This window comes from Cellulosimicrobium sp. CpK407 (assembly GCF_051844275.1).
GTDB lineage: Bacteria > Actinomycetota > Actinomycetes > Actinomycetales > Cellulomonadaceae > Cellulosimicrobium > Cellulosimicrobium cellulans_G.
This window is the reverse complement of sequence record NZ_JBGNYC010000004.1, coordinates 56,459-113,193: the sequence shown is the minus strand read 5'-3', so window position 1 is coordinate 113,193 and position 56,735 is coordinate 56,459. Positions and strand designations below refer to the sequence as shown.

The window sequence follows — 56,735 nt, the reverse complement described above, 5'->3', positions numbered from 1 at the left end:
TCGTCGCGGCTGCCGAAGAGCGCGTACACCGCTGACGGGCTCGTGCCGGCGGCCACCGCGACCGACCGCACCGTCACCGCGCCCTCGCCGTGCTCGGAGAGGGCGCGCGACGTCACGTCGAGGAGGCGGTCGCGCAGCGCGTCGTCGTGCAGTCGGGGTCGTGCCACGCGACGAGTCTAGGGGGCTTGACCCGAGTATGCGAACGGTGTTCTATAACAGTGTTCGTAAACCCGGACGGCGCGCGGTGCCCGGGTCGTCCTGCCCGTCCCACCTCGGAGGTTCCCGTGCTCGAGCTCACCGACGCCGCCCGCATCACCGCCGGCATCGTCCTGCTCACGGTCGTCGGCATCGAGTCCGGCGGCGCGTTCCTCGTCAAGGTCGTCACGCGGCGCGTGTCGGCGACGGGCTTCCAGACGTCCTTCTTCCGCGCCGGGCACGCGCACGCGGGCGTGCTCGTCGTCCTGGGTCTCGTGTGCCTGCTGCTCGCGGAGGCCACCGACCTCACGGGCTTCTGGCGGTGGCTCGCGGCCACCGGGGTGCTCGTCGCCGCGATCCTCCTGCCCGCCGGGTTCTTCCTCTCCGCCGTGGGCTCGGGGCGCGAGGCGCCGAACCGGGCCGTCGTGCTGCTCCCGGCCGGCGGCCTGGTCCTCGCCTCGGGCGTCGTGACGCTCGCGATCGGGCTCTTCCTCGGGTGACGACGGCGGATCCCGGGCTCGGCCGGCGTCCCCGGAGGTCCGCTGCGGCGTCGTGGGTGGTCACCGCTACGGTTCCCGCATGACCACCGCCGAGGACTTCGCCCCGCTCGAACCCGTCCGCCTCGTGACCCAGGCCCAGGGATGGAGCGTCATCTACTCGCCCGGCGGGCCGGAGTGGCATCAGCACCGGGACGCTCTCGAGCGTCGCGGCGTCGAGGGTTCCGGGTACGACTTCTCCGGCGCGCTCCAGGCAACGCTGACCGACCACGAGCCGAGCGTCCTCGACGCCGTCGGGTTCGACCCCGAGGGCGGCATGGTGAGCGTCTACGGGTCGGACCTCGACGCGCTGCATGCCGCGGCCCGGCACCTGCACCGCCTGGTCACGGACGAGCAGGCGCTCGACGCGGCGCTCGCCCGGTCCACGGAGCTCGGGCTCGACGACTGAGGCGGCCCCGACGACCACGGGCCGGTCGGCGGCCGTGAGAGCGTCAGCGGGAGCGCAGCGCGTCGAGCTGGTCGGCGTGCCACCCGGCGACGTACCCGGCGATCCGCAGGTCGTCCACGGCCGTGCCCTGCCGGACCCCCGCGTCGAGCGCGTCGAGGTAGGCGCGGTCGGCCGCGAAGCGCGTGGCGACCGCAGCGCGACCGACGGCAGGGCTCCCGTGGCCGGGGACGAGCACGTCCACGTCGCGCGCGGCGAGCTCGAGCGCGTCGAGCGCGCCCCGGTAGACCCGGACGGGGTCCCGGGCGTCGGTGTCGACGAGCGGTACCTCCACATCTGAGAGCATGTCGCCCGCCACGAGCACGCTCGCGTGCGGCGTGCGCACCACGAGAGCGGCGTGGCCGGGTGCGTGGGCGTCGTGCTCGACGACGGTCACCGTGCCCAGGCCGGAGGGCCCCGGGCCCTCCGGCGCGGTGACGGGCCAAGGGACCCGTCGTGCGCCGCGGGGGAGCGGGGTGAGCGTCCCCACGAGCGCGGGGTCGTGGCCGGGTGCGGCGGCGTCGGCCGACGCGAGGACCGCGGCCCGCCGCCGCCGCGTCGCGTCGGCGGTGCGCGCCGTCGCCCAGCGGGGCGCGTCGCCGAGCGCGGGCGACCACAGCACGTGGTCCCAGTGCGGGTGCGTCGCGAACCCGGCGGTCACGCGCCAGCCGCGCGCTCGGACCGCGGCGGCGAGCCCCTCGACCTCGGCGACCGTCACCGCCGGGTCGACGACCAGCGCGTCGCCGTCCGGCGCGATGACCACGGTCGACGTCGTCGTCCAGATCTCCGCCGTGGCGACCCAGACGCCGGGGGCCACCTCGACGAGGTCGCGCGCTCGCGGCGCGGTGGTCGCCCCGAGCGGCGCGATGCCGTCCGGGCCGGCCGGTGGGCCGCTCGGTCGGTCGCTCGGTACGTCGCGTCGCCCGGCGTGCGTGGGCTCGTGCACGGTGCCTCCGGTCCTCGTCCGCCACCGGTCCTCGTCACGGGTGGTCGCTCACGGGTCGTGGCCCGGTCGCGTCCCGGCCGGGACACGCGCCGCCGGGTCCGCGTCCGTGTCGTCCCCCGCAGGTAGGTTAGGACCACTATGGCGACCCGCACGTCCCCGCAGGCACGTCGGACCGCGAGCAACCGCACGCCAGCGCCCCGCACCTCGGCGCGCGGCGGTTCGTCCTCGGCCCGCGGCACGTCGCGCGCCGGTACCGGTCGCGGGCGGTCCTCCTCCTCCGGCACGCGCCGGCCCGCGCGGCGCCCCGCGTCGGGTCCGCCGTGGCCCGTCCGCGCGGTGCGGGCGGTCTGGCTCGGCGCCGCGCACGGCCTCGGAGCGCTCGTGCGCACCATCGGAAAGGGAGCAAGAGAGCTGGACCCGGCACACCGGCGCGACGGCGTCGCGTTCTTCCTCATCGCCCTCGCGGTCGTCGTCGCGGCCCGCGAGTGGTGGGGCATCCAGGGCACGTTCGGCCTGGTCGTCCACGGCGTCGTCGCCGGCACGTTCGGCCTCGCGGGCGTCGCGGTGCCCGTGCTCCTGCTCTGGCTCGCCGTGCGCATCATGCGCCACCCCGAGCGCGCCCAGGCGAACTCGCGGGTCGCGATCGGCCTCACCCTCATCGTCGTGTCGGTGTGCTCGCTCGTGCACATCTCCGAGGACCTCCCGGCGCCGCGCGACGGGTTCGAGGCCGTGCAGGACGCGGGCGGCATCGTCGGTTACCTCGCCGCGACGCCCGTGACCACCGGCCTGACGCCCTGGTTCGCGGTGCCCATCTTCCTGCTGCTCGGGTTCTTCGGGCTGCTGGTCGTCACCGCGACCCCGGTGCACCGGATCCCGAGCCGGCTGCGCGGCCTCTACGACGTGCTCACGGGCAACCACCGCGCGGACGACGAGGAGCTGGACGCCGACGGCCTCGCGCTCGCGGAGGGCGTCTCGCGTCACGACGGCACGGACGTGCCGGCGGGTCGTCGCCCGCGCAAGCCCCGGAAGACCAAGGCGCAGCGCGCGGCGGAGGCCGCCGAGATCGAGAAGCCCGAGGGCGGGTTCTCGGGCGATGAGGCGTTCGAGACGGCGGCGTTCCTCGACTACGAGGACGACTCCCCTCGCGGCCGGGGCAAGAAGCGCCGCGGCGACGACCCGGCACCCGGCACCGCGCCGACCGAGGCGGTGCCCGCCGTCGGGCAGGGCCTCGCGCAGGACACCGCGGCAGCCGCGATGGGCGCCGTCGCCCCCGCCCCGGGCGACGGCGCGGGCAGCGTCCCGCCGCCCCCGCCGAGCAGCCCGCTGCCGCGCGGCGTCCAGCCGATGCTCGAGGGCGACACCGTCTACCTCCTGCCGAACGAGGACTCCCTGGTGAAGGGCGCGCCGCACAAGGTCCGCTCGGCCGCGAACGACCGGGTCGTCGAGGCGCTCACCCAGACCTTCGAGCAGTTCGAGGTCGACGCGAAGGTCACCGGCTTCACGCGCGGCCCCACGGTCACGCGGTACGAGGTCGAGGTCGGCCCCAAGGTCAAGGTCGAGCGCATCACGTCGCTCTCGAACAACATCGCCTACGCCGTCGCGAGCGCGGACGTGCGCATCCTCGCGCCGATCCCCGGCAAGTCGGCGATCGGCATCGAGATCCCCAACACCGACCGCGAGACGGTCGTGCTCGGCGACGTGCTCCGCTCGTCGGCGGCGCGCCGGACCGAGCACCCCATGGTCATGGGCGTGGGCAAGGACGTCGAGGGCGGCTACGTCGTCGCGAACCTCGCCAAGATGCCGCACATCCTCGTCGCGGGCGCGACGGGCGCCGGCAAGTCGAGCTTCATCAACTCCATGATCACGTCGATCCTCATGCGCTCGACGCCCGAGCAGGTGCGCCTCGTGCTCGTGGACCCGAAGCGCGTCGAGCTGACGATCTACGAGGGCATCCCGCACCTCATCACGCCCATCATCACCAACCCGAAGAAGGCCGCCGAGGCGCTCGACTGGGTCGTGCGCGAGATGGACGCCCGGTACGACGACCTCGCCGCGTTCGGGTACAAGCACATCGACGACTTCAACGCCGCCGTGCGCTCGGGCAAGGTCAAGCCGCTGCCGGGCTCCGAGCGCAAGATCGCCACGTACCCGTACCTGCTCGTCGTCGTCGACGAGCTCGCCGACCTCATGATGGTCGCGCCGCGCGACGTCGAGGCGTCGATCCAGCGCATCACGCAGCTCGCGCGCGCCGCGGGCATCCACCTCGTCCTCGCGACGCAGCGGCCGTCGGTCGACGTCGTCACCGGCCTCATCAAGGCCAACGTGCCGTCGCGCCTCGCGTTCGCGACCTCCTCGCTCGCGGACTCGCGCGTCGTGCTGGACCAGCCGGGCGCCGAGAAGCTCATCGGCCAGGGCGACGCCCTCTTCCTCCCGATGGGCGCGGCGAAGCCGATGCGCGTCCAGGGCGCGTGGGTCTCCGAGTCCGAGGTGCACGCCGTCGTCGAGCACGTCAAGGGCCAGCTCAAGCCGGTGTACCGCGAGGACGTCACGCAGGCCGCGGCGAAGAAGCAGATCGACGAGGACATCGGCGACGACCTCGACCTGCTGCTGCAGGCCGCGGAGCTCGTCGTGACGTCGCAGTTCGGCTCGACGTCGATGCTCCAGCGCAAGCTGCGCGTCGGGTTCGCCAAGGCCGGCCGCCTCATGGACCTGCTCGAGTCGCGCGAGATCGTCGGCCCCTCCGAGGGGTCGAAGGCGCGCGAGGTCCTCGTCTCGCCCGAGGAGCTGCCGTCCGCGCTCGCGCTGATCCGCGGCGAGCCGGCACAGGACGTCTTCGACGGCCAGGCCCCCGCGTCCGCAGCGGCGCCTGGTGGCGGGACGGGGCACGACTACGGCGAGGGCACCGACGGGCACATGCCGCCGGTGGCGACGGACTACCACGACGGGGCGGACGTGGAGTCAGGCTGGCGCTGAGGGCGCACGGGGTGGGACCGGAGCGGCCCCGGGATCGGCGCCGCGACGAGCGGTCGCCGGTCGGGGCACCCCTGAGCACCCCCTAGGCTGGTGGCGTGGTCACCGCCGTCCCTTCGCCGTGGAACTCCGCGAACCTCGTCACCATGGCGAGGATCCTGCTCGTCCCGTTCTTCGCGTGGGCGCTGCTCGTCGACGGCGGGGAGTCCGTCACGTGGCGGCTGGTCGCGACGGGCATCTTCGTCCTCGCCGCGACGTCGGACCGCCTGGACGGCTACCTGGCGCGCAGGTACGACCTCGTCACGGACCTCGGCAAGCTGCTCGACCCGATCGCGGACAAGCTGCTCGTCGGCACCGCGCTCGTCCTGCTCGCGTGGCCCCTCGGCGTGCTGCCCTGGTGGGTGCCCGTGGTCGTGCTCGCGCGCGAGCTCGGCGTCACGCTCCTGCGGTTCGCGGTCCTCAAGTACGCGGTCATGCCCGCGTCCCGCGGCGGCAAGCTCAAGACCGTGCTCCAGACGGTCGCGATCACGCTCTTCCTCCTCCCGCTGGCGCACCTGCCCGCGTGGATCGGCGTCGTCGCGTGGGTGGTGCTCGCCGCGGCGATCCTCGTCACCGTCGTGACGGGCGTGGAGTACGCCTACCAGGGCTGGCGGCTGCGGCGCGACGCGATCCGCGCGGCCCGCCTCGCCGAGCGCGGGGCGACGCCGGGCGCCGCGTCGGCGTCATGACGGGAGCGGCCCGCGACGCCGAGGCCGCGGGGCCCCTGGTCGCACGACCGGACGTCGTCGGCCTCCTCGCCGCGCTCGAGGCGCGCGGGTGGACCCTCGCGACCGCCGAGTCGCTCACGGGCGGGCTGCTCTCCGCGACGATCGTCGACGTCCCGGGCGCGTCGCGCGTGCTCCGCGGCGCGGTCGTCGCCTACGCGACGGACGTCAAGCAGTCGGTGCTCGGGGTCGACGGCGAGCTCCTCGCCGCGCACGGGGCGGTCCACCCGGACGTCGCGCGCCAGATGGCGGAGCGGGTACGGGAGGTGCTCGGCGCGGACGTGGGGGTCGCGACCACGGGCGTCGCGGGACCGGACCCGCAGGACGGCCGACCACCGGGCACGGTGTTCGTGGCGGCGAGCGGGCCCCGCGGGACGCACGTACGGCGGCTGCAGCTCGACGGCGAGCGCGCGGCGGTCCGCGCCGGGACCGTCGCGGCGGCGGTCGACCTCGCGCGCACGGTGACGGAGGACCGGCCCTCCGCGGACCGGCGGGGTGAAATCCGCGGGTGAACCGTGGTCGCCCGAGCGGCCCGCAGAGCCCGGTCCGGGAGGTGCAGGTGGAGAGGTCGTGAACGTGCCGCGGGGGTTCGCCGGGCGGCGGGGTGCGGGAACAAGGCCCCACGTCGGGACGTTGCACAGCACGTGATCGCCAACAGGACCGTCAACCGACCGGTGGGCCGCACGGACAACGCGCCGACGGCCGGTCCGGCACGCCGCACCGGAGACGTGAGCGGACCGCGGGCGGGGTACGGTAGGACGACCCCGTCACGCGGGGCAGTGAACAGGAAGACCGGCACGAGCAGTACGCGCACCCCGGTGGGGGCCTCACCGGCTCCCGGGGGCGCACGGGACACGGAAGGGGGTCGCCAGATGATTGTTCTTCGACGAGAGATCGGGGACGTGCTGCGAGACGCTCGCCAGCGACAGGGGCGCACCCTGCGAGAGGTGTCCTCCGCCGCACGGGTCTCGCTGGGCTACCTCAGCGAGGTCGAGCGCGGTCAGAAGGAAGCGTCGTCGGAGCTCCTCGGCTCGATCTGCGAGGCGCTCGACATCCCGATGTCGTTGGTGCTGCGCGAGGTCAGCGACCGGGTCGCCGTCGCCGAGGGTCTGCTCATCCCGGACACGATCCCGGCAGACTTCGCGACCGCGGTCCTCGGGCGGCAGAACCCCGACGGCACCGCACGACGAGAGGACCTGCAGCCCGTCGGCTGACGGTCCACGCCGGGGCCGCCCCGGAGCAGGTGCCGGGCAGAGACGCCCGCGATCACCCGCTCGCGGGCGGCGCCTGGCACGAGGGACACCAGAAGACCGGACGTTCGTACGGCGGCTCGTTCGCCGTACCTTCTGCGACAGGCGTGCCACAGACGTGGCACGCCTTTCGTGTGCGCGCGTGCACGTGACGCACGACGCCGGCCCGGGGGTCGAACCCGTGCCGGACGGTGCGCTGCATGAGCGCTCGTGCCGTCGTGAGCACGCCCGCGAGGTCCTCGACGTCCCGGACCGGCGTCCACGGGTAGATCCGCTCCGCGAAGAGCGACTCGGCCGTGTAGATCGTGCCGATGCCGGCGACGAGGTGCTGGTCGAGCAGCGCCTCCGCGACCGGGACGCCGGTCCTCTCCCGGCCCGGCCGGTGCCGTGGCCCGGTGCCGCCCGCGGCGTCGTCCGCCCGCAGGCGCGCGACGGCCTCCGCGACCCCCTCCGTGGGGAAGTCGTCGGCCAGCACGTCGGGGCCGAGCGGGCCGGTGATGGTCGGCTCGTCGGCGGTGCGCAGCACGTGGAGCATCCCGATGCGGTTCCCGACTGCCGTCCACCACGCGTTGGCGAGCACCACGCGCACCGACGGCTCCGCGGCGCGCGCGTCCCGGGCGCCCGTGCGCGCGATCCGCCACGACCCCTCCATGCGCAGGTGTGTGTGCAGCGACCGACCGTCGTCGAGCCGCGTGAACAGGTGCTTGCCGTACGGGACGTTCGCCACGACCGTGCGGCCCGTGAGGTCGACCTCCGCGGCGGTCGGCCACCGCAGCTCCGCGCGCACCAGCGCACGCCCGGCGAGCGCCTCGTCCAGACGCGCGGACACGAGCCGCAGGATGTCACCCTCGGGCACGGCCGTCCCTCCCGATGCTCGGCGGGCGTCCGCGGCTCCCACCGGGTCGTGATCGCAGGGGTGCCACGTCAGGCCGCCCGCAGACCGCGCGGCGTCGCGCGGAACCCGGCGTCGAGGAGGGCACGGACCGCCTCGTCGGCGGACGTGGCCGTCGTGCCCGCCCCGGCCAGCGCCTCGACGCCGTCGACCCGCTGCACCACGACCTTGCCGAGCCGGCCCGCGCGCACCGCGCGGACGAGCTCGGCGCTCGCCTCCGCGAGCCGCGGGCCGTCGACGAACGAGAGGACCGACCGTCCTCCGCGCTCGACGTACAGGGCGAGGTCGCCGTCGCTCAGCACGACGACGGCCCCGGCCTTGCGCCCGGGGCGGTGCCCGCGAGACGCCTCGCCACTGGTCGCCGCACGATCCGACGGCGCTCCGCCGCCGGCCGGCGCGGCCGCCGCGGTGCCCGGCCCCGGGCTCGCCGCGGCCGGTCGCGCGGGCCACGGCAGCGCGGCCCCGTAGGGGTTGGCGGGGTCGGTCGCCGCGAGGAGCACCGCGCCCGGGCGAGGGCCCCCGCGCGACGTGCCGTCGTCGGGACGCGGCCGAGGCGGGCCGTCCGGCCCGGTGCCGGACCCACGGGCCGCGGCGGACTCGATCGCCCGCTCACGGTCCTGGGCGTCGGTGCGGAGCTGGTCGACCGCGCCCGGCAGCGCGAACTGGGAACCGCCGAGGTGCTCGACGAAGTACCCGCGCCGCGCCGCCCCGGTCGCCTCCAGCTCGCTCAGCACGCGGTACACCGCGCGGAACGACCCCGCGACACCCTCGGCGGGGGCGACGGCGCGCGTGAGCACCCCGTGCCGGTCGAGCAGCACGCGCGCGAGCGCGTGCGCGCGCCGGGTCGGGTCGGTCTCGCGCGGCGGCAGCGCCGACCAGCGGCCCGCTCCGCCGCGCAGCGTGGTGTCCGGGGACGTCGGCGGCCGCAGGCCTGCGAACCGGCCGCGCCCCACCGGACGGGCGCGCGCGGGAGCCCGGGGGGCGCGGTGCGCACCACCGCCCGTGCCGAGCCGGGCGCGCAACGAGCCCAGCCCGTCGTTGGTCACGTGCCCCGACCAGACGAGGTCCCACAGCGCCTCGAGCGTCGGCCCGACCTCGGCGCCCGCCCGCTCGGCGAGCCGCGGGAGGAAGTAGCCGCCCGAGCCGTCGAGCAGGTCGAGGAGGGTCGCGTGGAGCCCGGTCTCCGGCGCGGGACCGGGGTCCGGCAGCGTGAGCGGCGCCCACTCGGCCAGGTGGAGGCTCACGAGCCCGTCGCCCCCGCCTGAGCCGGGCAGCGGGGCGTGGCCGCACCACACGACCTCTCCGGTCGTCGTGAGCTCGTCGAGCATCGTCGGCGTGTAGTCCGTGACCCGCGACGGCAGGACGAGCGTCTCGAGCGCCGACGCGGGCACGGCGGCCCCCGAGAGCTGCTCGACGACGCGCAGGAGGCCGTCGGCCCCGCGCAGCGCACCCAGCCCCTGCCACCGCGGGAGGAAGACGCCGAGGGTCTCGGACGCCACCGGTTCGACCTCCGCGCGCAGCGCGGCGAGCGAGCGGCGCCGCAGCACGCGCAGCACCTCGGCGTCGCACCAGTCGTCGCCGGTGCCCCCGATCGACTCCGGCCGCAGGCGACCGCGGACGACCATCCGGGCGGCCTCGAGCCGCTCCAGCGTCTGCGCCACGACGGCGACGCCGAGGCCGAGCCGCGCCGCGACGTCCGCCGCGGTGAACGGTCCGTGGGTGCGCGCGTGGCGCCGCACGAGGTCGCCGAGCGGGTCGGGCACGGGCTCGGTGAACACCTCGGGGATGCCGACGGGCAGCGCGACGCCGAGCGCGTCGCGCAGTCGCCCGGCGTCCTCGACGACGGCCCACTGCACCGCCCGCTCGGGGACGACGCCCGCCAGCCGGACGCGGATCACGCGCCGGGCCGCCTCGAGCTCGCGGAGCCATGCCTGTGCGCCCGCCCGCACGTCCTCGCGCGTGCGGGCCGCGACCTCGGCGTCCGTGAGGGGGCCGACGCGCCGCAGCACGTCCCACACGTCCTCGGCGTGGCGGGCCTGGCGTTCCGGCGCGAGCGCGCCGAGCTCCGCCTCGGTCCGCTCGATCTGCGCCGGGTCGAGCAGGTCGGCGAGCTGGGCCGCGACGCCGTCCCCGCCGAGCAGCTCCGCGAGCAGCGTCGGGTCGAGAGACAGCGCCGCCGCCCGCCGCTCCGCGAGCGGGGCGTCGCCGTCGTAGAGGAACTGCGCCGTGTACCCGAACAGGAGGGACTGCGCGAACGGCGACGGCGTCGGCGTCGTCACCTCGACGAGGCGCACGCGCCCGGCGGCGAGGTCGCGCATGAGGTCGGTGAGCGCCGCGACGTCGAAGTCGTCCTGCAGGCACTCGCGCGCGGCCTCGAGGACGATCGGGAACTCGGGGTACTGCGACGCGACCGACAGGAGCTGGGCGGAGCGCTGGCGCTGCTGCCACAGCGGCTGGCGGCGGTCCGGGCGACGCCGGGGGAGCAGGAGCGCGCGCGCCGCGGCCTCGCGGAACCGGGACGCGAACATGACGGACCCGCCGAGCTCGTCGCGCACCGCGTCGAGGACCTCGTCGGGGTCGAGGAGCAGGTCCTCCACGGGGACGACCGGCGCGTCGCCGCCGAGCCCGCCGGTCCCGTCGCTCGACCCCTCGAGCCACGAGTCTCCGGTGTCGGGCAGGCGCAGGACGATGCCGTCGTCCGCGTGCATCGCGGCGGCGTCGACGCCGTACCGCTCCCGCAGCCGCGCGGCGAGCACGAGCGCCCACGGGGCGTGGACCTTCGCCCCGTAGGGCGAGTGCACGACGACGCGCCAGTCCCCGAGCTCGTCGCGGAACCGCTCGACGACGACCGTCCGGTCGTCCGGGACGCGGCCGGTCGCGTCGCGCTGCTCGCGGAGGTAGGCGAGCAGGTTGTCGCTCGCCCACGCGTCGAGCCCCGCGGAGCGCAGCCGGTCGGCCGCGGCGTCGTGGTCGTCCGCCGCGAGGGTGTCGGTCTCGCGGACCCAGGCACCGAGGGCGCGGCCGAGCTCGGCGGGCCGGCCGGGGGAGTCGCCCTTCCAGAACGGCAGGCGCCCCGGGATGCCCGGCGCCGGGGTCACGAGCACGCGGTCGTGCGTGATGTCCTCGATGCGCCACGTGCTCGACCCGAGCGTGAACGTGTCGCCGACGCGCGACTCGTACACCATCTCCTCGTCGAGCTCGCCGACGCGCTTCCCGCCGCGCGGCGCCCGGCCGCCCGCGGTGTCCGGGTCGCCCGCGACGGTCCCGGAGTCCGTCGCGAGGAAGACGCCGTACATCCCGCGGTCGGGGATCGTCCCGCCGCTCGTCGCGGCGAGGCGCAGCGCCCCGGGACGACCCGTGATCCGCCCGGACGCGCGGTCCCACACGATCCGTGCGCGCAGCTCGCCGAAGTCCTCGCTCGGGTAGCGTCCCGCGAGCATGTCGAGCACCGCGTGCAGCGACGCGTCGCCCAGGTGGGCGTAGGGCGCGCTGCGGCGCACGACGGTCGCGAGCTCCGCCACCGTCCACTCGTCGACGGCGACCATGGCCACCACCTGCTGCGCGAGCACGTCGAGCGGGTTCGCGAGCACGTGCAGCTCCTCGATGCCCCCGGTGCGCATGCGCTCGGCCACGACGGCCGACGGCACGAGGTCGCCCCGGTGCGTGGGGAACACGACGCCGTGCGACACGGCGCCCACCTGGTGCCCCGCCCGGCCGATCCGCTGGAGCCCGGACGCGACCGACGGCGGGGCGCCCACCTGCACCACGAGGTCGACCGCGCCCATGTCGATGCCGAGCTCGAGGCTCGACGTCGCGACGACCGCGGGCAGCCGTCCGTCCTTGAGCTCGGTCTCCGTGCGCGTGCGCTCGGCGCGGCTCATCGACCCGTGGTGCGCGCGGGCGATGACGGGCTCGACGCCCGAGCTCGCGCCCGACTGGGCCTGCACCTGGGCCGCGGTGACCGTCCCCGGGTCGAGGACGTCCTCGCCCTGACGCTCCGCCCACACCTCGTTCATGCGCGCCGTGAGCCGCTCGGCGCCCCGGCGCGAGTTGGTGAAGACGAGCGTGGAGCGGTGGTCGGCGACGAGGTCGACGACGCGCTCCTCGACGTGCGGCCACACCGACGGCCGCGGAGGGCGGACGCCCGGTGCCCCGGTGGGCCGCGAGGTCGCCGGACCCGACAGGTCGGGCTCGCCGGGGGGCAGGGGCGGGAGGCCGTCGGTGGTCGTCCCCGGCGCCGTGGCACGCCCACCGGGATCGTCTGCCCCCGCCGCCGTCCGCCTCGAGGTGTCGGGCACGAGCGCGGCCGTGCCGAGGTCCGCGAGGTCGGGGACGGGCACCACGACGTCGACCTCGATGCGCTTGCTCGCGGGCGGCTGCACGACGACCACCTCGCGCCCGGCCTCCGCCTCCGGGCGGTGGCCGCCGAGGAACGTCGCGACGGCCTCGACGGGTCGGACCGTCGCCGAGAGCCCGACGCGCTGCGCGGGCGGTCGGCCCTGCGCCTCCAGGAAGGCGTCGAGCCGTTCGAGGGACACGGCGAGGTGCGCGCCGCGCTTGGTCCCCGCCACGGCGTGGATCTCGTCGACGATCACCGCCTCGACGCCCGCGAGACCCGCACGGGCCTGCGAGGTCAGCACGAGGAACAGCGACTCGGGCGTCGTGATGAGGATGTCCGGCGGGTGCGTCGCGAGGCGACGCCGCTCGCTCGTGGGCGTGTCGCCCGTCCGCGTGCCGACGACGACGTCCGGCACCTCGAGCCCGAGGCGCACCGCCGCCTGCCGGATGCCCGCGAGCGGCGACCGGAGGTTGCGCTCGACGTCGGCGGCGAGCGCCTTGAGCGGCGACACGTACACGACGCGGCAGCGGTGCTCCCGGGCGACCTCCTCGCCGGCCCTCGGCGCGCCCATGATCCGGTCGAGCGACCAGAGGAACGCCGCGAGCGTCTTGCCCGACCCGGTCGGGGCGACGACGAGCGCGTGCCGGTCGCTCGACACCGCGTCCCACGCCCCCGCCTGCGCGGCGGTCGGGGCGTCGAACGCGCCCGAGAACCAGGAGCGCGTGGGCCTGGCGAAGCGCGCGAGCGGGTCCGTGGTCACCCGCTCATTGTCGTCGCGCCCACCCACACGCGCCGCGCGACGGGAGACCGGTGTGCCGCCCGCGCGAGGGACGGCGGCCGAGCGCCGCGTCGGCACGTCGGCGCCGCGTACCGGGACGCGTCGCCCGCCGCGGGGCCGGGCCCGTCCGGGCGGGGAGGGGGTGGACCCGCCCCTCGTCCGTGGGAGGCTGGTGCCGTGCGCTACCGCGAGTTCTCCGAGCTGGTCGACGAGGTGTTCGGCGCGTCCCTGGGACGCGCCTACGTCCGTGAGCAGGTGCTGTCCGCGCTCGACGACCGGACGGCCGCCCAGGCCCTCGAGGACGGCGTCGAGCCGCGCGTCGTCTGGCACGCCCTGTGCGACGCGCTCGACGTGCCCGACGCGCGGCGCTGGGGCCACGACGACCACCGCCAGGCGCCGCCCCGCCGGTGAGCGCGGCGCGCCGGGTCCCGGCCTCCGACCCGGTCGAGGGGCACACCGCGCCGCGCGCGACCATGATGGCGCCATGAGCGTCCCCGCCCGTCGTCGCCCCGCGCCGGGACCGCGCGTCACCGCCGCGGACGTCCGCGGCGCGGTCTGGTCGCTCGTCTCGACGACCGTCGGCCTGGGGCTCGCGATCTGGTTCGTGCCCGGGGTCGAGGTCACCAACCCGTGGTCGCTCCTCCTCGCGGCGCTCGCGGTCGGTCTGGGCGACGTGCTCCTGCGACCCGTGCTGCGGAGCCTCGCGCACCGGTTCGGCGTGGTCGGCGCGCTCGTGTCCGGCGTGGTGGCGCAGCTCGCGGTCGCGTGGGCGGCCCTCACGTACCTGCCGGGGTTCCGGAGCGGGTCCTGGGTGGACGTCCTCGCGGTCCTCGTGCTCGCCGCCGTCCTCATGGCGATCGGGCGCTGGGTCGTGGGGGCGAGCGACAACGAGTACGTCCTGGGCGACCTCCTCCGGCGCGCGCGCCGGCAGGCCGGTCTGCCGCGACGGGACCGCGGCGCGGCGAGCGCGGCCGAGCGCCCGGCCGGCCTGCTCGTCGTCCTGCTCGACGGCGTCGCGCGCCCCACGCTCGACTACGCGCTCCAGGCCGGGCTCACCCCGACGCTCGCGCGCTGGCTCGGGAGCGGCAGCCACCACCTCACGACGTGGTGGGCCCGCGTGCCCGCGACCACGCCCGCCTCGACGATCGGCCTCCTGCACGGCTCGACCGAGCACGTGCCCGCGTTCCGCTGGTGGTCGCGTGAGCTCGGGCGGCTCGTGGTGACGAACCGGCCCGCCGACGCGGCGGCGGTCGAGGCGCGCACGAGCGACGGTTCCGGGCTGCTCGCGGGCGGGGGAGTCGCCGTCTCCACGATGTTCTCCGGCGACGCGGCGACGAGCCTGCTCGTCATGAGCCGGGCGCGCGAGGGGCTCGGCCCCGGCCAGATGTTCGTGCACTTCTTCGCGAGCCCGTTCGTGCTCGTGCGTGCGGTCGTCGTCGCGCTGGGAGAGTTCTTCAAGGAGCTCTACCAGGGCTGGCAGCAGGCCGTGCGCGGCGTCCAGCCCCGCGTCTCGCGCCTCGGCTGGTACCCGGTGCTGCGCGCGGTCACGAACGTCGTGCTGCGCGACCTCAACACGACGCTCGTCGCGGAGCAGCTCGTGCGCGGGGCGCCGGTCGTGTGCGTCGACCTCGTCGACTACGACGAGATCGCCCACCACGCCGGGCCGCTGCGCCCCGAGTCGCTCCGCGCCCTGGAAGGCCTCGACCGCGTCGTCGGGCTCTGGGAGCAGGTCGCCGCCGTGTCCCCGCGCCGGTACGACGTCGTCGTGCTGTCCGACCACGGGCAGTCGCTCGGGTCCACGTTCGAGCAGGTCGAGGGCCGGTCCTTCCTCGACGAGGTCCGTCGTCTGATGGCGCTCCGACCCGGCCCGCACGACGGCCCCCGCGCGGGCGAGGGCAGGTCGCGGGGCGAGGGGCGCCGTCGGGCCACGGCCCCGGACAGCGAGGCGTGGGGCCCGACGAACACGGCCCTCAACGCCCTGCGGCCCGCGGCGCCCGAGGCCGTCCCGGAGGGCGCGGGGCGCATGCTGGTCGGCCCGGACCGCTCCGAGCGACGCGGCGGTCCCGGGGCCGCCGCGCTGCCCGAGCTGCCCGAGGTCGCGGTGGTGGGGTCGGGCAACCTGGGCATGGTGTGGTTCCCGCGCGAGCCGCGGCGGCTCACCGGGGACGAGGTGCGCGCGCGGTGGCCCGCGCTGCTCCCGGGCCTCGTGGCCAGCCCCGCCGTCGGCGTCGTCGTCGAGCGCGGGACCGGCGGCGCGCTGCGGGCGCACGGACGGGGCGGCTCGCGCGACCTGCGGACCGGGGAGGTCGTCGGGCAGGACCCGCTCACGGGCTACGGGTCGCGAGCGGCGGCGGACCTGCTGCGCGTCGCGGACCTCGAGGACGCGGGCGACCTCGTGCTCGTCTCGCGCGTGGACGAGGTCGGGATGGTGCACGCGTTCGAGGGGCTGGTCGGGTCGCACGGCGGCCTCGGCGGGGCGCAGAACGAGGCCGTGCTCCTGCATCCCGCGCACCTGGCGCTGCCCGACGACGAGCTCGAGGACGTGGACGGCGCGCGCATGCTCGTCGGGGCCGAGGCGGTCCACCGGCGGCTCGTCGCCTGGCTCGGCGACCTCGGCCTGCGACCCGCCGCGCCCGCGGCGGAGGGGGAGCCGTGAGCGTCCGCGTGACCTGGCTCGGTCACTCGAGCGTCGTCCTCGACCTGGGCTCCGGCCGCGCCGGCGTCCCGGGCGTGCGGCTCGTCACCGACCCGCTCCTGCACCGGCACGCCGGGTTGCTGCGGCGGCGCGGGGAGCGGCCCGCCGCGGTGTGGCAGGGCAGCGACGCCGTCCTCCTCTCGCACCTGCACCACGACCACGCCGAGCTGCGCTCCCTGCGCCTCCTCGGCGACGTGCCCGTGCTCACCGCCCCGGCGAACGCGCGGTGGCTGCGGGCCCGGGGCCTGCGCGGCGTCGGGCTCGACGACGCGTGGCACGCGGTCGGTCCGGCCGCGGCGGGGGTCGAGGTGCGCCTCGTGACGGCGGTGCACGGGCACCGGCCGATGCCGCACCGGCCCAACGCGGCGAACGGGCACCTCGTGCGGTCCGACGGTCCGCGCGGCGTGCGGGTGTGGGTCGTCGGGGACACCGAGCACTACCCGGACATGGTCCACCTCCCGGAGCTCGCGGGCGGCCCCGTGGACGTCGCGCTCGTCCCGGTGGGCGGGTGGGGCCCGCGCCTGTCGGGCGGGCACCTCGGCCCCGCGCAGGCGGCGCGGGTGTGCGCCGAGGTGGGCGTCGGCGTCGCGATCCCGGTGCACTGGGGCACGCTGCACGCGCCCGGCGGGCGGCACCTCCCGCGCGGCTGGATGGACCACGCGGGGGCGGCGTTCGAGGGCGCCGCGCAGCGCGAGGCGCCGGGCACGCGGGTCGTGGTGCTGCGACCGGGGGAGGCGTGGTCGTCGTCCGGCGACGCGCGAGACGCGTGACACGCCGAGGTGCGCGTTCCGGGATCGAACACGTGTTCGGCTAGAGTTGTGCACAGGGCCCGCCGCGGCGGGCCCAGGACGCCGGTCCAGCACGACGATCCACAGGTTCGCGGGTCGCCGGAGCCGCGTGTCGGTGGCTGCCCGTAGCGTCGGGCCACAACGAACAGATGAACGTCGAACCGAAGGTGGACTGACATGCCCGCACCCGCAGACCGCGAGAAGGCGCTCGAGGCAGCCCTCGCCCAGATCGACCGGAGCTTCGGCAAGGGCTCCGTCATGCGCCTCGGCGAGGAGGGCCGCGCTCCCGTCGAGGTCATCCCCACGGGGTCCATCGCGCTCGACATCGCGCTCGGGATCGGCGGCCTGCCGCGCGGGCGCGTCATCGAGGTGTACGGCCCGGAGTCCTCCGGCAAGACGACCGTCGCGCTGCACGCGGTGGCGAGCGCGCAGCGCGCGGGCGGCATCGCGGCGTTCATCGACGCCGAGCACGCGCTCGACCCCGAGTACGCCAAGAAGCTCGGCGTGGACACCGACGCGCTGCTCGTCTCCCAGCCCGACACGGGGGAGCAGGCGCTCGAGATCACGGACATGCTCATCCGCTCGGGCGCGCTCGACATCATCGTCATCGACTCCGTCGCGGCCCTCGTGCCCAAGGCCGAGATCGAGGGCGAGATGGGCGACAGCCACGTCGGCCTCCAGGCCCGCCTCATGTCGCAGGCGCTGCGCAAGATCACGGGTGCGCTCAACGCGTCCGGGACGACGGCGATCTTCATCAACCAGCTCCGCGAGAAGATCGGCGTCTTCTTCGGCTCGCCCGAGACGACGACCGGTGGCAAGGCGCTGAAGTTCTACGCGTCCGTCCGGCTCGACATCCGCCGCATCGAGACGCTCAAGGAGGGTACCGACGCGGTCGGCAACCGGACCCGCGTCAAGGTCGTCAAGAACAAGATGGCCCCGCCCTTCAAGCAGGCCGAGTTCGACATCCTCTACGGCGTCGGCATCTCGCGCGAGGGCGGCCTCATCGACATGGGCGTGGAGCACGGGTTCGTGCGCAAGTCCGGGTCGTGGTTCACCTACGGCGGCGACCAGCTCGGCCAGGGCAAGGAGAACGCGCGCTCGTTCCTGCGCGACAACCCGGACCTCGCCAACGAGCTCGAGAAGAAGATCAAGGAGAAGCTCGGCGTCGGCGCCAAGGTCGACGCGCCGGCCGACCCGGCTGCGGGCGTGACGGTCGCGGCCGACGGTGCTGCGGCTCCCGCTGCGGCGAACGCACCGGCCGCGGCCGCCAAGGGGAAGAAGTCGCCGTTCTGATCGGCGGGCAGGGCGGGGACGAGGGCGTCGAGCGCTCCGACCCGCCCGAGGTGGACGACGGGCGTCGTGCCGGCCGCAAGGCTGCGCGGCGCCCGCGCCCGACCCTCCACGAGCTCGTCGAACGGGGCGAGATCAGCGACGCCGATCTCGCCGAGCGTGCTCGGGAGACGGTGCTGCGCATCCTCACGGCCGCACCGAAGAGCCGCGCGGAGCTCGCGCAGTCCCTCGCGCGCAAGGGCTATCCGGAGCACGTCGTGCTGCCGATCCTCGACCGCTTCGAGGAGGTGGGTCTGGTGGACGACGCGCAGTACGCCGAGATGATCGTCCGCACCCGGCACGCCGAGCGCGGGCTGTCCCGCCGCGCGATCTCGACCGAGCTGCGGCGCCGCGGCATCGACGGCGAGGTCGGCGCCGCGGCGCTCGAGCAGGTCGACGACGACTCCGAGGCCGACGCGGCGCTCGAGCTGGCGCGCACGCGCCTCGCCCGCACGCGCGGCCTCGACCGCGACGTGCGGGTGCGCCGGACCGTCGGGGCGCTCGCCCGCAAGGGCTACAGCCCGTCGCTGGCCTTCGAGATCGTCCAGCGCGAGCTCGACGCCGAGACCGTCGAGCCCCCGCTCGACTGAGTCCGTCAGCGGGTGGCGGAGACCGCGGGCGCGTCCTCGGTCGGTCCACCCGCGACGACCGTGGGGTTGCCGATGCCGGGGCCGGCGGCGGTCGCACCCGCGGTGCGACCGCTGAGGAAGCGGGAGAGCCAGCGCGCCACGAGCGTGAGCAGCCAGTTGATGACGATGAAGATCACCGCGGCGAGCACGAGCGACTGCAGGATGTTGCCGTTGCCGACGCCGTAGAGCTGCGCGGCCCGCAGGAGCTCGTTGTACGTGATGATCTGCCCGAGCGCCGAGTCCTTGAGGACGACGACGAGCTGGGACACGAGCGCGGGGAGCATCGCGATGAGCGCCTGCGGGAGCTGGATCGACCGCAGCGTCTGTCCGGCGGTGAGCCCGATCGCGAGCCCGGCCTCGCTCTGGCCTCGCGGGAGGTTCCCGACGCCCGAGCGGACCAGCTCCGCGATGACGGAGCCGTTGTAGAGCACGAGCGCGAAGACCACCGCGAGGAACGGCGCGTCGTCGACCTTGCTCAGACCCAGCAGCAGCCAGAAGAAGATCATCATGAGCAGCACGGGGACGGCGCGGAAGAACTCGACCACGACGCCGCTCACGATGCGCACGGCGCGCAGGTGCGAGAGCCGCCCGGTGCCGAACACGAGGCCGAACGCGAGCGCGCCGACGATCGCGAAGCCGGCGGCGCGCAGCGTGTTCTGCAGGCCCGGGATGAAGTAGTACTGCCAGGCGTCCGACGTGAACAGCGAGGACCACAGCTCCGGGGCGAGCTGGCCCTTGCGGCCGAGCGCGACGAGCACGAGCGCCGCGACGCCGAGCACGACGACCGCGCCGATCACGTTCCCGACGAGGATCGCGCGCCGGGCGCGAGGGCCGGGGGCGTCGAAGAGGACGGACTGCTGGGTGCTCATCGGCGGACCGCCAGTCGGTTCGAGAGGGACGTGGTGAGCAGGCCGATGGGGATGACGAGGACGACGTAGCCGATCGCGAACGTCAGGAAGATCCCGTAGATGTAGTTCGAGTTGAACTCGATCATGTTCTTCATGAGGCTCGATGTCTCCGTCGTCACGCTCGCCGCCGCCGCGACGGTGGAGTTCTTCAGCAGCGCGATGAGCGTGTTGCCGAGGGGCGCGACGGAGCCGCGGAACGCCTGGGGCAGGATGACGAGGCGCGCCGCGGGCAGGAACGACAGGCCGATCGCACGCGCCGCCTCGGCCTGACCGATCGGCACCGTGTTCACGCCCGACCGGATGGACTCGCAGACGAACGCGGCGTGGTAGATGGAGAGGCCCAGGACGGCGAGCCGGAAGAAGTTCGCCGCGAAGTCTGGCGCGAGCGTGACGTTGAGCTGGCCCCACAGCCCCAGCACCATGAACGTCATGATGATCGTCAGCGGGGTGTTGCGGAACACGTTGACGTACGCGGTCCCCGCCCAGCGCAGGCTCGGCACGGGGGAGATGCGCATGAGCGCGAGCGCCGTGCCCAGCACGAGCGACAGGATCGCCGCCCAGAACGTCAGCTGGATGTTGACCCAGAACGCGCCGAGCACGTCGTACTCCCGGGCGAGCGCCCAGGTCTGCGACAGGTAGTCACCCACGGTTGGTGGTCCTCCGGGAGGGTATGTGCCGGGCCGAGTCGACGGCCCGGCGGCCGGGGGAGCGGCGCGCCGTCGCGCGGCTCCCCCGGCCGTGGACGGTCAGGCGCAGGGGTCGACCGTCGGCGGGTTCTCGCTGGCGTTGGGCGTGTACCCGGTGCCCTCGGTGTTCTTGGTGACGAACTCCTCCCAGGAGCCGTCCTCGATCATCTTCTCGATCGCGGTGTTGACGTCCTCGCAGATGTCGTTGTCCTGCGGGAGCCCGACGCCGTAGCGCTCGGTCGAGAACGGCGCCCCGACGACCTTGACCTTGCCCTTGTTGGCGGGCTGGGCCGCGAGGCCCGCGAGGATGATGTCGTCGGTCGTGACGGCGTCGACCTGGCCCGCGGTGAGGGCGGTGACGCACTCCGCGTACCCGGGGCGCTCGAGGAGCTGCACGCCCGCGGCGTACTCGTCCTTGATGCGCTGCGCCGACGTCGAGCCCGTGACGGAGCACAGGTTCTTGCCCTCGAGCGACTCCGGCCCGGTGATGTCGGTGTTGTCCTCGGCGACGAGCAGGTCCTGCCCGGCCACGAAGTACGGACCGGCGAACGCGACCGTCTCCTTGCGCGTGTCGGTGATGGAGTAGGTCGCGAAGATCATGTCGACCTGGCCGGTCTGGAGCATCGTCTCGCGCTGGGCGGACGGCGCCTCGACCCACTCGATCTGGTCCTCGCCGTAGCCGAGCTCGCCTGCCACGTACGTGGCGACGTCGACGTCGAAGCCCGTGTAGGTGGAGCCGTCCTGGTACCCGAGCCCCGGCTGGTCGAACTTGATGCCGATCTTGATCGAGCCCTCGGCGCCACCGCCGGTGTCGCCCGTGTCGGTGGCCGTGTCGGTCGCGTCGTCGTCGCCGCCGCCGACCTCGCCGCCGCCGCACGCCGCGAGCGTGAGCGCGGTGAGAGCGGCCAGCACGGCAGCACCTGCGTGTCGTGTGCGCATCGTTCCTACCCTTCGTGAGTGGTGGCCGCCCGTCGAAGGTGTGCCTCGACGGTCGACCGGGTTCTGGGGCTGTCGGGCCGGGCTCGTGCGTGCCCGGTGGGTCAGTGGGTGAGGATCTTCGAGAGGAAGTCCTTGGCGCGGTCGCTCGTGGGCGCCGTGAAGAACACCTCGGGGTGGGCCTCCTCGACGATCTGGCCGTCGGCCATGAAGACGACCCGGTTCGCGGCCTTGCGGGCGAAGCCCATCTCGTGCGTGACGACGATCATCGTCATGCCCTCCTTGGCGAGCGCGACCATGACGTCGAGGACCTCGTTGATCATCTCCGGGTCGAGCGCCGACGTGGGCTCGTCGAAGAGCATCACCTTGGGCTGCATCGCGAGCGCGCGGGCGATGGCGACACGCTGCTGCTGCCCGCCCGAGAGCTGGGCGGGCATCTTCTGGGCCTGGTTCTTCACGCCGACGCGGTCGAGCAGCGCGAGCGCACGGTCCTTCGCGACCTTCCCCTTCTCGCGGCGCACCTTGACGGGGCCGAGCGTGACGTTGTCGAGGATCGTCTTGTGGGCGAAGAGGTTGAAGGACTGGAAGACCATGCCGACGTCGGAGCGCAGCCGCGCGAGCGCCTTGCCCTCCTCGGGCAGCGGCTCGCCGTCCACCAGGATCTCGCCGGAGTCGATCGTCTCCAGCCGGTTGATCGCCCGGCAGAGCGTCGACTTGCCCGACCCCGAGGGGCCGATGACGACGAGCACCTCCCCGCGCCGGACGGTCAGGTTGATGTCGCGGAGCACGTGCAGCTCCCCGAAGTGCTTGTTGACGTCGCGCAGCTCGACGAGCGGCTCACCGAGGACCTGCTCGGCGGGGCGGGGCTGAGCGTCCTGCGCGCTGCGCTGCGCGTCGGACGGCGAAGAGGTTTCGTCGGCCATTCCTGGACACTATGTCCCTTCTGTTGCACGGTGCCACCTCATCCGGCAACAGTCGGGCAACAGTTCCGTAACACGGCACCCGGCGCCGTACCCTGGACGGTGATGTCCACGATCGCCCCCGCCCCCGTCCCGGCCGCACTCGCGCCTCGCGCCGTCCCCGCCGCGTCGGCCGACGACGCGCGCCCGCGCACCTACGTCGTCCGCACGCTCGGCTGCCAGATGAACGTCCACGACTCCGAGCACATGGCCGGGATGCTGGAGGAGGCGGGCTACACGCGCGCGAGCGCGGACGACGAGGCCGCGAACCGCGCCGACGTCGTCGTCATCAACACGTGCGCCGTCCGGGAGAACGCCGCGACGCGTCTCTACGGGAACCTCGGCCAGCTCGCCTCGGTGAAGGCCGCGCGGCCCGGGATGCAGATCGCCGTGGGCGGCTGCCTCGCCCAGAAGGACCGCGGCACGATCGTCGAGAAGGCGCCGTGGGTCGACGTCGTCTTCGGCACGCACAACCTCGACGCGCTGCCCGTGCTGCTCGAGCGGGCGCGCCACAACGAGGCGGCCCAGGTCGAGATCGCCGAGTCGCTGCAGGTGTTCCCGTCCACGCTGCCGACCAAGCGGGAGTCGGTCTACGCGGGCTGGGTGTCGATCAGCGTCGGCTGCAACAACACGTGCACGTTCTGCATCGTCCCCCACCTGCGCGGCAAGGAGCGCGACCGGCGCCCGGGCGAGGTCCTCGCCGAGGTCGGGGCGCTCGTCGAGGCCGGAGCCATCGAGGTCACCCTGCTCGGCCAGAACGTCAACAGCTACGGCGTCGAGTTCGGCGACCGCGGCGCGTTCGCCAAGCTCCTGCGCGCGTGCGGGACGATCGACGGCCTCGAGCGCGTCCGGTTCACGTCGCCGCACCCGGCCGCGTTCACCGACGACGTCATCGCGGCCATGGCCGAGACGCCGAACGTCATGCCCCAGCTCCACATGCCGCTCCAGTCGGGCTCCGACCGGATCCTGCGCGCGATGCGCCGCTCCTACCGCTCCGAGCGGTTCCTCGGGATCCTCGACCGGGTGCGGGCGGTCATGCCCGACGCCGCGATCACCACCGACATCATCGTGGGCTTCCCGGGCGAGACCGAGGAGGACTTCGCGGAGACGATGCGCGTCGTCGAGGCCTCGCGCTTCTCCTCGGCCTTCATGTTCCAGTACTCGCCCCGCCCCGGCACGCCCGCCGCGACCATGGACGAGCAGCTCCCCAAGGAGGTCGTGCAGGAGCGGTTCGAGCGGCTCCAGGCGCTCCAGGAGCGCATCGCGGGCGAGGAGTCGGCCCGTCAGGTCGGCCGGACGATCGACGTGCTCGTGGGTGAGGGCGCGGGACGCAAGGACGGCGCGACGCACCGCGTGACCGGCCGCGCCCCCGACAACCGGCTCGTGCACCTCGCGCTCCCCGAAGACGTCGTGTCCGGGGTGCCCGACGACGCCGCGTCCGCCGGCGCGGGAACGCCCGGGTCCGTCGACCCGCGCCTCGCGGACGACGTCGACGCCCGCCTGCCGCGGCCCGGCGACGTCGTCACGGTCGAGGTCACGCGCTCCGCGCCGCACCACCTCATCGCCGACTCGGCGCTCGCGGGCGGCACGTTCGCGGTGCGTCGCACCCGCTCCGGCGACGCGTGGGCGACGCGCGAGCGCGCCCGTCTCGGCGGTGGCGACGACGACCACGGGCACGGTCACGGCGGTGGCGCCGCGTCCGGTCCCGTCGTCCTCGGCCTCCCCACGCTCCGCGCCTGAGCAGCGAACCCCGCGGGTGGCACCGGCCGCCCGCGCCGGGACGTCCTGACCGGCGTCAGTCGTCGAGCGTCCCCGGGGGGAGCTGCGCGCCGATGGCGTGGAAGAGCTGTACGGCGGTGCCGAGGCCGCACGAGACGGTCTGGGCGAGCTGGTCGTCCGTCGCGCCGTGCTCGAGGTCCACGGAGACCTCGGCGTAGAGCGCGAGCCGGCCCGCCTCCTCGCGGACGTAGACCTTGGGCCAGATGCGCTCGCGGTTCCAGTCGTTCACGGCCTGCAGCGTCACGAGCCGGGACTCGAGGGGGAGCGACGTCGACCAGCGCCCCCGCACCTGGAGGATCTCGGAGCGGTCGCCGAGCAGCAGGAACCAGAAGCGGTGCCCGTCCCACGTCCCGGTGATGTCCCCGTCGTCGTCCACGCGGAAGTGGTAGCCGCGACGGGTGAGGTGGTCGCCGATGCGCGCCATCGACAGCGCGCGCGGCAGCTCCTCCTCGCGCGGGAGCGAGTCGGGCGCCTTGGGGCGGCGGTTGCCGAACAGGCGCGTGAACCAGTTGGTACGGGCCTGCGTCATGGCGCCTGCCTCGCCGGGTCGGGGTAGAACTCGTCGAGCGCGTCGAAGAACATCGACCCGGTGCTCAGCCCGCACTGGAGGAGCTGGTCGAGCTGGTCGTCCGTCACGCCGTGCTCGAGGTCCACGGTCACCTCGGTGAAGACCTGGATCATCCCGTTGTCGCGCACGCGCGTGTACGTCTTGGGCCAGATCCGGTCCGCGTTCCACTCGTTGCAGAACTCGAGGATCTCCTCCAGCCGCTCGAGGGCGAGGTCACGGTTCCACTGACCGCGGACCTGCAGGATCTCGTCGCCGTGGCCGAAGAGCAGGAAGTAGAACAGCCGTCCGTGCCACAGCCCGCCGACGTCGCCGTCGGAGTCGACGAAGTAGCTGTAGCCGCTGTCGGTGATCCACTCGACGACCCGCGAGAGGGACAGGGGAGTCGGGGGACGCAGCACGTCCGTCGCGACCTGACCCAGCTCCCGCGCCAGGAGGTCCTCGACCTGCGACTGCAGCTCGTCCCCGGCGCGGCCGGTCACACCGCCGCCGTCCGGAGCCCCGCCGGGATCACCGTCCCGCCGGTCGTCGTCGTCCCGCGCCCCGAAGAACCTCACCCACCCACCGTACTCGCGCACGCCCCCGGACGTCGCATCGCCGACGTCGTCGCGACGACCGCTACGGTGGGCGCGTGACCGTCCGCGCCGTCGTCCTGCCCGGCACCCCGCTCCTCGTCCCCGGCGCGGCGGGCGCCGCCTCGGTGCTCGACGCCACGCGCACCGCGGCGCTCCTGGCGCTGGGTCGACTGGTGGACGGCGTCCCGCCTCCGCGGAGAGCCCGGTCCGCCCTGGCCCCCGTGGTCGTCGTGGCGCCGGGAACCGCGCGGACGCGGGGACCGGCACGGGCGTCGCTCGCGGCGGCGGGCGTCGCGGACGCCTGGCTCGACACCGCGTGGGCCGTCGCGACACGTGCGCAGGGACCGGGCTCGGCCGTGGCGGGGACGGCTGCGTCGGTCGGGCTCCTCGCCCTCGCCGGCGCCGGCTGGACGGGGCCCGCCGACGTCGTCGAGCTCGACGACGACCCGGCCGCCGCGCGCGCGCTCGGCGCCGACCTCGCGCGGCAGGGAGCGCGGCTCGTCGTCGTGCACGACCCGCGGAGCGCGGCACCGGACGCCGTGCTCGCCGGTTTCGGCGCGACGCCCGGCACCGGCCACCGCCACGTCGCGACCGGGGAGTACGAGGGGCGCGGCTACGAGGTGCGCTGGTACGACGACGGCGCCCTCGCCGCGCCGGGGCCGGCCAGGTCCGTCAGCCGCTGAGCCCCGCCCCGACGGCGGCGGCGTCCTGCTCGCGCCCGAGACGACGCAGCGTCGCGACGAGCTCGTTCGCGACCATCGTCCGCGCGTCGCGGTCGTGGACGATCGCGAAGCCCTCCATCGCGGACTCGAGGAGGTCGACGGCGTCCGCGTCCGCGCCGGCCTCGCTCCGGGAGCGACCCGCGAGCCAGAACGCGTGCGCGGCGTCGGCGACCTGGCCGGCGCGGGCGAACTCCTCGGCCACCGCCTCGGCGAGCGTGGCCGCGGCGTCGAGCTCTCCCGCGGTCGCCAGCAGCCGGGCACGGGTGTCCCGCAGGTCGCGGCGCTCCCGCTCGTCGGCCGCGGAGTCCCGTTCGACGAGGTCGGCCGCGCGCGGAGCCTGATCGGAGGCGTCCGGGACCGGCGCGTCGAGGTCGTCGAGCGTGCGCTGGAGCTGCGCGAGCGCGCCGGTCACTTCGCCGCGCCCGGCCTCCAGCCGCGCGTACGCACGCACGACCGGCCCGACGAACCGGGGCGCGACACCGCCGGCGCGCACCAGCGCGAGCGCGTGCACGAACGCCGGGGCGGCACCCTCGTCGTCGCCCTCGACGGCCGCGAGCTGGGCGGCCTCGGCGAGCGCGAACCCTGCCCGGTCGAGGTGGCCCGCCGCCTCCAGCAGCGCCGACGCGCGCCGCAGGAGCTGCGCGGCGCGCACCGGGTCCTCGCGCGTGACCTCGTCGGCGAGCCGGAGAAGTCCCTCGGCGTCGGTGGGCTCGTCCGTGGCGTGCCCGGCGTCGTCCGCGCCGAGCGCGGTGCGCGCGAGGTCCGCGCCCGGGACGTCACCGGTGGGCGACGGGGCCGGGCCGTCCGACGAGAGCACCGCCGCCCGGTCGTCCGCCACATCGGCGCCGCGGACGGTCGGTCCGGCCGGAGCACCGACCACGGGCTCCGGTGCGGCCGACAGGACCGAGAGGTCCACGGGCAGGGAGCGGGTCCCGTGGTCCCACGCGGCGCGGAGCCGCTCCGACGCGGCGGTCGTGCCGTTGCGCTCGTCGAACGCGCGCGCGAGCCCGGTGGCCTCGCGACGCGCCCAGTCGTCGAGCTCCGCGACGGTCGTCGCCGGCACGTCGCGCAGGGCGAGCGGCGCGTCCGCGTGCTCGGCCCGCAGCACGCCCGTCGCGACGCTCACGCTCGTGAGGAAGCCGAGCCGGTCGCCCGGCGAGTCGGCCTCGGTCAGGAACGTCTGGTGCTCGGCGAGCAGGCGCAGCGCGCGCGACGCGTTGCCCGTGCGCGCGAGGAACTCGACGTGCCGGCCCTTCGGCCCCGTCATCGACACGCCGGTGTCGAGGTGCCGCACCCCGCGCCGGTGCGTGCGGGCGGCCGCCTCCGCGTCGCCGACCTCCAGGTACGCGAGCTGCAGGTGGGAGAGCATGTCGCCGGGCTCCGTGGCGCACGAGGGCGACCCCTGGAGCACCTGCTCGAGGAGCCGGATGCCCTCCTCGTGGCGCCCCGTCTCGAAGAGGTACGCGGCGCGGTCGCCCGGCTCGCACGCCTCGCACTGGGAGTACTCGTCCCGCGGGGTCGCGACCCACGCGCGATAGGCGTCCTCGACGTCCGCGCCGCCGCGCTCGCGAGCCCACTCGAAGCGCTCCAGCGCGACGGCGTTCGTGCCGTTCCCGGCGAGCGCGTAGCGCCGCGCCATGTCGTCGAGCGTGCGCTCGATCTGCGCGGCGGGGACCGTGGGGAACTCCATGAGGTGCCCGACCATCCACTTGAACGACCAGAAGAGCGAGTGCGCGTCCTCGGCGTCGAAGTGCTCGGGGTGCTCGTCCCACCAGCGGAGCATCTTGGTGAACGGCAGGTAGGCCTTGGTGACCTCGCCGCCCCAGACGAAGGACTCGACGAGGACGAAGAGCGCGTACGCGCGCGCCCCGTCCGGCCCCTCGGCCTCCACGCGCTCCACCTCGGCCGCGGCGGCCGTGGAGCGCGCGAGGCCGTAGGGCATGCGGCGGACGTCGTACAGGGCGGCGTTCACCTGGTCGACGGACCGGGTCATCGGTTCTCCTCGTCGGTGTGCGGGTCGGTGTGCGGGTCGGTGTGCTGGTCGGGGCGGGGAGTCGCGAGGGCGCGGGCCAGCAGGAGCGACAACGAGTCGTTCATGAGCGCGGCCTCGACCGGCTGCAGCGGCTTTCCCGAGGCCAGCACCGCCGTGACGTACAAGGACCGCGCGCCGGCGGCACGGACCTCGGCGTCGGGGCTCGCGAGCAGGTCGCGCACGGTGTCGTTGGCGTCGTTCAGGACGAGCCGGCGCGGTCGGGCCGGTCCGCTGATCCCCGCGAGGATCTCGCCCCAGAGGTCGTCGGTCTCGGCCACCCGGGCCGCCTCGCGCGCGTGGTCGCCGTCACGGTCGTGCAGCAGCATCGCCGGCAGGGCGTCGGGCTCGTACCGGCGCAGCACCACGTCGCAGTCCTGCTCGGCGAGAGCGGCGTCGACCGACGCCAGCGCGTCCGCCACCTCGAGCTCGCGCAGCGGCTCGACCTCGGCGAGGACGTGCGCCACGTCGGTCGCGGCGACCGGCGACAACCGCCACCGAGGGAACCGTGCGGCGACGCGCTCGAGCAGGTCCGCGTCGTAGACGTACCCGCCGTTGACGACGGCGAGGCCCTGCGCGGCCGCGACCGGGGCGATGCGGCGGAACTCCTCGACGCTCGAGGTGTAGAGCAGGCGGCCCTCCGGGTGGGCCTCCGCGAGGTCGGCGAGCGTCCCGGTCCCGGCGGTCGTCTCGAACGGCAGCACGCGCGCCGCGACGTCGAGCATCTCGTCGTCGGTGAGCGCGAGCGCCCGGACCGCGAGGTGGTGGGTCTCCAGGAAGCGTCGCGCGAGGACGGTGTCCGCCGCGAGCGTCTCGAGCAGCCACCGGCGGACCTGCGCGCCGAGCGCGTCCCGGGTCGCGAGCAGGACCTCGTCCTCGTACAGGCCCTCGCGGGACGCGGTCGGACGCAGCACGGACGCGTCGAGGACGCACCGGACGAAGAACGCCCACGGGGGCAGCAGGTCGTCGACCGCGCTGCCGAGCAGCATGCGCTTGAGGTAGACCCGGTGCCGCGCCGCGGTCGTCGGTGCGACCGCCGCGGGCAGCACGTACGCGACGCCGGACAGCCCCGCGAGGGGCAGGTCGAGGTCGATCCGGGCGAGCGGAGCGAAGCCGAGCGTCCGCTCGGCGTAGCCCGTGAGCGCCGCGTCGCGCGCCGCGGGCGTCGGGTGCGCGGCGCGCCACGGGAGCTCGTCGCCGCTCAGCCGGCGCAGCACGACGCGCGCGTCCGCACCGACCGCGTCCGCGCCGCCCGGCGCCTCGTCGAGGCGCGTCTCGACGAGCAGCTCGACGGGCAGGAGCGAGCCGAAGTCCTGCGCGAGCGCGACCACGGTCTCGGGAGCGAGCCAGTGCTCGGTGTCCCGGCGCGGGCGCAGGCGCACGACGCTCCCGGGTTCCACGGGGGCGTCCGGGTCGTCCGGGCCCAGCTCGACGAGCTCGTACCGCCCGTCCGCGCGGCCCCGCCAGCGCACCGGCGCGACCGGCGCGCCCGACGGGTCCGGGCGGGCCGAGCGCGAGACGAGCTCGATCTCGTCCGCGACCATGAACGCCGAGAGCAGCCCGATGCCGAACTGGCCCAGGAACTCCTCGCGGCCCGAGCCCAGCTCGACGTCGCGCTTGGAGCTGCGCCCGATGGTCGCGAGCAGCTCCTGCGCCTCGTCGCGGGTCAGGCCCACTCCCGAGTCGTGCACCTCGAGACCGCCGTCCGCGAGCGGGCGCAGCAGGATGCGGCTCGGCGCCTCCGGGCCCTCCAGCGCGACCCGCGCCGTGATCGCGTCGACCCCGTTCTGCAGGAGCTCGCGCAGGTAGACGCGCGGGCTGGAGTACAGGTGCCGGGCGAGGAGGTCGACGACGCCGCGCAGGTCGACCTGGAACGCCGCCGTCGCCTCCCCGCCCGGGGCCGTGCCGTGCGGGGAGCCCCCGCCGTCGGTGCGCTCGTGCGCCGCGCTCACCGCGCGTCGACGTCGGCGCCGTCGGTGACGACGGCCTGCGCCGCGGTGTCGGGGAAGCGCTCGTCGAGCGCGTCGAAGAACTGCAGGCCCGTGAACAGGCCGCACTCGACGAGCTGGCCGAGCTGGTCGTCGGCGACGCCGAACTCGAGGTCCGTGGCGACCTCCGTGTACACGGCGACCTGGTCGTCCTCGACGCGCGTGTAGACCTTGGGCCAGATCTTGTCGCGGTTGAACTCGTTGGCGACGAGCACGACCTGCGCCTCGGCGGCCGCGGGCAGCGTCCGGTTCCACCGGCCGCGGACCTGCAGGATCTCCTGCTTCTCGCCCATGAGGAAGAAGAAGAACACCTTGCCGTCCCAGTTGCCGCCGAGGTCCCCGTCGGAGTCGACGAAGTACCGCCAGTCGCGGCTCTTGAGGAACGCCTCGACCCGCTCGCGCGTGACCGGCGCGTTCTGGCTGGTCGGGGCGGCGTCCGGCTTGGTGAAGAAACCCATGTCTCGAGTCCTTGTCGTCGGTGTGTGCGTCCGTGCGCCACCCGCGAGAGGGCGGGTCGGGGCACGCGACGGGGTCGGTGGCGGGCCCGCGAGCAGGGGGACCGTCCACCGGACACACTACGCATCACCGCCCACACGACCCAGGCTCGGACCACCCGGCCGGTACCGTTGCGCGGGTGAAAACCGAGCACGACCCGACCGGCGCGCAGCACCGCGACGACCCGCACGGCCGTCGCGTCGTCGTCGCCGTCGTGGGACCGACCGCGACGGGCAAGTCGGACCTCGCCCTCGACCTGGCCGAGCGGCTGTCCGTGCCCGGCGCGGCGGCGGAGATCGTCAACGCCGACGCGTACCAGCTCTACCGCGGCATGGACGTCGGGACCGCGAAGGTCCCCGTCGACGAGCGCCGCGGGGTGCGCCACCACCTCCTCGACGTGCTCGACCCCGTCGAGGACGCGTCGGTCGCGCGCTACCAGGAGCAGGCGCGTCGGGCGCTCGACGAGATCGCCGCACGCGGGGCGCGCGCCGTCGTCGTCGGGGGGTCGGGACTCTACGTGCGCGCCCTCCTCGACGACATGCGGTTCCCCGGCACCGACCCCGCCGTGCGCGCGGCGCTCGAGGCGCGCGCCGAGAGGGAGGGGACGCGCGCGCTGCACGACGAGCTCGCCCGGCGCGACCCGGCGGCCGCCGCGAGCATCGGCCCTGCCAACACGCGGCGGATCGTGCGCGCCCTGGAGGTCATGGAGCTCACCGGGGCGCCGTTCACGGCGAACCTCCCGCGGCAGGCCTTCGTGCGCCCGACCGTCCAGCTCGGCCTCGACTGCGACCGGACGGTGCTGGACGCGCGCGTCGCGGGCCGCGTCGAGCGGATGTGGGCGCAAGGGCTCGTCGACGAGGTCCGCCGGGTCGAGGCGCGGGGCATGGGGCGCACGGCGCGCCGCGCCGTCGGGTACGCCGAGGTGCTGTCCGCGCTTCACGGGGAGACGACGGAGGAGGCCGCGCGCGAGGCGGTCACCGCCAACACGCGCCGCCTCGCGCGCAAGCAGATGGGCTGGTTCGGGCGGGACCCTCGCGTGCACTGGCTCGACGCGCAGTCCCCGACCCGTGTCCAGGACGCCCTCGCCCTCGTCGCCGCGGCCGACGAGCACGCCGCCGCGCCCGACCGGGGCGCGGCCACGGAGGCGGACGAAGCGGACAGCGCCGTCCCGGTGCGCCGTAGTCTGGGCTCATGACGCGCACCCGCTTCACCAAGGGCCACGGGACCCGCAACGACTTCGTGCTGCTCGCGGACACGACGGGCGAGCTCGACCTCACGCCCGAGCTCGTGCGCGCGCTCGCGGACCGCCGCGGCGGGATCGGCGGCGACGGCGTCATCCGCCTCGTCCCGACGGCGCTCGTGCCGGAGTCGCGCGAGGTGCTCGCGGAGGACCCGCACGCCATCTGGTTCATGGACTACCGCAACGCCGACGGCTCCGTCGCCGAGATGTGCGGCAACGGCGTGCGCGTGTTCGCCGCGTTCGCCGAGCGGCTCGGCCTCGTGAGCTTCGCGGGCGGGACCGAGGTCCCCGTCGGGACACGCGCGGGCGTCAAGCGCGTGCGCAAGGAGGACGACGGCTGGTTCGCGGTCGACATGGGCCCGTGGTTCCTCCCGGGCGGGCGGCCCGCGCTGCACGACGGGTACGACGCGACCGTCGTCGTCCGTGGCTGGGAGGTCCCGCGCCCCGCGCTGAGCGTCGACCTGGGCAACCCGCACACGGTCCTCGCCGTCGCGCGCGAGGACGTGCTGGCGCGCGCGGACCTCACCCAGGCGCCGGTCGTCGAGCCGCACCCGGCGCACGGCACCAACGTCGAGCTCGTGGTGCCGCTGGGCGAGACGACGGCCGACGACGGCACGCTCGTCGGGCGCGTCCGCATGCGCGTGCACGAGCGCGGCGTCGGGGAGACGCCGTCGTGCGGCACCGGTGCGTGCGCCGCGGCGCTCGCGGTCCGCGTCTGGGGCGGTCCGGACGCGCCGGACACCTGGCTCGTCGACGTCCCGGGCGGGACGGTCCGCGTCCGGGCGCTCGAGGGCGACCGCGTCGAGCTCGCCGGGCCCGCCGAGCTCGTCTACTCGGGCGAGGTCGACCTCGCGTCGTTCCTGCCGGTACCGGCCGCGCCGGCGCCCGAGCGCGCCGCCGACGGCGAGACGTCGCCCGGACCCGACGAGCCCGCCGCCGTCGAGGTGCCTGCGCCCGCGGACGGTCGCGCGCCCGAGACGGCGGAGACGGACCGCGCGTCCGCCTGACCGCCGGGCTCAGGCCGGGGCCACGACCTCCAGCACCCGGAAGCCCTTCGCGCTCGCGGCGCGCTCGACGACCGCGCCCGGCAGCAGGGGCGGCAGCGCCTCGGCGAGCCACCGCTGGAGCGAGTCCGACCCGAGGTTGCGCTGCACGACGAGGTGCGCGCTCGCGCCCGGCGCGAGGCGCGGCAGCCAGTGCAGCAGCATCGCGTGGAGGACGTCCTTGCCGACGCGGATCGGCGGGTTCGACCACAGCGCGGCGAACGCGACGTCGTCGGGCACGTCGTCGGGGACGACCGCGCGGACGTTCGACAGGCCGAGCCGCTCCGCGTTGCGCCGCACGAGATCGAGCGCGCGCTCGTTGACGTCGACGGCCCACACGGTCGCGGCCGGGGCCTCCAGGGCCATCGTCAGGGCGACCGGGCCCCAGCCGCAGCCGAGGTCGAGGACGTGCGCCGCGCCGCCGTCGGACCCGCCGTCCGCGCGGGCGGACCGGGCCGCCACGACGTCGTCGAGCGGTGGGGTGGTGCGCAGCAGGACCTGCGTGCCGAGGTCGAGGCGGCCGGGGGAGAAGACGCCGGACGCGACCTCGACCTCGACGTCCCGGCCCGCGAGCCGCACGGAGATCGTGCGGCGCTCGGCGGCGGACGCCGGCTTCGCGGTGAAGTAGTGGTCCTGCGTGCCGTCGTGCGCGGGGTCGACGGCGGGGTCCTGGTCCTCGGTCACGTCGGCCGATCCTACGCGGGCGGGCGCGCGGACGAGGGCGGCCGGGCGCGTCGGCGCGGGGCTCACCCGCTTATCCGCTGGCCCCGGGACGATTTCCCGTGCCACGCTTGTTGTGCCAACCGGGCGCACGCGCGCCCCTCCCCGACGAAAGGCGGCACATGAGCGCTACCCCGGCGAACACACCGGCGAACCCCACCCCGGCTCAGGACGAGCCGACCGGCGCGACGCGGGACATCGCGAGCGACGTCGTGGCACGGGTGCTCGCTCGGGCCGGGACGGCGCGCGCCGAGGGCGGCACGGTCCACGCACGGCACGACGGCGAGCAGCTCGAGCTCGAGGAGCGCAGCGCGCTGCGCCGCGTGGTCGGTCTGTCGACTGAGCTCGAGGACGTCACCGAGGTCGAGTACCGGCAGCTGCGCCTCGAGAAGGTCGTGCTCGTCGGGTTGTGGAGCCCCGGCTCCGACCCGCGCGAGGACGGCGCGCCCACGTCCGCGGAGGAGGCCGAGATCTCGCTGCGCGAGCTCGCGGCCCTCGCCGAGACGGCGGGCTCCCAGGTGCTCGACGGCGTCATCCAGCGCCGCGCGAAGCCCGACCCGGGCACGTACCTCGGCTCCGGCAAGGCAGCCGAGCTGGCCGACGTCGTCGCCGCCAGCGGCGCCGACACGGTCGTGATCGACGGCGAGCTCGCGCCCTCCCAGCGGCGCGCGCTCGAGGACATCGTCAAGGTCAAGGTGATCGACCGGACCGCCCTGATCCTCGACATCTTCGCCCAGCACGCCAAGTCCCGGGAGGGCAAGGCGCAGGTCGAGCTCGCCCAGCTCGAGTACCTCCTCCCGCGCCTGCGCGGGTGGGGCGAGTCGATGTCCCGGCAGGCCGGTGGCCAGGTCGGCGGGGCGGGCGCGGGCATGGGCTCGCGTGGTCCGGGTGAGACGAAGATCGAGCTGGACCGCCGCCGCATCCGCAACCGCATGGCCAAGCTGCGCCGGGAGATCCAGGCGATGGCCCCGGGCCGCGAGACCAAGCGCGCGTCGCGCAAGCGGCACGCGATCCCGTCCGTCGCGATCGCGGGCTACACGAACGCGGGCAAGTCGAGCCTGCTCAACGCCATCACGGGTGCGGGCGTGCTCGTCGAGAACGCCCTGTTCGCGACGCTCGACCCCACGGTGCGCCGCACGCGCACCGAGGACGGTCGCGTGTACACGCTCGCCGACACCGTCGGGTTCGTGCGCGCCCTGCCGCACCAGCTCGTCGAGGCGTTCCGGTCGACGCTCGAGGAGGTCGGCGACGCCGACCTGCTGCTCCACGTCGTGGACGCCTCGCACCCCGACCCCGAGGGGCAGATCGCCGCGGTGCGCCACGTCCTGGCCGACATCCCGGGCGTGGAGGACGTGCCCGAGGTGATCGTGCTCAACAAGGCGGACGTCGCGGACCCCGAGACGATCGCGCGGATCCGGCTGCGCGAGCGGCGCACGGTGGTGGTCTCGGCGCACACGGGCGAGGGGATCGAGCACCTGCGCGAGCTCATCGCGCACGAGCTCCCGCGCCCGGACGTGGAGATCGACGTCGTCGTGCCCTACCACCGCGGCGACCTCGTGCACCGCGTGCACACCGAGGGCGAGATCGACCACGAGGAGCACACGCCCGAGGGCACGCTCCTGCGCGGACGCGTCGCCCAGGCGCTCGCGACCGAGCTCGTCGGAGCCTCGGCCCAGGGCTGAGCGGCCCGCGCCGGACCCCGGCTCGACGCTCTCCGCGACCCCGTGCGGCACCCGCCGCACGGGGTCGCGGCGTGTCCGCCACCGTCGTCCACAGGGCCGCCGCCCCGTGGGCGACCGACCGTAGACTCGGCGGGTGCCCCCCTCCACGCGACCCGCCCCCGACCGCGTCGACGCCGAGGGGCCGCGGACCCCGGCCGGCACCGCGGGAGGCGACGTGCCCGACGTCGACGCGCTGCTCGACGTCGCCGTCACGCGGCTGGGCGGTGCGCGGCGCGACGGCCAGCACGCGATGGCGCGCGCGGTCACCGACGCGATCGAGGGGTCGGAGCACCTCGTGGTGCAGGCGGGGACGGGCACGGGCAAGTCGCTCGGGTACCTCGTGCCGGCCGTGCGGCACGCGGTGGCGACCGACGAGCGGGTGATCGTCTCGACGGCGACCCTCGCGCTGCAGCGCCAGGTCATCACGCGCGACCTCCCGCTGGTGGCCGACGCCGTGGCGGACCGCCTCCCGCGCCCCGTCACCATCGCGCTCCTCAAGGGCTGGCACAACTACCTGTGCGTCCACAAGATCGCGGGCGGGTACCCGGCCGACGAACCGACGCTGTTCGACCTGCCGGGCGAGTCCGCGGGCACCGCCGACCACCCCGCCGCGCGCGGCGGGACCAGCGCCGCGGCGCTCGGCGAGCAGGTCGTGCGCCTGCGCGCGTGGGCCGAGGAGACGTCGACCGGGGACCGGGACGACCTCGTGCCCGGCGTGAGCGACAAGGCGTGGCGGCAGGTCTCGGTCACCGCCCTCGAGTGCCTGGGCCAGCGGTGCCCTCTGCTCGCGGAGTGCTTCCCCGAGAAGGCGCGCGCGACGGCCCGCGAGGCCGACGTCGTCGTGACCAACCACGCGATGCTCGGCATCGCCGCGATGGGGTCGCCCGGGGTGCTGCCCGAGCACGACGTGCTCGTCGTCGACGAGGCGCACGAGCTCGCCGACCGCGTGACGGCGGCCGCGACGGTCGACCTGTCGGTACCGGCGATCGAGAGCGCGGCACGCCTCGCGCGGCGGCACGGCGGCGTGACCACGGACGCGCTCGACGCGGCGTCGGCGGCGTTCGGGACGGTCGTCGGGTCGCTGCCCGCCGAGCGGTTCCCCGACGGCCTGCCCGACGGCGCGCGCTCGGCGGTCGCCGCGGTGCGCGACGCCGCGCGGGAGGTCCTCTCGACGCTCAAGCCCGAGACCGGGGTGACCAAGCCGGCCCAGCCCGACTCCGGGCTGAAGATGGCGCAGTCGACGATGCTGCAGCTCTTCGAGGTCGCCGAGCGCATGGCCGCGGACCCGACCGGGCACGACGTGCTCTGGTGCTCGCGCCCCGGCGAGGGCGGCTGGTCGGCCGACCGGTTCGGGGAGGGCGCGAGCCGCCTGCACGCCGCCCCGCTGGGCGTCGCGGGCCTCATCCGTACGCACCTGCTCGCCGAGCGGACCGGGGTGTTCACGTCCGCGACGCTCGCGCTCGGCGGCAGCTTCGACGCCGTCGCGCGCACCTTCGGGCTCGGGGGCGGTGGCGAGGGCGGCGACGCCGACGGACCACGGTGGCGCGGCCTCGACGTCGGCAGCCCGTTCGACTACGCGCGGCAGGGCATCCTCTACGTCGCCAAGGCCCTCCCGACGCCGGGCCGCGAGGCCTCCACGGAGCACCAGCTCGACGAGATCGCCGCGCTCGTCGAGGCGGCGGGCGGGCGCACGCTCGGCCTGTTCTCGTCGCGCCGCGCCGCGGTCGCCGCGGCGGAGGCGATGCGCGAGCGGCTCGACGTGCCGATCCTGTGCCAGGGCGACGACCAGCTCCCGACGCTCGTGCGCGAGTTCACCGACGACCCGGCCACCTGCCTGTTCGGCACGCTGTCGCTCTGGCAGGGCGTCGACGTGCCCGGGCCGTCGTGCCAGCTCGTGCTCATCGACCGGATCCCGTTCCCCCGTCCGGACGACCCGGTGAAGTCGGCCCGGGCGCGGGCGGTCGAGGCGGCGGGCGGCAACGGCTTCATGCAGGTCTCCGCGACGCACGCCGCCCTCCTGCTCGCGCAGGGCGCCGGCCGGCTCGTCCGGTCCACCACGGATCGAGGCGTGGTCGCGGTCCTCGACCCGCGTCTCGTGACCGCGCGCTACGGCACGTTCCTCACGCGGTCCATGCCGGGGTTCTGGCAGACGACCGACCGCGACGTCGCCACCGGTGCGCTCCGGCGCCTCGCCGCCCTAGGCTGAGTCCTTTCCGCGGTCTTCACGATTCCAGCGACTTCACGGAGGCGACATGACGACGAGCACGTCCCCGCAGGGCACGGGTGACGCGAGCACGGGTGGGCCGGGAGGGGGAGCGCGGACGACCAAGCTGGCGATCGTCGGCGCGGGTGCGGTCGGGTCGACCCTGGCGTATGCGGCCCTCATGCGCGGGGCCGCGCGCACCGTGGCGCTCCTGGACGTGAACCGGGCGAAGGTCGACGCGGAGGTGGCGGACCTCCAGCACGGCATCCAGTTCATGCCGATGGCCCGGGTCGAGGGGTCGGACGACGTCGCGGTGTGCGCGGGGGCCGACGTGGTCGTCGTGACGGCCGGGGCGAAGCAGAAGCCGGGCCAGACGCGGCTCGACCTCGCCGAGGGCACGATCGGCCTCATGCGGACGATCCTGCCGGGTCTCGTGGAGGTCGCCCCGGACGCGGTCTACGTCATGGTGACCAACCCCGTCGACATCGTCACCTACGCGGCGCTCAAGTTCTCCGGGCTGCCGCCTTCGCAGCTCTTCGGCAGCGGGACCGTCCTCGACTCCTCGCGGCTGCGCTTCCTCGTGGCCCAGCACTGCGGCGTCGCGGTGCAGAACGTCCACGCGTACATCGCCGGCGAGCACGGCGACAGCGAGATCCCGCTGTGGAGCTCGGCGACCATCGGCGGCGTCCCGCTCCTCGAGTGGCCCGGCCTGGGCGGTCGCGGTCCGCTCACGGCAGGCGTGCGCGACGACATCGCGCGCGAGGTCGTGCAGTCGGCCTACCGGATCATCGAGGGCAAGGGGGCGACGAACTACGCCGTGGGGCTCGCGGGCACGCGCATCATCGAGGCCGTGCTCGACGACGAGCACCGCATCCTGCCCGTCTCGACGCTGCTCGACGGCGCGTACGGGCTCGACGACGTGTGCCTCTCGCTGCCGACGCTCGTCGACCGGCGTGGCGCCACCGAGCGGGTCGAGGTCCCGCTGTCCGACGCGGAGCTCGCCGGGCTGCGCTCGTCCGCCGAGTCGCTGCACGCCGTCGCCCGGCGCTTCGGTCTCTGACCGACCGGTTCGCCGGCGGGTCCGGAACGGCGTGTGAGAGCCGGGTGGTCGACGACCACCCGGCTCTCGGCGCTTCCGACCTCGACGTGCCGGCGCCCGCCTCGTCCGCCCCGCGAGGGACCGCTCGGGAGGGTGCGGCGACGGACGGTCCGTGCGGCTCAGAGGCTGCGCAGCACGGAGACGACGCGGCCGAGGACCTGGGCGTCGTCGCCAGGGATCGGGTCGTACGCGGCGTTGTGCGGCATGAGCCAGACGCGACCGTCCGCGCGGCGCAGGGACTTCACCGTGGCCTCGCCGTCGATCATCGCCGCGACGATCTCGCCGTTCTCCGCGACGGGCTGGCGGCGGACGACGACCCAGTCGCCGTCGCAGATCGCGGCGTCGACCATCGAGTCGCCCTGCACCCGCAGGAGGAAGAGCTCGCCCTCGCCGACGAGCTGGCGAGGCAGCGGGAAGACGTCCTCGACGACCTGCTCCGCGAGGATCGGGCCGCCGGCGGCGATGCGGCCGACGACCGGGACGTAGGACGGAGCCGGGTGCGCCTCGTCGTACGCGGGCTCGGGCGCGGAGCCCGCTGCCGTGAGCGGGGTGGCGCGGCGCGCGTCGTCCGGCTGGACGACCTCGATCGCGCGGGGGCGGTTCGGGTCGCGACGCAGGAAGCCCTTGCGCTCGAGAGTCGTGAGCTGGTGCTTCACCGACGACGGGCTCGTCAGGCCCACGGCCTCGCCGATCTCCCGCATGCTCGGCGGGTAGCCGCGCTGCTCGACGCACGCGCGGATGGTCTCGAGCACGAGGCGCTGGCGCGGCGTGAGCCCGTCACCCCCCGCCGACCCGTCCGGGAGCTCCCGCACCTCGGCGAGCCCCCGTGCCCTGTCCGTGCCTCGTCCCGCCATGGTCGCTCCGCCTTCGTCCGTCGCGGCCGCCGACGCCTCCCGGGCGTGCGGCCTCCCCTCCCCGGGGCGTGCGCTCCGGGACCTCGGTCGCCCCTCCGGGTCCGAGCGGACATGTCCGGCGAACCGACCTGACCCCAGGCTAGGGGAGGTTGCGACACGAATCAAACACCTGTTCGAGCATGTCTCGACTCTGTCGGTCGTTCGTGATAGACCTTCGTACAGGTGTTCTACGTACACGTGTTCGACCGACCCGGTCGGCGCGGAGGCGAAGGGCTCGCGGCGTCCGATCGACCGGGGAAGGCGATCGGGCCCGCGGGCCGGGACGGAGCAGGCATGGATGCGATGGCGATCTCGACGGTCGGGCCCCTCGGCCCTGCGGGCGGGGTGACGGGGCGTGCGGAGGAGCGGCCGCTGCGGCTCACGCGCCGGGGCCGCGTGGTCCTCGTGCTCCTGGCCGCCGCGGTCCTGCTGCTGGCCGCGCGGGTGGGCGTCGCCGTCGCGAGCGGCCCGGGCGAGCCCGTGGAGGTCCGGGTGCACGTCGTGAGCTCGGGGGAGACGCTGTGGGAGCTCGCGCAGGGGGTGGCGGCGCCGGGAGAGGACCTGCGCGACGTCGTGGGCGGGCTCGCCGAGCTCAACGGGCTCTCGTCCTCGGGCCTCCAGGCCGGCCAGAAGATCCTCCTCCCGGCGTCCGCCTGAGGCCGGCTGGGCGCCCTCGGTGCGGACGCGAGAGCGCGCTGTGACGCAGGACACGGGCGAAACCGGGCCCCGTGCGGTGCGCAGGGGTTGCGGCATCATTTAGGTCGCCCTAAGTTAGTGTCACCTCACAACGCCGGCTGGGGGGCTGGGCGGACGAGGTGAGGAGCGCGCGGTCCACCGCGACTCCTGTGCACGTCGCCGCGCGTGAGGCGAGTCACGCGCGAGATGGGGACGGGGGCGTCCCGACGGGGGCGGTCGACCACGACCGCCCCCGTTCTGCCGTCCACGAGCACCGGTGCGGCCGTCTGCGCGCCGACGACGCGGCGGGCGCGAGCGGCCGGCGTCGGAGGCGTGTTGCACGGTCCCGCCGCGACGGCATACGTTCGTCGCGCCGACCTGTCGGCGCGAACCCCGCGGAGGAGCCCGCCATGCACTGCCCGTTCTGCCGCCACGCGGACTCCCGCGTCGTCGACTCGCGCACCTCGGACGACGGCGCGTCGATCCGTCGGCGCCGCCAGTGCCCCGAGTGCAACCGCCGCTTCACGACGATCGAGACCGCGAGCCTGTCCGTGGTCAAGCGCTCCGGCGTCACGGAGCCCTTCTCGCGCGAGAAGATCGTCAACGGCGTGCGCAAGGCCTGCCAGGGGCGACCCGTCAACGAGGACGACCTCGCGGTGCTCGCGCAGCGCGTCGAGGAGACCATCCGGGCGAGCGGCAGCGCCGAGCTCGACGCGTACGAGATCGGGCTCGCGATCCTCGGGCCGCTGCGCGAGCTCGACGAGGTCGCCTACCTGCGCTTCGCGAGCGTCTACCAGGCGTTCGACTCGCTCGAGGACTTCGAGAGCGCGATCACGTCGCTGCGCGTCGAGCGCGAGGAGCGCGAGACGGCCGCGGCCCGGGCCGAGGAGGGCTCGAGCGGCACCGCTCCGGGGGCGGACGTTCGCGGGGAGGTCGCACCGCACGCCTGAGGCCGCACGCGCGAGGGCACGTCGCGGCCCCGGCAGGGGTCCCGCGTCGTCGGCGCGCGTCCGGCGGGCCTACAGGTCGCTGGACCGCGACGCCCAGATGTTGATGCCGGTGTCCGCGGGCAGCGCGTCGACGGCAGCGAGCTCCTCGGCGGAGAGCGCCGGCGCGTCGAGCGCGGCGAGGTTCTCGTCGAGCTGCCGCGTCGAGCTCGCGCCGAGCAGCACGGACGTGACGCGCTCGTCCCGCATCGCCCAGAGGATCGCCGTCGTGGCGAGGCTGCGCCCGTGGGCGCGGGCGAGGTCGTCGAGCCGGCGGACGTGGTCGAGGTTCGCCTCCGAGAGGAACGCCGGTCGGAGCGGCCCCCCGCGCGCCGCGCGCGAGTCGTCCGGAACCCCGCGCAGGTACCGGTCGGTGAGCATCCCCTGGGCGAGCGGCGAGAAGGCGACGACCCCGAGCCCCGCGGCGCCCGCGACGTCGAGCACGGACGCGCCCGCGGGGTCGTGCGGGTCGGGCTCCTCGACCCACCGGTTGAGCATCGAGTACGACACCTGCGTCACGACGAGGTCGACGCCCACCTGCTCCGCGACCCGCAGCGCCTCCCGGGTGCGACGCGCCGAGTAGGACGAGATGCCCGCGTACCGCGCGCGACCCGAACGGACCGCGGTGGCGAGCGCACCGACCGTCTCCTCGAGCGGCGTCGTCGGGTCGAAGCGGTGGGAGTAGAAGATGTCGACGTGGTCGAGCCCGAGGCGACGCAGCGAGGCGTCGAGCGAGGAGAGCAGGTACTTGCGCGAGCCGCCCTCTCCGTAGGGGCCGGGCCCCATGCGGTAGCCGGCCTTGGTCGTCACGACGAGCTCGTCGCGCACCGTCCGCAGCTCGCGCGCGAGGAGGTGCCCCAGGGACTCCTCGGCCGCTCCGCCCGGCGGGCCGTAGTTGTTCGCGAGATCGAGGTGGGTCACGCCGCGGTCGACCGCGTGCAGCACGATCTCGCGCTGCGTCGCCCGCGGGTCGGCGTCGCCGAAGTTCTGCCACAGGCCCAGCGACACCGCCGGCAGCGCCAGCCCGGACCGACCGAGACGGCGGTGCGGCAGCGGGGCCCGGTCCGGGAACGGGGGAGCGGCGGAGGCGGAGGAGTCGGTCGGCACGCGGCCGACGCTACCCGACACCGTCCGGCCGTCCGTCGGAGACCGGCCGACCGGCGGACAAATCAGGTGGCGTCCGGCGACGCGGTGCGGGAGGCTGGCGAGGTGCCCGCACCGTCGGGCCGACCGCAGTGCACGACCGAGTTCCCCCATCGACGAGGAGACCGCCATGGCGTCCGACCAGCAGCGATCCGCTGCAGACACCGCACCGACCGACGAGGCCAAGGCGAAGTTCCGGGAGGCGCTCGACCGGAAGAACGCGGCGCGCCACCGCACGGCCGACGGCGAGTCCAACACCGGGTCGGTGCACGGGTCCGAGACCGTGGGGCCGGTCCAGCGCACGTTCCGCCGCAAGTCCGGCTGACGGCCGCCTCCGGCTCAGCGTTCGTCGTCGTCCGGTCGCCCCGTCGGGGGCGGCCGGACGACCTGCGTCGGCGCCTTGACGGGGAAGTGCGGCTAGGCCTCCGACCGGGCGAAGCGTCGCCCCGTCACCTCGCGGACCTCGATGACGACCCATTCCTCGGTCGGGACGTCCACGACGGGGACGAGGGGTGCGGCGTCCTCCTGGACGGCGTCGACCTCGTGCTCGCTGCGCGGCCGGTGCGCGGTGCCGCGGGCGACGACGCTCCACGCCCCGTCGTCGTCCACGTGGTCCCACTCGAGAGCGACGCGTTCGTTGGTCGCCAGGGTCGCGAGCTTGGTCCCGGGGACGGTGCGGAACGCGAGCGTGCGCTCGTGCGCCCGCACCGTGACGGGGTAGATGTCCGGCTCGCCCCGCACGCTCACGGCGAGGCGTGCGACGTGGGTCCCCTCCACGAGGTCCCACGACGCGTCGGCGTCGAGGATCTGCGGCCCGTCGTGCGTGTATCCGGTCATGCCTCATCGTGGCACCGCCGAGCGCGGGGCGCTCAGCGGCGAAGGTCATGCCGCCCGAGGACCTTCGCCGCGTGCGCCGGGGCGACCCGGTGCACGCGGCGAAGGCGCTCGCGGTGGGCGTCAGTCGAGGACGCGCAGGGCGATCGTCTGCTCCATCGCGGCCAGGGCCTCGATGACGGCGGGCTCGACGCGCGAGCCGACGTCCGTGACGACGTAGCCGATCTCGCCACGCGTGGCGAGGAGCTGGCCCTCGATGTTCGTGCCGTGCTCCGCGAGGGTCGCGTTGACGGCCGCGAGGACGCCCGGCGTGTTCCGGTGCAGGTGCGTGATGCGCGTGATCCCGGTCGTCTGCTCGAGCGCGAGGTTCGGCACGTTGACGCTGAGCGTCGTCGAGCCCGTCGTGAGGTAGTCGCGCAGCTTGGCCGAGACGAACTGGCCGATCGCCTCCTGCGCCTCCTCGGTCGAGCCACCGATGTGCGGCGTGAGGATGACGTTCGGCAGGCCGCGCAGCTCGGAGTCGAACGCGTCGCCCTTGCGCTTGGGCTCGTGCGGGAACACGTCGACGGCGGCGCCGGAGACGCGGCCCTCCTCGATCGCCTCGCGCAGCGCGCCGTAGTCCACGACGAACCCGCGCGACAGGTTGAGGAAGATCGAGCCCTGGCGCATGCGGGCGAACTGCTTGGCGCCGAACAGCCCGGCGTTGCCCTGGCGGCCGTCGACGTGCAGCGTGACGACGTCCGCCTGCTCCAGCAGCTCGTCGAGCGTGTCCATGCGTCGCGCGTTGCCGAGCGCGAGCTTCTCCGCCGTGTCGTAGAAGACCACGGACATGCCGAGGTTCTCGGCCACGACCGAGAGCTGGGTGCCGATGTTGCCGTACCCCACGATGCCGAGCGTGCGGCCGCGGACCTCGTGCGCCCCCTCCGCCGACTTGTCCCAGCGGCCCTCGTGCAGCGCGCGGTCGCGCTCGGTGAGCCGGCGCGTGAGCGCGATGATCTCGGCGAGCGCGAGCTCGACGACGGAGCGCGTGTTCTGGAACGGGGCGTTGAACACGGCGACGCCCTGCGACGCGGCGGAGCGCAGGTCGATCTGGTTCGTGCCGATGCAGAACGCGCCGAGCGCCACCAGGTCGGGGGCGTTCTCGAGCACGTTCGCGGTGACGTTCGTCTTGGACCGGATGCCGAGGAGGTGGACCCCGTCGAGGGCCTCGATCAGCTCGGACTCGTCGAGGGCGCCGGTGCGGACGGTGACGTCGATCCCCGCCGCCTCGAGGTTCGAGGCGGCGAGAGGGTGCAGGTTTTCAAGGAGGAGGGCGCGTAGCACGCTCCCATGGTGCGCCCGGTCCATGGTCCGGGCCAAACGGGTCTTGACCCTCGGGACGAGGTGAACGACCGATCCGAACGGCCGGACGCGCCGGCGGCCGACCGGGTCAGGGCGCGACGCGCGCCCCGTCGCGGGCGGCCGTGCCCGCCGTCGTCGAGCCCGTCCCGGTCACGCCCTCCGGGAGCGCGCGGGCGTGCACGACGACCAGGCGCTGGGTCGGGCGGGTCATGGAGACGTAGAGGTCCGAGGCGCCGGAGGGGCCGGTCGCGATCTCGGCGGGCTCCACGAGCACCACGGCGTCGAACTCGAGCCCCTTCACCTGGACCGGGTCCAGGACCGTGAGGGGGGCGTCCGGTCCGGCGTCCACGAGACCGAGGGCGGCGCGCAGGGCGGGCACGGCCTGCGCCGCGGCGACGACGGCGACGCGCCCCGACTCCGCGGCGACGAACTCCGCGCGCGCCGCGTCGGCCTCGGCACGGACCTGGGCGGGGAGGCCGTCGGGCGTCGCCTCGACGACGCGCAGCGCGTCCTCCACGTCGCGCGCGGACGTGAGCGGCGAGACGGGCAGCCCGGCGGCGAGGGCGGCGCGGCGGGCGGCGTCGGCCACGGAGGCGGGGGTCCGGTAGTTCACGGTCAGCTCCGCGAGCCGCCACGCGTCGCGGAAGACCGGGTCGAGCATGCCCTTCCACGAGCGCGCCCCCGCGAGCGACGACGTCTGCGCGACGTCGCCGACGACCGTGAACGAGCGCGTCGGGCACCGGCGCACGAGCATGCGCCACGCCATGGCCGAGAGCTCCTGGGCCTCGTCGACCACGACGTGCCCGTAGGTCCACGTGCGGTCCTGCGCGGCGCGCTCCGCGGTGGTGAGGCGCGGGCCGCTCGCCGAGAAGCGCTCGGCGAGCACGTCCGCGCCGACGATCCCGCCGCCCGCACCGGACGACTCGAGCACCTGCCGCGCGTACTCGAGGTCCTGAGCCCGCTGCGCCGCCCGTGCGGCGGCCTCGGCCCGCTCCGCCTGGTCGTCCTCGCCGAGCAGCTCCGCGGCCTCGTCGAGGAGCGGCACGTCCGCGGGCGTCCACGGCGCCCCCTTCGGCCGCTCGAGCAGCCGCCGGTCGGCGGGCGAGAGCTCGGGCGCCGCCTCGGCGAGCCGGTGCGGCTTGGTCCACAGGTCCTCGACGAGGCGCTCCGGCGTGAGGGGGAGCCACGCGAGGTTGAGCGCGACGCGCACGTCGCGGTGCGAGCGCAGGTCCTCGAGCGCGAGCGCGCGGTCCTCGCCGACGAGCGGCTCGCCGAGCTGGCGCCCGTACTGGTCCACGAGGCGCGAGAGCATCTCGCGGACGAACGTGACGCGCGCGAGGTTGTGCGGCTTGTGGGTGCGCCGGGCCTTCGCGATGGCGTCGCGGACGTCGCGGCGCCGGATCAGCAGGTCGTGGCCGTCGAGGCGCACGGGGACGTCCTCCGCGGGCACGCGCTCGCGCGCTCGCACCGCGCGTCGCACGGCCCGGGCCATGACCGCCCGTCCCTTGACGCGCGCGACGCGGGGGTCCTCCGTGCCGTCGGCGACGACGCCCGGCAGGAGGTCGGCGATCGTCGTGCTGACGACGCCCGTCTCGCCCAGCGACGGCAGCACCTGGTCGATGTAGCGCAGGAACGAGTGGCTCGGGCCGACGAGGAGGACGCCCGAGCGCTCGAGCAGCCGCCGGTGCGCGTAGAGGAGGTAGGCGGCGCGGTGCAGCGCGACGGCGGTCTTGCCCGTGCCGGGCCCGCCCTGCACGACGAGCGCACCGGCCAGCCCGGACCGGATGATCGCGTCCTGCTCGGCCTGGATCGTCGCCACGATGTCGCCCATGCGCCCGGTGCGTCCTGCCGCCATCGCGGCGAGGAGCGCGCCCTCGCCGGAGAGCGTCGTCCCGGTGACGGCCTCGGGCGCGTCCAGGTCCAGGAGCTCGTCCTCGAGGCCCGTCACGTCGCGCCCGCGCGTCACCAGGTGCCGACGCCGGACGACGCCGTCGGGGTGGGCCGCCGTCGCGCGGTAGAACGACTGCGCCGCGGGCGCGCGCCAGTCGGTGAGGAGGCTCGTGTGCTCGGCGTCGGTCAGGCCGATGCGCCCGACGTAGCGGCGCGTGCCGTCGTCCAGGTCGAGGCGGCCGAACGCGAGCCGGTCCTCGACCGCGTCGAGCTGCGCGACGCGGTCCTCGTACAGCGTCGCGAACGCGTCGCGCTCGCTCCGGTTCTGCGGCGAGCCCGACGGTCCGGACCGGCGGACGGCGTCGAGCCGCGCGCGGGCGGCGGCGCGCAGCTCGTCGAGGCGTGCGTAGAGGGTGTCCACGACCTCCTGCTCGAGCCGGAGCTCGTCGTTGCGTCCCACGCTGTCCCTTCCCTCGGCCGGGCGTCGCGCCCGGGCGCCCGCCCGTGACACGGCCGTCCATTATGGCGCACGGGCGCCGGGCCCGGGACCGGTCCTCGGCGCGTCCCGGGCCCGTGACCGGGCCGGACGCGCGGCTGACGCTAGGATCGTGGGCCATGGCGACCAGAGGGGAGCGGGCGTCGTGACCGGGACCGACCGTCAGGTCCCCGCGCGGCCCTCGGCGCGGGGCGACGAGGCCGACGCGCGCGACCAGGCGCTGTCCGAGCGCGCGGTCCTCGCCCCGACGGACGAGCTGCGCATCCTCCTCGTCGAGGACGACGACGGCGACGCGATCCTCGTCGAGGAGCTGCTGGCGGACGGCAACCTCACGGTCGACCTCCACCGTGCGACGACCCTCGACGCCGCGCTCGAGATGCTCGTCTCCTGGCACGTCGACTGCGTCCTGCTCGACCTCGGGCTGCCCGACTCGGTCGGGCTGTCGGCGGTCGAGCGGGTGCGGACCGGCACCCACCCGCCCGCCCTGGTGGTCCTCACGGGGCACTCCGGCATCGACCTCGGCGTCCAGGCCGTCGCGGCCGGCGCCGACGACTACCTGGTGAAGGGGGAGGTCGACGGCGACCTCCTGAGCCGGTCGGTGCGCTACGCCGTGCAGCGCCGCATGTCCGTCGAGCAGCAGCGCGCGCTGTACCGCAGCGAGGTCCGAGCGGCCGAGACCGCGCGGCTGGAGCGCGCGCTCCTGCCCACGCCGCTCGTCCAGGACGACCGGCTCGACGTCATGGTGGGCTACGTCCCCGGCGGCAACGGCCTCCTCGGCGGCGACTTCTTCGACGCGGTCGAGCGACCCGACGGGACCGTCCTGTGCATCATCGGCGACGTCGCGGGCCACGGCCCCGACGAGGCCGCGCTCGGTGCGACGCTGCGCACCGCGTGGCGCACCATCGTACTCTCGGACACCCAGCCGGAGGGCATCCTCCCGCTCCTGGAGCGCGTCCTCGTGCCCGAGCGCGCCCGTCCCGAGGTCTTCGTCACGCTCTGCCAGGTCGTGGTCTCCGCGGACCGCCGCCGCGCGGAGGTGTACCTCGCCGGGCACCTCGCCCCGCTCCTGCTGCGCGACACCGCGACCGAGATCACGCCCACCGCGCGCGGCCGTGCGCTCGGCATCCCCGTGCAGGGCGGGTGGACGTCGCAGTCCGTCGACCTCGGGGAACGCTGGGCGCTCATGCTCTACACGGACGGGCTCGTCGAGGCGACCGTCGCGGGGCCGGGGGGAGCGGTCGGGCCGCGCGCCCGACCGGAGCGCGTCGGCGTCGACGGCCTGCGCCGCGCGGTCGACAGCGCTCTCGAGCAGGGCGTCGAGGGGGTCGTGGAGCGCGTCTTCCGCCGCGTGCGCGACCTGCACGGCGGCCCGCTGGCCGACGACGCCGCGCTCCTCGTGCTCGGCTGGGGCGGGGACGAGGGCACCCCCGGCGAGCGCACGGCGACCCTCGCCGACTCGGACGAGTGGGCCCGGTGACGCCCCCGGTGGGCGAGACGGCCGTCGCGGGACGCGCCGGGCGCCGGCGTGCCCCGACCCTGCGCCGCCGGCTCGGGTGGGCGCTCGTCGTCGCGGGCGTGATCCTCCTCGGCGTCCTCGCGACGTCGGCCATCGCGCTCTCGCGCGTGCTCACCATCCAGAACGAGGTCACCGGGCCGTTCTTCGACGCCGTGACCGGGGCGGACGCCGCGTACGTGGGCCTCCTCGACGCCGAGGTCGCGGTCCGTGCGTACGTCGCGACCGGCGACGACACCGCCCTCGAGGCCTACACCCGTGCGGTGGGGACGGACGCCGAGGGCGTCGTCCCGGACCCCACCCTCGTCGACCGCCTCGGGTTCGACGCGGAGCTCGCGGCGCTGGCCGGGCGGTCCGACGCCTCCGTGCGGGCCTGGGTCGCCGACTACGCCGAGCCGGCCATCGCGACCACCGAGGACGACGGACCGGGACGGGTGCGTGCCGTCGACCAGGCCCACGGTGCCGAGCTGTTCGCGGCCGCCCGGGCCGACACCGCGCGGTACGTCGACGCGCTCCGGGCCGAGCGCGTGGAGCGGCTCGACGCGCTCGACCGGTGGAGCCGGGCGCTCTTCGGGAGCGTCCTCGTCCTGGTCGGCTCGGCGCTCGCGGTCGGGATCATCCTCTGGGTGTGCCTCAAGCGGTGGGTGACCGAGCCGATGGCCGAGCTCGCGCACCGCGTGCGGCTCGTGAGCTCCGGGAGCCTCGACGAGCCGGTCGTGACCTCGGGCCCGGCGGAGATCGCGGACCTCGCCCAGGACGTCGAGCACATGCGCGTCGAGCTCGTGAACCAGGTCGCGGAGATCAAGGCGTCGCACGAGGACGCCGCCCGCTCGCACGAGCTCCTCGCCGAGCAGGCGAGCGAGCTCGAGCGGTCCAACCGCGACCTCGAGCAGTTCGCCTACGTCGCGTCCCACGACCTCCAGGAGCCGCTGCGCAAGGTCGCGAGCTTCACGCAGCTCCTCAAGAAGCGGTACGGCGGGGAGCTCGACGACCGTGCGGACCAGTACATCGACTTCGCGGTCGACGGCGCCAAGCGCATGCAACGCCTCATCCAGGACCTGCTCGGCTTCTCGCGCGTCGGCCGGACGGGCAGCGAGCGCGTCGACGTGGACCTCGAGCGGGAGCTCGAGGGCGTGCTCGAGGACCTGTCCGAGAAGGTCGCGGAGACCGGGGCGAGCATCACGCACGACCCGCTGCCCGTCGTCGTCGGCGAGCGCGCGCTCCTGCACCAGCTGCTGGCCAACCTCGTCGGCAACGCGCTGAAGTTCCGCGACCCGGACCGGCCGCCGGCCGTGCACCTGGGGGTGCTCGCGCGCGACACGCACTGGGAGATCTCCGTCGAGGACAACGGGATCGGGATCGACCCGCAGTACGCGGAGCGCGTGTTCGTCATCTTCCAGCGTCTGCACGCCAAGGACGTGTACGAGGGGACCGGCATCGGGCTCGCGCTGTGCAAGCGCATCGTCGAGTACCACGGCGGCCGGATCTGGATCGAGCCGCGCGAGGGCGGGACGACGATCCGCTTCACGCTCGCCCACGCGTACGTGCACGCGCAGGTCGGCTACGCTCGCTCCGACCCCGACCCCGACGGCGCGGAGCAGGTCACCCCTGCCCGCGCGCGCGACGACGACGAGGAGAGCCCCGCATGAGCCACGGCAGCAAGCCGATCGACGTCCTCCTGGTGGAGGACGACCCCGGCGACGTGCTCATGACGCGCGAGGCGTTCGAGGACCACAAGGTGACGAACCGTCTGTCGGTGGTCTCCGACGGCGTGAGCGCGCTGCAGTTCCTGCGCAAGGAGGGCGAGCACGCGGACGCCCCGACGCCGGACCTCATCCTCCTCGACCTCAACCTGCCCCGGATGGACGGGCGCGAGGTCCTCGCCGAGCTCAAGGCGGACGAGGCGCTGCGCAAGATCCCGGTCGTCGTCCTGACGACGTCGGAGGCCGAGGAGGACGTCGTGCGCAGCTACTCGCTGCACGCCAACGCGTACGTCACCAAGCCCGTCGACTTCGACCGTTTCATCGACGTGGTGCGCCAGATCGACGACTTCTTCGTCTCGGTGGTGCGCCTGCCCGGTCGCTGACCTGGGCGCGGTCCCGGGCGGGCGCGTGCGGGCCGCCGCTCCGGGAAGAACCGCGGGCCGAGGCGTGTTGTCCTCGTCAGGCCCGCCGCGCCGTCGGCAGCGCGCGGGCGAAGGACGTCACGAGGAGGATGCATGCTGGACCCTCGCGGGATCTACGAGCTCGACGAGCAGGCGGTGGCCCGCCTGTGGCCCACGCCGCCCGAGCCGGGCGCCGGGCCCGTGCTGCTGCACGCCGTCGCGGGGTTCGTCGACGCGGGCAGCGCGGGCGCGGTGGCGGTCGACCACCTGCTGGAGCTCGGCGAGGTCACCCGGGTGGTGACGTTCGACGTCGACCAGCTCCTCGACTACCGCTCCAAGCGGGCCACGATGACCTTCAGCACCGACCGCTGGTCCGACTACGACGAGCCCCACCTGGTGATCGACCACGTGCGCGACGCCGAGGGGACGGGGTTCCTGCTGCTGCACGGCGCTGAGCCGGACGTCCAGTGGGAGCGCGTGGTGGCTGCGGTGCGCGACGTCGTCGAGCGCCTCGGCGTGTCGCTCACGGTCGGCTTCCACGGCATCCCGATGGGGATCCCGCACACGCGCCCGCTCTCGGTCACGGCGCACGCGACCCGGCCCGAGCTGCTCGGCGAGCACACGTCGTGGTTCGGCACCGTGAAGGTCCCGGCCAGCCTCGCCGCGCTGCTGGAGCTGCGGCTCGGCCGCGCCGAGCACGACGCGCTCGGCGTGACCGTGCACGTGCCGCACTACCTGGCGCAGTCGTCGTACCCGCCCGCGGCGGTGGTCGCGCTCGAGCACGTGCAGCGCGTCACGGGCCTGGACCTCGCGACGAGCGGGCTCGCGGAGGCGGTGCAGGAGGCGAAGGCCGAGGTCGAGCGTCAGGTGCGGGACTCCGAGGAGGTCGCCGCCGTCGTGCGCGCTCTCGAGGAGCAGTACGACGCGTTCGCGCGCTCCGTGGGTCGGACGAGCCTGCTCGCCGAGTCCGCGCCGATCCCGACGGCCGACGAGCTCGGTGCGGAGTTCGAGCGTTTCCTCGCCCAGCAGTCGGGCGACTGAGCCGCGGCTCGCCCCACCCGCCCCGGTCCGCGGACCGGGGCGGAATGTGCCGAAAAATCATCACGAGAGGTGGCGAGTTCCGTGGCGGACCGGACGTGGTCCGTGCCACACTGTCACCCGTTGCAGTGACGTACTTGCGCACGACCCGGTGCAGGGCCGGTACGTGGGTCCGCCCGGCGGGGTGGTCCGGCGTCGGGCCTGCCGGCCGCACACGGCCGGGCGCCGGCGAAGGACGTGGGACATGGCATTGCGGCGCACGGGGGTGGACGAAGGGTCCGCTCGCTGATGTCCCCGGACGGACAGAAGGTCAGAGGAAGAGCATGGCGCAGGGTTCTGTGAAGTGGTTCAACGCCGAGAAGGGCTACGGCTTCATCGCGCAGGACGGCGGCGGTGCCGACGTCTTCGTGCACTACTCGGCGATCGAGTCGAACGGGTACCGCACGCTCGACGAGGCGCAGCGGGTCGAGTTCGAGATCACCCAGGGGCCGAAGGGCCCGCAGGCGGAGAAGGTTCGTCCGCTCTGACGTCCACGACGTCTCGCGGCCGGATCACCCGGTCGTCGCAGGAGCCGCGTCCCTCGGGCGCGGCTCCTGTCGCGTCTCACGACCCGTCTGCCGCCGGGCCGTCGGCCGGCGCGACCTCGGGGTCGTCGAGCACCGGGGCGGTGCCCACGAACGCGCGCAGCTCGTCGCCCGTGACGACGCGTGCCGGGACGGCGAGCGAGCGGACCGCACGCGCCAGCGTCGCGCTCGACAGGCTCGGCGCACCCGACCCGGCACGGACCGCGGCCAGGACGACGTTGCCGTAGCGGCGGCCCTTGAGCTGCGCGGGCTCCGCGATCGCCGCGACCCGGTCCTCCGCGCAGGACGCCTCTCCGAACGCGGCCGCGAGGGTCGCGGTCTCGCGGCGCGCCGTCGTGAGCGGCGGCCGGTCGGCGCAGTTGACGAGGTAGACCCCGCCCGGGCGCAGGACCCGGTGCACCTCGTCCGCCATGCCGCGGGTCGCGAGGTGGTCGGGCGTGCGGTCGCCGTCGAACACGTCACGGACGACGACGTCGTACGAGGCGTCGGGAAGGCTCGCCACCGCGTGCCGCGCGTCGTCGGCGCGCAGCCGGAGCCGGGGGGAGCGCGGGAGGTCGAACCACGTGCGGACCAGCTCGAGCAGGCGGGAGTCGAGGTCGACCCCGAGCTGGGACGAGCCGGGCCGGGTGTGCTCCACCCAGCGCGGGAGGCTGCACCCCGCCGCGCCGAGGTGCAGCGCGCGCAGAGGGCCGGGGGCGAGCTCGTCCACGACGGCCGCCATCTGCTGCATGTACTCGAACGCGAGCATCCCGGGGTCGTCGAGGTCGAGGTAGGAGCTGGGGACGCCGTTGACGTACAGCGTGACCGCCGACGGGTGGTCGGGGTCGCGCTCGACGTGCGCCGTCCCCGTCGACGTGGCCACGGGCCCGGTCGGCAGGTCGGGGGCCGCGCCACGGCTCCCGTTCGCCCGGCGCCGGGACCGTGTGGGTGGCGCGGAGGACCCTGGGGAACGTCGGGAGGTGCGGCGAGCCATGTGCTCACCGTAGGGCCGGCCGGCACCGGACGTTGACAGGATCGAACAGGTGTTCGATAGTGGAGGAGGAGGTGCGCGATGTCGAACGAAGCAGGCGCGAAGGGGGCGGTCGCCGTCCCCGCCGAGGTCCGTCGGCTGCTGGACCGTGCGGACGCGGAGCTCGTCGCGGCGGCGCTCGCGCAGGACGCGGGCGAGCGCTTCGTGCACGCGCACCTCGGTGCGCTGCGCGCCGCCGCGGCGGTCGTCGCGCTGCGTGCCCGGCCCGTGCGCCGCGGCCGGGCCCGCTCGGTGTGGGACCAGCTCGCGGACGCCGAGCCGTCGCTCGCCGCCTGGTCCGGCTACTTCGCGAGCGGGGCGCGCGTCCGCGCCGCCGTCGACGCGGGCCGGTTCGACGCCGTGGACCCGCGCCGGGCCGACGAGCTCGTGGCGTGCGCCGAGGACTTCCGCGACGAGGTCGCGATGCTCGTCGACCCCGACGCCGGGTTCGTCCGGATGCCCGGCCTGCGGACGGTGGCGTCGTGACCCGGGCGCTGCCTGCGTCGAGCGCCCGGTGAGGCGGCGATGAGCCGCGGTCCGCGCGCGAGCGTCCGCCGCGACTGGGGCGACGACGAGGAGGGGTGCTCGATCCTCCACGTCGACATGGACGCGTTCTTCGCGTCCGTCGAGCTCGCCCGGCGCCCCCAGCTCGTCGGTCGCCCGGTGATCGTCGGCGGCGCGGAACGGGGTGTCGTCCTCGCGGCGACGTACGAGGCGCGGGCCTTCGGTGTCCACTCGGCGATGCCGATGGTGACGGCGCGCCGCCTGTGCCCGCAGGCGATCGTCGTCCCGCCGGACCACACGCGGTACCACGAGGTCTCCCGGTCCGTCATGGCGGCGATCGGCGAGATCACGGCGCTCGTGGAGCAGGTGAGCGTCGACGAGGCGTTCCTCGACGTGAGCGGGGCCCGGCGACGGCTCGGGCCGCCGACGCGGATCGCGGCCGAGCTGCGGCGCCGCGTGCGGGCCGAGCACGGCATCACCTGCTCGGTCGGCATCGCGACGAACAAGTTCGTCGCCAAGCTGGCCTCGACGCACGCGAAGCCGGACGGCGTGCTCCTCGTGCCGGCCGCGGCCACGGTCCCGTTCCTGCGCACGCTGCCCGTGGGCGCGCTGTGGGGGGTGGGGGAGCGGACCGAGAGCGCCCTCGCGCAGTGGGGCATCCGGACCGTCGCCGAGCTGGCCGACACGGACGTCGCCTCCCTCCAGGCAGCGGTCGGCAAGGTCGCGGGCGCGCACCTGCACGACCTCGCGTGGGGGCGCGACCCCCGGCCGGTCGAGCCCGAGCGGTCGGAACGGAGCATCGGCGCCGAGACGACGTTCGCCCACGACCTGCGCGACCTCACGGCGGTCCAGGCGCGCGTCCTGGAGCTCGCGGACCGGTGCGCGGGCCGGCTGCGCCACCAGGGTCTCGTCGCACGCACCGTGAGCGTGAAGGTCCGCACGAGCGACTTCCGCACCGTCACCCGCGCGCGGACCCTCGGCGCCCCGACGGACGTCGCGCGGGAGATCTACCTCGTGGCACGGGAGCTCGTCTCGAGCGTCGACCTGCGGGGCCTGGCCGTCCGGCTCGTGGGGGTCCGCGCGGAGGGTCTCGAGCCGCGCGCGGAGGCCGTCGTGCAGCCCACGCTCGAGGAGGCCGTCGAGGAGACGAGCGCGGCGCGGCGCCGCGTGGAGGAGGCCGTCGACGCGGTCCGAGGGCGGTTCGGCGTGAGATCCATCGCCATGGGGCCCGCCAGGGCCCGCTCGACTACCACCCCCGCGGATGTCGATCTATCCTGAGGGTGACACACGACCAGCGTGGAGAAACGGGGTGCTCATGCCTCTGTCTGAGTACGAGCAGCGGGTCTTGGAGCAGATGGAGCGCGCGCTCACCTCGGACGACCCGCGGTTGGCGAACACGCTCCAGGCGCCACGACGACGTTCGGCGCTGCGCTACGTCCTGGCCGGGGTCGGCGTGGTAGGCGGCCTCCTCCTCCTCGTGCTGGGCGCTGCGCTCTCGCAGACCTGGCTCGGGGTGATCGGCTTCGTCCTCATGTTCGGGGGCGTCGTCCTGGTCTTCCAGTCCCCGCGCTCGTCGCGCAAGGGACCGGTCGGGACCGTCGAGGCGGACGGCACCGTCCGCCCGGCCGCGCCGAGCAAGTCGACGCGCCGCAAGCCGTTCCTCAGCCGACTGGAAGAGCGCTGGGACCGTCGGCGCGAGCAGGACGGTCGCTGAGCGATCCCTCGACCGCGTCGACCGCCGCGTCGACGAGCTCCTGGAGCCGCTCCGGGCGGGTGACCGTCCGCGGTTCCGGGGCGTAACGCTCGGCCTCGAGGGCCGACGCCAGCCCGGCGACCGCCTCGGCCACGTCCTCGTCGCGCGGGTGCTGCCCGCGACGCGCCTGCAGGCTCGCGACGACGGCGGCGGGAACGCGGCGGGGAGTCGTGGACGTCGGCCACCGGACGTCGAGCGCCCCGAGCCTGTCGACGAGCTCGTCCCACGCGTCCTCGGCGTCACGCAGACTCGGTGTCTCGGAACGACGCCGCAGCACGAGCCACAGCGCCCCGCCGACGGCGACCGCGACGAGGAGCGCGACCCCCACGACGAGCGGCCACGGCGCGCCCTCGTCCGCACCGCCGCCGGTCGTCCCACCGGTCCCGGACGTCGTGGGTGCCGGGCTCGCGGGGGCCGAGGGCGCCCCGGTCGTCGCACCGGGGGTCGGCACGTTGCCCGGGTCCTGCGGGCCTCCCGGGGTGACGGCCACGGGCGTCGCCCAGCGCGGCGTGGGCCCCGTCTGCTGGGCCGGGGTCGGCTCGAACCGCACCCAGCCCTGGCCCGGGAACCAGAGCTCCGGCCAGGCGTGGGAGTCGCGGCCGGTGACCTGGAAGCTCGAGTCGTCGACGCGCTCGCCCGGCAGGAACCCGACGCCGAGGCGCGCGGGGATCCCGAGGGTCCGCGCCATCATCGTCATCGACGTCGCGAACTGGACGCAGTAGCCCGTGCGGTCCTGGAGGAAGTCCCAGACCGCGTCGCCGGAGTCGCCCGGGGGCACCTCGGTCGAGTACGTGAACTGCGAGACGTCGCGGAAGTACGTCTGCAGCGCGAGCGCCTGGTCGTAGCGGGTCGGCGCCCCCTCGACGACCGTGGCCGCCAGGTCGCGGATGTCCTGCTCGTGCTCGGTCGCCGGGACGTCGAGGTAGTTGGGGTCGTCCGGGTCCGCGCCGCTCGCCCCGCGGAGCGACTCCGCGTCGAGGGGGCGGGAGAAGACCGCGAGCTCGTAGGCGGTGCCCGCGCCGGTGGGCTGCTCGCCGAGCACCTCGTCGCGGACGTCGTCGTACGACCAGTCGCCGTCGATGTCCACGGTGCGGGGCTCGGTCGGGAGGGGGAGCTTCGTGTCCCGCAGCGACTCGAGCGTGACGCGTACGGAGGTCGGCTCCTCGACCCCGCCCGGGTCGGTGGGCCACAGCATCTGGTCGGCCGCCTCGATGGGGGTGCCGTCGCGGTCCGCGCCGCGCCGCCAGTTGGTGCCGTCGAAGCCCGTGAGGGTGAACACGCGGAGCGGGCCGACCTCGTCGCCGTCGGTGCGGTAGCGCAGCACGACCTCGCCCGAGCGCTCGGCGAGGTCGCGCCGCATGTCCAGGTCGTCCGAGAGCCGCACGGTCTGCCCGGTCGACGAGAAGAGCCGGGACCACGACGCCGACGCGACCTCGGGGAGAGAAGCGCTCGCCGACCCGAGACCCAGGGAGACGACCGCGACGGCGACCGCCACGACGAGCGCCCCGGCGGCACGCAGGCCACCGGCCGCACGGTCCTCGGCCCGTCGCGCGGCCGCGCCACGCCGCACGGTGCGGTGCGGGTTGTCGACCGCGAGGAGCAGGACCAGCGCCGTCACGGTCACGACGAACGCCAGGGGCGGGATCTCGCCCATGATGACGAGTCCCGGGACCCACAGCGCGAGGAGCGGCACCGCGACGCCTGCGCCCAGCCGGAGCCCGCCGGCCATGAGGTCGGCGACGAGGAAC

General features: G+C 75.1%; 50 protein-coding genes (2 of these 50 running past the window's edge). 29 read left to right on the top strand and 21 right to left on the bottom strand.

Going from position 1 to position 56,735, the window contains the following annotated elements; translation table 11 throughout:
- A protein-coding gene (locus ABWU78_RS03310; RefSeq protein ID WP_439157539.1) for a TetR/AcrR family transcriptional regulator crosses the window boundary here: on the bottom strand, window positions 1–167 show its 5' portion. 421 nt of this gene lie to the left of the window's left edge; the window shows 167 of its 588 coding nt (coding positions 1–167); the start codon lies at window positions 165–167; its stop codon lies off the left edge, out of view.
- A 117-nt stretch (window positions 168–284) separates the two neighbouring features.
- Between ABWU78_RS03310 and ABWU78_RS03305 the strand changes: the two genes are divergently transcribed.
- A complete protein-coding gene (locus ABWU78_RS03305; RefSeq protein WP_439157538.1) occupies window positions 285–695 on the top strand; it encodes a hypothetical protein in 411 nt (136 codons plus the stop codon).
- Between the two features lie 79 nt (window positions 696–774).
- The gene (locus tag ABWU78_RS03300; RefSeq protein WP_353706740.1) at window positions 775–1,140 is read left to right on the top strand and encodes an Imm51 family immunity protein; all 366 of its coding nucleotides are present in this window, start codon (window positions 775–777) and stop codon (window positions 1,138–1,140) included.
- 43 nt (window positions 1,141–1,183) lie between these two features.
- Here ABWU78_RS03300 and ABWU78_RS03295 read toward each other — a convergent pair whose 3' ends face one another.
- A complete protein-coding gene (locus ABWU78_RS03295; protein ID WP_353706739.1) occupies window positions 1,184–2,122 on the bottom strand; it encodes an MBL fold metallo-hydrolase in 939 nt (312 codons plus the stop codon).
- Window positions 2,123–2,260: 138 nt separating this feature from the next.
- Here ABWU78_RS03295 and ABWU78_RS03290 point away from each other — a divergent pair, with 138 nt between their 5' ends.
- From ABWU78_RS03290 to ABWU78_RS03275, 4 genes are all read left to right on the top strand, one after another.
- Window positions 2,261–5,095, top strand: a complete 2,835-nt coding sequence (locus ABWU78_RS03290; protein WP_253051322.1) for an FtsK/SpoIIIE family DNA translocase — start codon at window positions 2,261–2,263, stop codon at window positions 5,093–5,095.
- Between the two features lie 95 nt (window positions 5,096–5,190).
- The gene (pgsA, locus tag ABWU78_RS03285; protein WP_253051323.1) at window positions 5,191–5,820 is read left to right on the top strand and encodes a CDP-diacylglycerol--glycerol-3-phosphate 3-phosphatidyltransferase; all 630 of its coding nucleotides are present in this window, start codon (window positions 5,191–5,193) and stop codon (window positions 5,818–5,820) included.
- Window positions 5,817–6,368 carry a CinA family protein gene (locus tag ABWU78_RS03280; RefSeq protein ID WP_439157537.1) on the top strand — a complete coding sequence of 184 codons (552 nt, stop codon included), beginning with the start codon at window positions 5,817–5,819 and terminating at the stop codon, window positions 6,366–6,368. Before pgsA ends, ABWU78_RS03280 begins: the two co-directional genes overlap by 4 nt.
- A 360-nt stretch (window positions 6,369–6,728) precedes the next feature.
- On the top strand, window positions 6,729–7,070 hold the full coding sequence (locus ABWU78_RS03275) for a helix-turn-helix domain-containing protein (RefSeq protein WP_024840578.1): 342 nt from the start codon (window positions 6,729–6,731) through the stop codon (window positions 7,068–7,070).
- A 52-nt stretch (window positions 7,071–7,122) separates the two neighbouring features.
- Here ABWU78_RS03275 and ABWU78_RS03270 read toward each other — a convergent pair whose 3' ends face one another.
- Together ABWU78_RS03270 and ABWU78_RS03265 are read right to left on the bottom strand one after the other, a co-directional pair.
- Window positions 7,123–7,962, bottom strand: coding sequence for a DNA-formamidopyrimidine glycosylase family protein (locus ABWU78_RS03270; RefSeq protein WP_439157536.1), 840 nt, complete (start codon window positions 7,960–7,962; stop codon window positions 7,123–7,125).
- Between the two features lie 68 nt (window positions 7,963–8,030).
- A complete protein-coding gene (locus ABWU78_RS03265; protein WP_439157535.1) occupies window positions 8,031–13,097 on the bottom strand; it encodes an Lhr family helicase in 5,067 nt (1,688 codons plus the stop codon).
- 195 nt (window positions 13,098–13,292) lie between these two features.
- Here ABWU78_RS03265 and ABWU78_RS03260 point away from each other — a divergent pair, with 195 nt between their 5' ends.
- From ABWU78_RS03260 to ABWU78_RS03240, 5 genes are all read left to right on the top strand, one after another.
- Entirely contained in the window at window positions 13,293–13,526 is a 234-nt protein-coding gene (locus tag ABWU78_RS03260; protein ID WP_087471778.1) for a DUF3046 domain-containing protein, read from the top strand.
- Between the two features lie 73 nt (window positions 13,527–13,599).
- Entirely contained in the window at window positions 13,600–15,771 is a 2,172-nt protein-coding gene (locus tag ABWU78_RS03255) for an alkaline phosphatase family protein (RefSeq protein ID WP_439157534.1), read from the top strand.
- On the top strand, window positions 15,768–16,580 hold the full coding sequence (locus ABWU78_RS03250; protein ID WP_439157533.1) for an MBL fold metallo-hydrolase: 813 nt from the start codon (window positions 15,768–15,770) through the stop codon (window positions 16,578–16,580). The genes ABWU78_RS03255 and ABWU78_RS03250 overlap by 4 nt, the downstream gene beginning before the upstream one ends.
- Before the next feature lie 195 nt (window positions 16,581–16,775).
- Entirely contained in the window at window positions 16,776–17,891 is a 1,116-nt protein-coding gene (gene recA, locus ABWU78_RS03245; protein WP_439157532.1) for a recombinase RecA, read from the top strand.
- A gap of 50 nt (window positions 17,892–17,941) precedes the next feature.
- Entirely contained in the window at window positions 17,942–18,517 is a 576-nt protein-coding gene (locus tag ABWU78_RS03240; RefSeq protein ID WP_253051330.1) for a regulatory protein RecX, read from the top strand.
- Between the two features lie 5 nt (window positions 18,518–18,522).
- On the opposite strand, the gene ABWU78_RS03235 is transcribed toward ABWU78_RS03240, so the two are convergent.
- The 4 genes from ABWU78_RS03235 to ABWU78_RS03220 form a co-directional block, all read right to left on the bottom strand.
- A complete protein-coding gene (locus ABWU78_RS03235) occupies window positions 18,523–19,425 on the bottom strand; it encodes an amino acid ABC transporter permease (protein ID WP_439157531.1) in 903 nt (300 codons plus the stop codon).
- Window positions 19,422–20,111, bottom strand: coding sequence for an amino acid ABC transporter permease (locus ABWU78_RS03230; protein WP_439157530.1), 690 nt, complete (start codon window positions 20,109–20,111; stop codon window positions 19,422–19,424). The genes ABWU78_RS03235 and ABWU78_RS03230 overlap by 4 nt, the downstream gene beginning before the upstream one ends.
- Before the next feature lie 99 nt (window positions 20,112–20,210).
- Window positions 20,211–21,089, bottom strand: a complete 879-nt coding sequence (locus ABWU78_RS03225; protein ID WP_353706734.1) for a glutamate ABC transporter substrate-binding protein — start codon at window positions 21,087–21,089, stop codon at window positions 20,211–20,213.
- A 101-nt stretch (window positions 21,090–21,190) separates the two neighbouring features.
- Window positions 21,191–22,009: an amino acid ABC transporter ATP-binding protein gene (locus tag ABWU78_RS03220; RefSeq protein ID WP_253051334.1), complete on the bottom strand. Its 819-nt coding sequence runs from the start codon at window positions 22,007–22,009 to the stop codon at window positions 21,191–21,193.
- 102 nt (window positions 22,010–22,111) lie between these two features.
- Between ABWU78_RS03220 and miaB the strand changes: the two genes are divergently transcribed.
- Window positions 22,112–23,785 carry a tRNA (N6-isopentenyl adenosine(37)-C2)-methylthiotransferase MiaB gene (gene miaB, locus ABWU78_RS03215; protein WP_439157529.1) on the top strand — a complete coding sequence of 558 codons (1,674 nt, stop codon included), beginning with the start codon at window positions 22,112–22,114 and terminating at the stop codon, window positions 23,783–23,785.
- A 55-nt stretch (window positions 23,786–23,840) separates the two neighbouring features.
- Here the strand turns inward: miaB and ABWU78_RS03210 are convergent, their stop codons facing one another.
- Both ABWU78_RS03210 and ABWU78_RS03205 read right to left on the bottom strand, forming a co-directional pair.
- Window positions 23,841–24,353, bottom strand: coding sequence for a YbjN domain-containing protein (locus ABWU78_RS03210; protein WP_052877713.1), 513 nt, complete (start codon window positions 24,351–24,353; stop codon window positions 23,841–23,843).
- Window positions 24,350–24,946 (bottom strand): YbjN domain-containing protein, encoded by a 597-nt coding sequence (locus tag ABWU78_RS03205; protein WP_439157528.1) that lies wholly within the window; start codon window positions 24,944–24,946, stop codon window positions 24,350–24,352. Before ABWU78_RS03205 ends, ABWU78_RS03210 begins: the two co-directional genes overlap by 4 nt.
- Window positions 24,947–25,020: 74 nt before the next feature.
- Between ABWU78_RS03205 and ABWU78_RS03200 the strand changes: the two genes are divergently transcribed.
- Complete coding sequence (locus ABWU78_RS03200) at window positions 25,021–25,647, top strand: hypothetical protein (RefSeq protein ID WP_439157527.1); 627 nt, start codon at window positions 25,021–25,023, stop codon at window positions 25,645–25,647.
- On the opposite strand, the gene ABWU78_RS03195 is transcribed toward ABWU78_RS03200, so the two are convergent.
- From ABWU78_RS03195 to ABWU78_RS03185, 3 genes are all read right to left on the bottom strand, one after another.
- The gene (locus tag ABWU78_RS03195) at window positions 25,637–27,679 is read right to left on the bottom strand and encodes a hypothetical protein (protein WP_439157526.1); all 2,043 of its coding nucleotides are present in this window, start codon (window positions 27,677–27,679) and stop codon (window positions 25,637–25,639) included. The genes ABWU78_RS03200 and ABWU78_RS03195 overlap by 11 nt on opposite strands.
- Window positions 27,676–29,577, bottom strand: coding sequence for an HSP90 family protein (locus ABWU78_RS03190; protein ID WP_439157560.1), 1,902 nt, complete (start codon window positions 29,575–29,577; stop codon window positions 27,676–27,678). The genes ABWU78_RS03195 and ABWU78_RS03190 overlap by 4 nt, the downstream gene beginning before the upstream one ends.
- Before the next feature lie 86 nt (window positions 29,578–29,663).
- The gene (locus ABWU78_RS03185) at window positions 29,664–30,161 is read right to left on the bottom strand and encodes a YbjN domain-containing protein (protein ID WP_253051339.1); all 498 of its coding nucleotides are present in this window, start codon (window positions 30,159–30,161) and stop codon (window positions 29,664–29,666) included.
- 176 nt (window positions 30,162–30,337) lie between these two features.
- On the opposite strand from ABWU78_RS03185, the gene miaA reads away from it, so the two are divergent.
- On the top strand, window positions 30,338–31,393 hold the full coding sequence (gene miaA, locus ABWU78_RS03180; protein WP_439157525.1) for a tRNA (adenosine(37)-N6)-dimethylallyltransferase MiaA: 1,056 nt from the start codon (window positions 30,338–30,340) through the stop codon (window positions 31,391–31,393).
- A complete protein-coding gene (gene dapF, locus ABWU78_RS03175) occupies window positions 31,390–32,445 on the top strand; it encodes a diaminopimelate epimerase (RefSeq protein WP_439157524.1) in 1,056 nt (351 codons plus the stop codon). Before miaA ends, dapF begins: the two co-directional genes overlap by 4 nt.
- 9 nt (window positions 32,446–32,454) lie before the next feature.
- On the opposite strand, the gene ABWU78_RS03170 is transcribed toward dapF, so the two are convergent.
- Window positions 32,455–33,165 carry a class I SAM-dependent methyltransferase gene (locus ABWU78_RS03170; protein ID WP_439157523.1) on the bottom strand — a complete coding sequence of 237 codons (711 nt, stop codon included), beginning with the start codon at window positions 33,163–33,165 and terminating at the stop codon, window positions 32,455–32,457.
- A gap of 158 nt (window positions 33,166–33,323) precedes the next feature.
- Here ABWU78_RS03170 and hflX point away from each other — a divergent pair, with 158 nt between their 5' ends.
- The 3 genes from hflX (at window position 33,324) to ABWU78_RS03155 (ending at window position 38,185) form a co-directional block, all read left to right on the top strand.
- Window positions 33,324–34,883, top strand: a complete 1,560-nt coding sequence (gene hflX / locus ABWU78_RS03165) for a GTPase HflX (RefSeq protein ID WP_253051342.1) — start codon at window positions 33,324–33,326, stop codon at window positions 34,881–34,883.
- A gap of 133 nt (window positions 34,884–35,016) precedes the next feature.
- On the top strand, window positions 35,017–37,128 hold the full coding sequence (locus tag ABWU78_RS03160; RefSeq protein ID WP_439157522.1) for an ATP-dependent DNA helicase: 2,112 nt from the start codon (window positions 35,017–35,019) through the stop codon (window positions 37,126–37,128).
- A gap of 46 nt (window positions 37,129–37,174) precedes the next feature.
- The gene (locus ABWU78_RS03155) at window positions 37,175–38,185 is read left to right on the top strand and encodes an L-lactate dehydrogenase (protein ID WP_253051343.1); all 1,011 of its coding nucleotides are present in this window, start codon (window positions 37,175–37,177) and stop codon (window positions 38,183–38,185) included.
- A gap of 158 nt (window positions 38,186–38,343) precedes the next feature.
- Here the strand turns inward: ABWU78_RS03155 and lexA are convergent, their stop codons facing one another.
- Entirely contained in the window at window positions 38,344–39,078 is a 735-nt protein-coding gene (lexA, locus tag ABWU78_RS03150; protein WP_253051344.1) for a transcriptional repressor LexA, read from the bottom strand.
- A gap of 333 nt (window positions 39,079–39,411) precedes the next feature.
- Between lexA and ABWU78_RS03145 the strand changes: the two genes are divergently transcribed.
- Both ABWU78_RS03145 and nrdR read left to right on the top strand, forming a co-directional pair.
- Window positions 39,412–39,774, top strand: a complete 363-nt coding sequence (locus ABWU78_RS03145) for a LysM peptidoglycan-binding domain-containing protein (protein ID WP_439157521.1) — start codon at window positions 39,412–39,414, stop codon at window positions 39,772–39,774.
- Window positions 39,775–40,202: 428 nt separating this feature from the next.
- Window positions 40,203–40,742, top strand: a complete 540-nt coding sequence (gene nrdR / locus ABWU78_RS03140) for a transcriptional regulator NrdR (protein WP_253051346.1) — start codon at window positions 40,203–40,205, stop codon at window positions 40,740–40,742.
- 69 nt (window positions 40,743–40,811) lie between these two features.
- Here the strand turns inward: nrdR and ABWU78_RS03135 are convergent, their stop codons facing one another.
- On the bottom strand, window positions 40,812–41,885 hold the full coding sequence (locus ABWU78_RS03135) for an aldo/keto reductase (RefSeq protein WP_253051347.1): 1,074 nt from the start codon (window positions 41,883–41,885) through the stop codon (window positions 40,812–40,814).
- 166 nt (window positions 41,886–42,051) lie between these two features.
- On the opposite strand from ABWU78_RS03135, the gene ABWU78_RS03130 reads away from it, so the two are divergent.
- Window positions 42,052–42,246: a DUF5302 domain-containing protein gene (locus ABWU78_RS03130; RefSeq protein ID WP_047233781.1), complete on the top strand. Its 195-nt coding sequence runs from the start codon at window positions 42,052–42,054 to the stop codon at window positions 42,244–42,246.
- A gap of 92 nt (window positions 42,247–42,338) precedes the next feature.
- Here ABWU78_RS03130 and ABWU78_RS03125 read toward each other — a convergent pair whose 3' ends face one another.
- The 3 genes from ABWU78_RS03125 to ABWU78_RS03115 form a co-directional block, all read right to left on the bottom strand.
- Complete coding sequence (locus ABWU78_RS03125; RefSeq protein ID WP_353706722.1) at window positions 42,339–42,758, bottom strand: pyridoxamine 5'-phosphate oxidase family protein; 420 nt, start codon at window positions 42,756–42,758, stop codon at window positions 42,339–42,341.
- Window positions 42,759–42,878: 120 nt separating this feature from the next.
- Window positions 42,879–44,078, bottom strand: a complete 1,200-nt coding sequence (serA, locus tag ABWU78_RS03120) for a phosphoglycerate dehydrogenase (protein ID WP_253051349.1) — start codon at window positions 44,076–44,078, stop codon at window positions 42,879–42,881.
- Window positions 44,079–44,184: 106 nt separating this feature from the next.
- Window positions 44,185–46,446: a HelD family protein gene (locus ABWU78_RS03115; protein ID WP_439157520.1), complete on the bottom strand. Its 2,262-nt coding sequence runs from the start codon at window positions 46,444–46,446 to the stop codon at window positions 44,185–44,187.
- A gap of 181 nt (window positions 46,447–46,627) precedes the next feature.
- Between ABWU78_RS03115 and ABWU78_RS03110 the strand changes: the two genes are divergently transcribed.
- The 5 genes from ABWU78_RS03110 to ABWU78_RS03090 all read left to right on the top strand — a co-directional run bounded on the left by ABWU78_RS03110 (window position 46,628) and on the right by ABWU78_RS03090 (window position 51,664).
- Entirely contained in the window at window positions 46,628–47,959 is a 1,332-nt protein-coding gene (locus tag ABWU78_RS03110) for a PP2C family protein-serine/threonine phosphatase (protein WP_439157519.1), read from the top strand.
- Complete coding sequence (locus ABWU78_RS03105; protein ID WP_439157518.1) at window positions 47,956–49,644, top strand: sensor histidine kinase; 1,689 nt, start codon at window positions 47,956–47,958, stop codon at window positions 49,642–49,644. The genes ABWU78_RS03110 and ABWU78_RS03105 overlap by 4 nt, the downstream gene beginning before the upstream one ends.
- Window positions 49,641–50,081: a response regulator gene (locus ABWU78_RS03100; protein ID WP_253051353.1), complete on the top strand. Its 441-nt coding sequence runs from the start codon at window positions 49,641–49,643 to the stop codon at window positions 50,079–50,081. The genes ABWU78_RS03105 and ABWU78_RS03100 overlap by 4 nt, the downstream gene beginning before the upstream one ends.
- A gap of 132 nt (window positions 50,082–50,213) precedes the next feature.
- Window positions 50,214–51,140, top strand: a complete 927-nt coding sequence (locus ABWU78_RS03095) for a proteasome assembly chaperone family protein (RefSeq protein ID WP_253051354.1) — start codon at window positions 50,214–50,216, stop codon at window positions 51,138–51,140.
- Between the two features lie 320 nt (window positions 51,141–51,460).
- Window positions 51,461–51,664 carry a cold-shock protein gene (locus tag ABWU78_RS03090; protein WP_034655075.1) on the top strand — a complete coding sequence of 68 codons (204 nt, stop codon included), beginning with the start codon at window positions 51,461–51,463 and terminating at the stop codon, window positions 51,662–51,664.
- Window positions 51,665–51,740: 76 nt separating this feature from the next.
- Here the strand turns inward: ABWU78_RS03090 and ABWU78_RS03085 are convergent, their stop codons facing one another.
- Window positions 51,741–52,583: a spermidine synthase gene (locus ABWU78_RS03085; RefSeq protein ID WP_353709472.1), complete on the bottom strand. Its 843-nt coding sequence runs from the start codon at window positions 52,581–52,583 to the stop codon at window positions 51,741–51,743.
- A 189-nt stretch (window positions 52,584–52,772) separates the two neighbouring features.
- Between ABWU78_RS03085 and ABWU78_RS03080 the strand changes: the two genes are divergently transcribed.
- The 3 genes from ABWU78_RS03080 to ABWU78_RS03070 are packed head-to-tail and all read left to right on the top strand — an operon-like array spanning window position 52,773 to window position 54,948.
- On the top strand, window positions 52,773–53,216 hold the full coding sequence (locus tag ABWU78_RS03080) for an SAV_6107 family HEPN domain-containing protein (protein WP_253051356.1): 444 nt from the start codon (window positions 52,773–52,775) through the stop codon (window positions 53,214–53,216).
- Window positions 53,217–53,255: 39 nt separating this feature from the next.
- Window positions 53,256–54,512, top strand: coding sequence for a DNA polymerase IV (locus tag ABWU78_RS03075; RefSeq protein WP_439157517.1), 1,257 nt, complete (start codon window positions 53,256–53,258; stop codon window positions 54,510–54,512).
- 37 nt (window positions 54,513–54,549) lie between these two features.
- The gene (locus ABWU78_RS03070; protein WP_439157516.1) at window positions 54,550–54,948 is read left to right on the top strand and encodes a DUF3040 domain-containing protein; all 399 of its coding nucleotides are present in this window, start codon (window positions 54,550–54,552) and stop codon (window positions 54,946–54,948) included.
- On the opposite strand, the gene ABWU78_RS03065 is transcribed toward ABWU78_RS03070, so the two are convergent.
- On the bottom strand, window positions 54,896–56,735 hold the 3' portion of the coding sequence (locus tag ABWU78_RS03065) for a transglutaminaseTgpA domain-containing protein (protein WP_439157515.1). The gene runs 461 nt beyond the window's last position; 1,840 of the gene's 2,301 nt are visible here — the last part of the coding sequence; its start codon lies beyond the right edge, outside the window; it ends in the stop codon at window positions 54,896–54,898. The genes ABWU78_RS03070 and ABWU78_RS03065 overlap by 53 nt on opposite strands.

Coding starts and splice junctions, on each gene's coding strand:
- ABWU78_RS03300 (WP_353706740.1), top strand. CDS start 775: ATGACCACCGCCGAGGACTTCGCCCCGCTCGAACCCGTCCGCCTCGTG.
- ABWU78_RS03290 (WP_253051322.1), top strand. CDS start 2,261: ATGGCGACCCGCACGTCCCCGCAGGCACGTCGGACCGCGAGCAACCGC.
- ABWU78_RS03280 (WP_439157537.1), top strand. CDS start 5,817: ATGACGGGAGCGGCCCGCGACGCCGAGGCCGCGGGGCCCCTGGTCGCA.
- ABWU78_RS03275 (WP_024840578.1), top strand. CDS start 6,729: ATGATTGTTCTTCGACGAGAGATCGGGGACGTGCTGCGAGACGCTCGC.
- ABWU78_RS03255 (WP_439157534.1), top strand. CDS start 13,600: ATGAGCGTCCCCGCCCGTCGTCGCCCCGCGCCGGGACCGCGCGTCACC.
- recA (WP_439157532.1), top strand. CDS start 16,776: ATGCCCGCACCCGCAGACCGCGAGAAGGCGCTCGAGGCAGCCCTCGCC.
- ABWU78_RS03235 (WP_439157531.1), bottom strand. CDS start 19,425: ATGAGCACCCAGCAGTCCGTCCTCTTCGACGCCCCCGGCCCTCGCGCC.
- ABWU78_RS03225 (WP_353706734.1), bottom strand. CDS start 21,089: ATGCGCACACGACACGCAGGTGCTGCCGTGCTGGCCGCTCTCACCGCG.
- ABWU78_RS03220 (WP_253051334.1), bottom strand. CDS start 22,009: ATGGCCGACGAAACCTCTTCGCCGTCCGACGCGCAGCGCAGCGCGCAG.
- miaB (WP_439157529.1), top strand. CDS start 22,112: ATGTCCACGATCGCCCCCGCCCCCGTCCCGGCCGCACTCGCGCCTCGC.
- ABWU78_RS03210 (WP_052877713.1), bottom strand. CDS start 24,353: ATGACGCAGGCCCGTACCAACTGGTTCACGCGCCTGTTCGGCAACCGC.
- ABWU78_RS03195 (WP_439157526.1), bottom strand. CDS start 27,679: ATGACCCGGTCCGTCGACCAGGTGAACGCCGCCCTGTACGACGTCCGC.
- ABWU78_RS03185 (WP_253051339.1), bottom strand. CDS start 30,161: ATGGGTTTCTTCACCAAGCCGGACGCCGCCCCGACCAGCCAGAACGCG.
- dapF (WP_439157524.1), top strand. CDS start 31,390: ATGACGCGCACCCGCTTCACCAAGGGCCACGGGACCCGCAACGACTTC.
- hflX (WP_253051342.1), top strand. CDS start 33,324: ATGAGCGCTACCCCGGCGAACACACCGGCGAACCCCACCCCGGCTCAG.
- ABWU78_RS03155 (WP_253051343.1), top strand. CDS start 37,175: ATGACGACGAGCACGTCCCCGCAGGGCACGGGTGACGCGAGCACGGGT.
- lexA (WP_253051344.1), bottom strand. CDS start 39,078: ATGGCGGGACGAGGCACGGACAGGGCACGGGGGCTCGCCGAGGTGCGG.
- ABWU78_RS03145 (WP_439157521.1), top strand. CDS start 39,412: ATGGATGCGATGGCGATCTCGACGGTCGGGCCCCTCGGCCCTGCGGGC.
- nrdR (WP_253051346.1), top strand. CDS start 40,203: ATGCACTGCCCGTTCTGCCGCCACGCGGACTCCCGCGTCGTCGACTCG.
- ABWU78_RS03130 (WP_047233781.1), top strand. CDS start 42,052: ATGGCGTCCGACCAGCAGCGATCCGCTGCAGACACCGCACCGACCGAC.
- ABWU78_RS03125 (WP_353706722.1), bottom strand. CDS start 42,758: ATGACCGGATACACGCACGACGGGCCGCAGATCCTCGACGCCGACGCG.
- ABWU78_RS03100 (WP_253051353.1), top strand. CDS start 49,641: ATGAGCCACGGCAGCAAGCCGATCGACGTCCTCCTGGTGGAGGACGAC.
- ABWU78_RS03095 (WP_253051354.1), top strand. CDS start 50,214: ATGCTGGACCCTCGCGGGATCTACGAGCTCGACGAGCAGGCGGTGGCC.
- ABWU78_RS03090 (WP_034655075.1), top strand. CDS start 51,461: ATGGCGCAGGGTTCTGTGAAGTGGTTCAACGCCGAGAAGGGCTACGGC.
- ABWU78_RS03080 (WP_253051356.1), top strand. CDS start 52,773: ATGTCGAACGAAGCAGGCGCGAAGGGGGCGGTCGCCGTCCCCGCCGAG.
- ABWU78_RS03075 (WP_439157517.1), top strand. CDS start 53,256: ATGAGCCGCGGTCCGCGCGCGAGCGTCCGCCGCGACTGGGGCGACGAC.
- ABWU78_RS03070 (WP_439157516.1), top strand. CDS start 54,550: ATGCCTCTGTCTGAGTACGAGCAGCGGGTCTTGGAGCAGATGGAGCGC.